Origin of the sequence: Nocardia suismassiliense (genome assembly GCF_900269665.1) — a bacterium.
Taxonomy (GTDB): Bacteria; Actinomycetota; Actinomycetes; order Mycobacteriales; family Mycobacteriaceae; genus Nocardia; species Nocardia suismassiliense.
Window position 1 is genome coordinate 4660453 of record NZ_LT985361.1, and the last position, 57536, is coordinate 4717988.

The following is a 57536-nucleotide window of genomic DNA, read 5'->3' on the forward strand; positions in this document are numbered from 1 at the left end:
CGGGTCGCCGAAGAAGGCGACCTCGGTCGCGTCCATGTGTGCCAGGTCCGCCCCGAGGGCCTGCGCGAGCCGGATGCCGATGCCGTCGTGCTCCTCGATCGCGGCGGCGGGCCTGCCGATCAGGCGCGGCGCGTACCCCTCGATCATCTGCTGGTGATAGGCGAAACTGCCGGTGGCCAAGACGACCCCGCGGTCGGCGCGGATGGCGACGTCTTTGCCGTAGCGTTTGGCGAGCACACCGACCACGCGATCCTCGTCGTCCACCACCAGCCGTCCGATCCGGAGGTCGTATTCGACGGCGACACCGAGTGATTCGGCGGTCTCGGCCAGCGGCTTCATCAGCATGTAGCCGCCGCTCTTGCGGCCGATCTTCTTGTCGGCGAACTGCGGAACGTGGCCGCGCGGCGCGGGTTTCGCGATCGCGTTGAACGGGGCCGCGTTCTCGCCGCCGGAGTACATCAGGCCCTCGTCGTGCGGCGGCTCCCAGCCCGGCTCACCCCAGAACGCCTCGCGGAACGGCACACCGCACGAGACGAGCCAGTTGTAGTGCTCGACGCTGCCGCGCGAGTAGTCGGCGATCTTGGCCTGGTCCACGCCGGGGCCGAGCGCCGCGAGCAGGAAGGTCTCCATGTTCTCCGGCGTGTCCTCGAAGCCGAGGGCCTGTTGCAGCGGGGTGCCGCCGCCGAGGTAGATGAAGCCGCCCGCCATCGCGGCCGCGCCGCCCCATCCGCCGGTGCGTTCCAGGATCAGCACCTCGGCGCCCGCGCGGGCGGCCTCGATCGCGGCGCATACCCCGGCGATGCCGTAACCGGCCACGACTACATCGGCGTGCAGGTCCCATGCGGTGACGCTGCTCGCGCGTAGCGGCCGAAGGGTGCTGGCATCAGACATGTTTCGGGTCCTTCACTCGGTGCGGTCGGCTTCCTGCTTGCGGGCAGCTTTCTTCTGTTGCGCCACTATGGTGCCCACCAACAGGTCCAGTTTGGTGCCGTTCGGCCAACCGACGTAGTGGCAGAGGAACACCGCGATCTCGTGCAGCTGCTCCTCGGTGAGCTCCTCGTTGCGCAGCGCGGCGCCGATCTGGATGCCGGCGGTGTCGATGGCACCCTGCGCGGTCAGGGCGCCGAGCAGCAGCAACCGCCGGTCCCGGATGGACAGCGCGGGACGCGACCAGATGTCGGCGAAGAGGTGGTCGGCGGTGACCGCGAAGTGGCTGCCGGGGTAGTCCTGGAACTCGGTGCCGTACACCTCGGCCATCTTGGCGAGGCCACGCTGGCGGACGGAGTCGGCGGAACCGTTGTCGCTCATGAAGATTGCCTTTCGGATGTGCCCACGCCGAGCCCGGGGCCGAGCCGTTCGAGCGCGAGTTCGGCGAGGGGGAGTGGAATGTCGAGCCGGGCACCGAGTTCGAGCGCGAGACCGAGGTCCTTCTCGCCGAGATCGCGCACATGCCGCAGGATCGGCAGCCAGAAGTCGCCGTCCTCGATCGGTGCGGTGCGGTCGCGCAGCATGATGGCGCCCGGCCCGCCGGTGACGGCGTCGGAGTGCCGCACCACCTTGCCGAGCACGGTGAGGTCGAGTCCGGCGGCCTCGGCCAGCCGCTGCGCTTCGGTGGTAGCGGTGAACGCGATGAAGTGGACCAGGTTGCGGGCCAGCTTCATCCGGGTGCCCGCGCCGACCGGGCCGGCGTGCACGATCAGATCGGCAAAACACTCGAAGGGCGCGCGGACTCGTTCGTAGGCCGCGTCGCTGCCGCCGACCATGACCGCGAGCCTGCCTTTGTTCGCGCCCGGTGCGCCGCCGCTGATCGGTGCGTCGACAAATTCGACCTCGTGCGTGGCGCATTCGACCGCCAGCCGCTCGGCGGTGCGGTCGCTGATTGTCGAGTGCACCGCCACCACGGTGCCGGGAGCGGCGCTGCGCAGCAGTCCCTCGGGGCCGGTGATGACGTCGCGTACCTGTGCGTCGTCGACCACGGCGATGGAGATGACCGAGGCCCGCTCGGCGAGCTGGGCCGGTGAGGTGGCGGCTCCGGCTCCGGCCTCGGTGTACGGCAGTACCGCGTCGGCGCGCACATCGCAGACCGTCAGTCCGCCTGGCCAATTGAGCAGTCGCTTGGCCATCGGCGCACCCATGGCGCCGAGTCCGATGAAGCCGAGCTGGGTGTCGGTCATGAACGAAAGACCTGTCCGCCGTCGACATTGAAGATCTGACCGGTGACCCAGCCTGCTTCGTCGGACAGCAAATACAGGCACGCGCCGACCAGGTCGGCGGGTGTGCCCATTCGCTTGAGCGGCAACCGGTTCACCATGTCCTCCACGATGGCCGCCGGCGTCACCGTCTTGGTCGCGTCGGTATCGATGGGACCCGGCGCGATGGCGTTGATCCGGATGTTCGAGCCGCCGAGTTCGAAGGCGAGCTGCTGGGTCAGGCCGTTGACGCCGACCTTGGCCAAGCCGTAGAAGCTGGAGTATGTCCAAGCAGCGGTGGAGGATTGGTTGACGATCGACCCGCCGGCCTTGCGCATGTGCGGCCAGACGGCGCGGGTCATGTTCAGCGCGCCGTCCATGTTCACGCTCATGAACTTCTTGTAGTAGTCCCACGGCACGGTGAGCAGCAGGTTGAGCTTCATCTCGCCGTAGATGGCGGCGTTGTTGACGAGGTGGTCGATGCCGCCGAACTCGGCGACCGTCAATTCGGCCAGCGCGGTGGCGGATTCGGGATCGGACACGTCGACCATGCCGAACAGCGCGGTGCCGCCGTCGGCGGTGATCTTCTCCACCGTCGCCTGCCCGCCCTCGGCATTCTTGTCGGCGACAACAACTTTCGCGCCCTCGGCGGCCAGCGCGGCGGCATAGGCGGCGCCGATGCCCTGCGCGGCGCCGGTGACGATGACGGATCTTCCCGTGAAACGGGCCATGTCGGTGTGCTCCTCTTATCCAGCGGTCGCGATCAGCTTGGTTTCCAGGTATTCCTCGAACCCGGCGATGCCCATCTCCCGGCCGATGCCGGACTGCTTGTAGCCGCCGAAGGGTGCGTCGGCGGAGTACCAGACGCCGCCGTTCACGCTCAACGTCCCGGTGCGTACGCCGTTGGTGACGTGGCGAATCCGTTCCTGGTCGGTGCCCCACACCGAGCCGGACAGCCCGTAGGGGGAGTCGTTGGCCAGCCGGATGGCGTCGTCGTCGCCGTCGTAGGGGATGACGACCAGCACCGGGCCGAAGATCTCCTCCTGCGCGACGATCGCGCTGTTCGGCACGTCCGCGATCAGGGTGGGCTCGATGAAGAAGCCGCGTTCGAGATTCGCCGGCCGGCCGCCGCCGACCACGATGCGGCCACCCTCGGACCGCGCGAGGTCGAGGTAGCGCTCCACCCGATCGCGTTGGCGCGCTGAGATCAGGGGCCCGCACACTGTCCGCGAATCGGCCGGATCACCCGGCTTGATACCCGAGAGCGTCGCGGCGGCGGCCTGCACTGCCTCGTCGTAGGACGCACGCGGGACGAGTAGCCGAGTGGTGATCGCGCAGCCTTGCCCCGCGTGCACGCACACCGAAAACGCTGCCACCGCACAGGCTCCGGCGATATTCGCGTCGTCGAGCACGATGAACGCCGACTTACCGCCCAGTTCCAGGAACGCCTTCTTGAGTGTCGTTGCGGCGCCGCGCATCACGGCGCGTCCGGTCTGCGTCGAGCCGGTGAAGCTGATCAGGTCGACGCGCGGGTCCTCGGTAAGTCGTGCGCCGAGCCCGTGGTCGGCGCCGGTCACGATATTCACCACCCCGGCCGGAATGTCGGTCTCGTCGGCCAGGATCGCGCCGACCGCCGCCGCGCACCACGGTGTGTCCGGCGCGGGCTTGAGCACCACGGTGTTTCCGGCGGCGAGCGCGGGACCCAGCTTGGCGAAGGTGATCTGGTGCGGGAAGTTCCACGGGGTGATCGCGCCGACCACCCCGACGGGCTCGCGGCGCAGCACCCGGCGGGTCTTGATGCCCATCGGCGTCGCGGTGCCGAGATCGGTTTCCCAGCTGTAGGTTTCGGCCAGCGAGGCGGAGTAGGCGAGGTCGGCGATCGGACCTTCCAACTGCGGGCCGCGGGTGAACATGGCCGGCGCGCCCGCCTCGGCGATGGTGAGCTCGCGTAGTTCTTCGATGTGCGATTGCAAGGCGGTGCGCAGCTGTTCGAGGCAGTGCGCGCGGAAGGCCGGGTCGCGGGACCAGCCGGTCTCGTCGAACGCGGTGCGGGCGGCGGCCACCGCCGCGTCGAGGTCGGCGGCGTCGGCGTTCGCGGCGTGCCCGAGCACCTCCTCGGTCGCCGGGTCGACGGTGGCGAAGACGCCGTCGCCGCCTTCGACCAGCTTGCCGCCGATCAGCAGGCGGGCGCCGTCGGCGGGCAGCAGGCTACTCATGCGTTGCTCCGATGCTGTCTGGACACATGTACGGAATGTAGTCTCAAGCGGCGTTTGCTGGCAAGAACACGTTCTAACTCAGCCATTCTGGGTCATCCGTCGCGTGGCCGTCGTGGAATCTCCGCGGTTCCCGGGCGAGTCGGCCGAATTCTGCGCAATGGTGTTGGTAAACCAGCGGAACCGTTGTCGGAGGTGTGGGCCGGTGGTACTGTCCAGACACATGTCCAGTTATCTGCCTCCGCTACCCGGACGGCCCGATATCGCTCGGGAGAACTTGTTCTCGAAGCGGGGGTGGTTGAAGTGACGGCCGCGTTGGAGCCCTTGACCTTCGATCCCTACGACTACCGATTCCACGAGGACCCGTACCCGACGTATCAGCGGCTACGCACCGAGGCGCCGCTCTACCACAACGCCGAGCTGGATTTCTGGGCGTTGTCCCGGCACGCAGACGTGACGGCAGGCTTTCGCGACAGCGTCCGGCTGTCCAGCGCCAACGGTGTTTCCCTCGATCCGGCCGCCTGGGGTCCGCACGCGCATCGGGTGATGTCGTTCCTGGCCATGGACGACCCGCGGCACCTGCGCATGCGGCGGCTGGTCTACAAGGGCTTCACGCCCAAGCGGGTGGCCGAAATGCAGGGCCGGATCAAGGAATTGACGCTGTCCTACCTCGAACCCGCGGTCGCCACCGGCGCTTTCGACTGGATCGACGAGGTCGCGGGCAAGCTGCCGATGGACGTCATCTCCGAGTTGATGGGCGTGCCCGCGAGTGACCGTGTCGAAATCCGCAGGCTGGCCGACCTCGTCGTGCACCGCGACGACGGGGTGCTCGACATCCCACCGGCGGCCGTGGAGGCGTCGATCAAACTGCTCACCTACTACACCGAGATGGTGGCCGAGCGCAGGCGCAGGCCGACCGACGATCTCACCTCGGCGTTGCTGGATGCCGAAGTCGACGGCGACACTCTGGCCGACGAGGAGATCATCGGGTTCCTGTTCCTGATGGTGGTGGCGGGCAACGAGACCACGACGAAGCTGCTCGGCAACGCGCTGTACTGGGGCGCGCGCAACCCGGGGGAGTACGCCAAGGTCGCGGCGGAACCCGCGCACGTCACGGACTGGGTGGAGGAGACGCTGCGCTACGACACCTCCAGCCAGGTGATCGCGCGCTCGGCCACCGTCGATCTGGACTACTACGGCGGCACCATCCCGGCGGGCGCCAAGGTGCTGCTGCTGATCGGCTCGGCCAACCGCGATCCCGCCGTCTTCGAGGACGGTGACACCTACCGCATCGACCGGGCCGACAAGGCGGGCCTGGCGAGTTTCGGTGCGGGCGTGCACTACTGCCTCGGCGCGCACCTGGCCCGGCTGGAGGCGGCGGTCGCGCTGCGGGAGTTCGCGGCGCGGGTGCGGTCCTACGACGTCGCCGAGTCGGGCATCGTCCGGGTGCACTCCTCGAATGTGCGTGGCTTCGCGCACCTTCCCATCGTGGTGGAGGCGAAATAGTGGCACGTTTCGAACCTCATCCCGCGCGCAGGCCGGTGCTGGTAGCCGGTGCGTCTTCCGGCATCGGTGCCGCCACGGCGGTCGCACTGGCCGACCTCGGCTATCCCGTTGCGCTCGGGGCGCGCCGGGTCGAGCAGTGCGTGGAACTGGCGGACAAGATTCGCGCCGACGGCGGCGAGGCCTTCGCGCACCGGCTGGACGTCACCGACGCGGCGTCGATCGACGAGTTCGTGGCGGCCTCGGAAAACGCGTTGGGCCCCATCGAGATTCTGGTGTCCAGCGCCGGGGACATCGAGTTCTCCCCGGTGCACGAGATGGACCCCGAGCGGTTCCTGCGTCAGGTCGAGGTGCACCTGGTTGGCGCGCATCGGCTGGTGCACCGGGTGCTGCCCGGCATGCTCGAGCGCCGCCGCGGCGACGTCGTATTGATCGGCTCGGACTGCGCTCCGGAGCCCCGGCCGCGCACCGGCGCCTACAGCGCGGCCAAAGCGGGACTGGAGGCGATGGCCGTGCAGATGCGAATGGAGCTGGAGGGCACCGGCATTCGCGCCTCCGTGGTGCGTCCGGGTCCGACGCTCACCGGCATGGGCATGGACTCCACCCCGGAAGTCGTCGGGCCGCTGCTGAACGCTTGGAAGGACTGGGGTTTCGCGCGGCATCCGATCATGCTGCGCCCGCGCGATCTGGCCGCCGCGGTGGTGGCCGTGGTGTGCACGCCGCGCGGTGCGCACCTGGTGCTGGTCGAGGTCCAGCCGGAGGCGCCGTTGCGGGAACTGTCGAACGAACAAGGCGGGAGCCAACAGTGAGAGTCATCGCCGATCTGGACCTGTGTCAGGGCCATGCCGTGTGTCAGGACGAGGCGCCGGACGCGTTCCGGGTGCCCAAGCGCGGCAAGGTCGAAATCCTGGTGGACACACCGGATCCGGCGGCCCGCGCCGACGTCGAGCGGGCGGTCAAGTACTGCCCGACCCAGGCCCTGTCGATCGTTTCCACGGAAGGTGCACGGTAATGGCGAGTTTCGCACGCGACGAACTGGACGAGATGGTCCGGCGGTGGCAGCTGGAGAACCAGCGCTGCGAGGAGAAGGGCGACTGGAAACCGCTGGCCGAGATGTACACCGAGGACGCCACCTACGGCTGGAACTACGGTCCGACTCAGGAATTCATGGCGGTCGGGCGTGCGGAGATCCGCGACCTCGCCCTCGGTCAGGAGATGCAGGGACTCGACGGCTGGACCTACCCGTACCAGGAGTTCGTCATCGACGATCGCAGCGGCACCGTCATCGGCTTGTGGAAACAGATCTCCGAGGTGAAACGCCCAGACGGGCGCCACTATTCACCCGAGGGCATCGGCGGCAGCTGGTTCCGCTACGGCGGCGACTTCCAATGGTCCTGGCAGCGCGACTTTTTCGACTTCGGCAATGTCTCGCACATGTTCATGGAGATGATCACCGGGAAGGTGCTGCCCGCAGGCATGCAGCAGCGCATCGAACGGTCGATGGCCGGCCCGCTGCCCGGGTGGTATCCCATCGGTCAGGCCCCGGCCTCGTTGTGGTGACAGCGATGTCGAGTAACTTCGAGCAGCTGTCGCGGGCGCGGCTCGCGACGCTGCTGCCCGAGCTGCTGCTGTCCGGGCACCTGATCGACCGGTCCGGCATGGCGCACACCATCGCGGCCTTCGGCCGGACCGAGATGACCGCCGTCGCGATCGAGGAGTGGCAGCTCGCCAGCCCGGTCTACACCCGGCGCATGCAGCGGGCGTTCGGCTTCACCGGCGACGACGTGGTGACCATCTTCAAGGGTTTGCAGCTCGACATCGGCGCACCGCCGCAGTTCATGGATTTCCGTTTCCGCGTGCATGATCGGGACCACGGCGAGTTCTGGCTCGACCACTGCGGTGCGCTGCTGGATGTGGAGCCGATGGGGGACGACTTCGTGGTCGGCATGTGCCACGACATCGAGGACCCGACCTTCGACGCCACCGCGCTGGCCACCAACCCGCACGCCCAGGTCCGGCCGATCCATCGGCCGCCGCGTCGCCCGGCCGATCGGAAACCCATGTGCGCGTGGACGGTCACCATCGATCCCGCGCACGTCCCACCACCGGTGCCGCCCAACGCAGACCTGGTGGCGGACTGCGCCGCCGCGCGACTGGTGCTGGCCGACATCGATCCCGGCGACGAGGGACAGGCCGACTACGCGGGCCCGCTGTTGAGCGATCTGCGCTTCGCGGACTTCTCGAAGTCGGCGCTGGTCCGCATGGCGGACGAGGTGTGCCTGCAACATCATCTGCTGGCCCTGGGTTTCCTGATCGCGGTGCGGACCCGGCTCGAGCCGGACGCGGCGATCGAGATCGGCCGCAAGCAGTTCGCGGGCATCGCCGGGCTCACCGCCGAAAGGTTGCGCAAGGGACTGCAACTCGGCGACGACATGGCCGCGCTCGCCACCGTGCTGCGCTTGCATCCGGCGTGGAACCCGTTGTCCTATACGGGTGTTCGTGTGGTGGAGACCGAGGGCAACGTCCAGCTGACGCTTCCGCGGGATAGTGGCGCTGTGTCGGACGGAGTCTGGCCCGCGCTGATCGATGCCGAGCACCTCGCGCCCATCGACGCGATGGCTCGCGCGGTGAACCCCCGATTCGCCGCGCGGACCACCGATTCCAGCGACAGTGCGCTGACCGTCGAGATCACTCGCACGGACAAGTCGTTCCGCGAGTCGTCGGAAGTCGCGCTGACCCGATTCAGCACCGGCGCCGCCTTTACCTTCACCGATCGCGGAATCCCCTTGCCGCTGACGGTGGTGTGAGAAGTATCGAGAAAGTGATTCGCCGTGGCCCGTAACTTCGCCGACCTGTTCGAACATTCCGTCGACGCGATGCCCGATCGGGTGGCACTGCGCGAAGGTGACCGCAGCCTGACCTTCGCCGAACTCGACGCGCGCGCGAATCGGCTTGCCGCGCACCTCTCTTCGGCCGGTCTCCGCACGGGTGCCCACATCGGGTTCCAGATGCACAACGGCATCGAAACGATGGAGACGCTGCTCGCCTGCTTCAAGATCCGAGCCGTCCCCATCAATATCAACTACCGCTACGGCGTCGAGGAGCTGCGGTACGTCTACGACAACGCGGACCTCGCGGCACTGGTCTACCACGCCTGCTACGCCGCGGCGGTGCACGCGGCCGCGGCCGGGGTGCCGTCGCTGCGGCACCGGATCGTGGTGCAGGACGGCACCGCCGCACCGGTCGACGCCGTGCACTACGAAGACGCCCTCGCCGCGGGTTCGGCCGAGCGGGTCTTCCCGGAGCGCAGCGCCGACGACCTGTTCATGATGTACACCGGCGGCACCACGGGCCTGCCGAAGGGCGTGATGTGGCGCCAGGAAGACATGTGGCGGGTGCTCGGCGGCGGCATCGACTTCTACACCGGGGTTCCGGTGGCCGACGAGTACGAGCAGTCCCGGGTGGGCGCGCAGGGGCAGCAGAGCACCTGGTTCGTGCTGCCGCCGCTGATCCACGCGTCCGCCATGATGCCGACCTTCACCGCGCTGTGGTCCGGTAACGCGGTGCTCTTCGAACCACGATTCGACGCGGATCGAGTGTGGCAGGCGGTCGTTCGGCACCGCCCGCAGGTCATGGTCATCACCGGTGACGCCATGGCGCGGCCGCTGATCGACGCCTACCGGGCCGCGCCCGTCGACGCGACGGGGTTGATCGCCATCGGCTCGGGCGCCGCGTTGCTGTCGCAGCCGGTGAAGAACGCACTGCTGGAACTGTTTCCGTCGCTGGTCGTCACCGACTCGATCGGCTCGTCCGAAACCGGTTTCGGTGGAATAGGTTTCGCGCAGAAGGACGACAATCCCGGTCGTGGGCCGCGCGTGCAGACGGGGCGCGGTTCGGTGGTGGTGGATGACGACGGGCGTCCGGTGCAGCCGGGCGAGGAAGGGTGGCTGGCGAAGACCGGGTCGGTGCCGCTCGGCTACTACAAGGATCCGGTGAAGACCGAGAAGCTGTTCAAGACGGTCGACGGTGCGCGCATCGTGGTCACCGACGATCGTGCGCGGATCGAGGCGGACGGGTCGGTCACGCTGCTCGGCCGCGGCAACATGGTGATCAATACCGGCGGCGAGAAGGTGTTCGTCGAAGAGGTCGAGGGTGTGGTGAAGGCGCACGACGGGATCTACGACGCGGTGGTGGTCGGTGTGCCGCACGAACGATGGGGGTGGCAGGTCGCCGCCGTGGTCTCGGTCGCCGAACCGGTCGACTTCGCGGCGCTGACCGAGCAGGTGCGTCGGCATCTCGCGGGATACAAGGTGCCCAAGAAGATCTGGGTGGTCGAGAGCGTGGTCCGAGCCCCGAGCGGCAAACCGGACTACCGGTGGGCCAAGGACGCCACGGCGCAGCGTGCCCCGGACTACAGCGCGGACTGAACCATGAGCCTGCGCGAACACCCACCCCGCACAACAGGAACGTGTTCTAATTCGGTGGCAAGGTCCGGCCCGATACCTGCGGTGATGCCGCATGTCATGGAGAAGTCCCGATGAGTATTGAGACGAAGAAGAGTCCCACCGCGGTGCTGCCCGCACGGATCACCGGTGCGCTGATCGATCGGTTGACCGAGCTGGTCGTCGCCGACGGTACCGCCGCACCGTACTCGATGACGGAGGTCTATACCGGCGCTTCGGTTGGTGAGCTCCCGCAGTCCACCCCCGCGGACGTGCGCGCCGCCGCCGCGACGGCCCGTGCGGCACAACAGGAATGGGCCGCACTGCCGCTGCGCAGCAGGCTGCGGGTCTTCGAGCGGATGCACGAACTGATCCTCGGCGAGGTCGAGACGATCGCCGATCTCATCCAGATCGGCTGCGGCAAGACCCGGCGCATGGCCGTCGAGGAGTCGTGCGACGTGCCGATGGTCATCAGCCATTACCTGAAAACCGCGCGCCGTGTGCTGCGTTCGAAGCGCCGCGGTGGCCCGATGCCGATCGTGACCACCTCGACCGAGGAACACCGGCCCAAGGGGCTCGTCGCGGTCATCGCGCCGTGGAACTTCCCGTTCGCTATCGCGTTGTCCGACGCGATGCCCGCGCTGATGGCGGGTAACGGGGTAATCCTGAAGCCGGACAACAAGACCGCGTTGTGCGTGCTCTACGGTGTCGAGCTGCTGCACCGGGCCGGGCTGCCGCGCGGACTCGTACAGGTCGTCTGCGGTGAAGGCCCCGACATCGGACCCACCCTGATCGACAGCGTCGACTTCGTCATGTTCACCGGCTCGACCGCCACCGGCCGGGTGGTCGGGGAGCAGGCCGGGCGCAACCTGATCGGGTGCAGCCTGGAGCTCGGCGGTAAGAACCCGATGCTGGTGCTGGACGACGCGAACCTCGACGAGGTGGTGCCGGGTGCGGCGTTCTCGGTGTTCGCCAACTCCGGTCAGGCGTGCATGCACATCGAGCGGATCTACGTGCACCGCAGCCTGTTCGACGAGTTCGTGCGCCGATTGGTCGCTGCCGCCGACGAATTGAACAGCAAGATCGGCGCCGCGTACGACTACACGCCGGAATTCGGTTCGCTGGTCTCGGAGCAGCACCGGGATAGGGTCGCCGCGCACGTCGAGGATGCCCGTGCCAAGGGTGCCACCGTGCTGACCGGCGGCAAGGCGCGTCCGGACATCGGTCCCGCGTTTTATGAGGCGACGGTGCTCACCGGCGTCACCCCGGAGATGACACACGCGACGCTGGAGACCTTCGGCCCGGTGGTGAGCGTGTATCCGTACGACGACGAGCAGGAGGCCATCCGGCTCGCCAACGACACCGAGTACGGCTTGAACGCGAGCGTGTGGAGCCGAGACCTTGCCCGCGCCAACCGCATTGCCGCTCAGCTTCAGGCGGGCAATATCAACATCAACGACGGCTTCGTGGCGACCTACGCGGCCAAGGGCACGCCGTCGGGTGGCGTGAAGCAGTCCGGTGTCGGCACCCGGCACGGCGATCAGGGCCTGCTCAAGTACACCGACACGGTCAACGTCGGCGTGCTCAAACGTCAGGTGCTGTCCGCCCGCTCGGGCCAGCCGTATGAGAAGCAATTGAAGATGACGCTGATGTCCTTGCGGCTGATGCGCCGAACCAGGCTGCGCTGAACCCGATTCGGCGCGGTTCGCAGTACCACCTGAGGAGGTAGCCGTGGCGACACCGTCGTTGCCGGCCGGATTCGACTTCACCGATCCGGCCCTGTGGGAGACGCGAAGGCCCGTCGAGGAGTTCGCGCTGCTGCGCCGGACCGCGCCGGTCTGGTGGAATCCGCAACCCGACGACCACTCCGGTGGTTTCCGGGACGGCGGCTACTGGGTGGTGAGCAAACTCGACGACGTCAAGGAGGTCTCGCGCAACTCGGAGCTGTTCTCCTCCGAGCGGAAGGGCTCGATCATCCGTTTGTCCGACGACATCACGCCCGAGCAGCAGGCGGCGTCGAGCGTGCTGCTGGTGAACATGGATCCGCCGAAGCATTCCAAGTTCCGCAAGATCATCACCAAGGGTTTCACCCCGCGCGCGGTGGAGGGATTGCGCGCGGCCTTGACCGAGCGCGCGCATGCCATTGTGCACGAGGCGAAAAGAACGGGCGGCGGGAATTTCGTCGAACAGGTCGCCTGCGAGCTGCCGTTGCAGGCGATCGCCGAGCTGATCGGCGTGCCGCAGGCGGACCGGCGCAAGCTGTTCGACTGGTCGAATCAGATGCTCAGCTACGACGACCCGGATTATGGTGATCCCGCGCTCGCCTCGGCCGAAATTCTCGGTTACGCCTGGAATCTGGCCGAGGAGCGGCGCGGCAGTCCGGCCGGGGATATCGTGTCCGAACTCGTGCACGCCGATGTCGACGGTGAGTCGCTCGGCTCCGACGAATTCGGCTTCTTCGTCATTCTGCTTTCGGTGGCGGGCAACGAAACAACACGCAATGCCATCACGCACGGCATGAAAGCGTTCGTGGACCATCCGGAGCAGTGGGAGCTCTACAAAGAACAGCGCCCGCGCACCGCGCCCGACGAGATCGTCCGGTGGGCCACGCCGGTCACCGCGTTCCAGCGCACCGCCACCGCGGACACCGAGATCGGTGGCACCCGGATCCGGGAAGGCGACCGGGTCGGACTGTTCTACGGCTCGGCCAACTTCGACGAGGACGCGTTCGCTGATCCGTTCACCTTCGACGTGCTGCGCGACCCCAATCCACATGTCGGTTTCGGCGGCACCGGCGCGCATTACTGCGTGGGCGCGAACCTGGCCAGGCTGGAGATCGACCTGATGTTCAACGCCATCGCCGAGGCCATGCCCAAGATCACCGAGGTGGCAGATCCGGTACGGTTGCGGTCGGGGTGGATCAACGGAATCAAGAATTGGCAGGTCCGATACGAATGAGTCTTCGAGACGTACCGCTGCAAACGCTGAGCGGGGAATCCACGACCCTGTCCGAGCTGGTCGGCGACAAGGTGGTGCTGCTGGTCAACGTGGCCTCCAAGTGTGGGCTGACGCCGCAGTACTCCGGGCTGGTCGAACTGCAGAAGTCCTACGGCCCGCGCGGCTTCAGCGTGGTCGGGGTGCCCTGTAACCAGTTCATGGGCCAAGAGCCCGGCTCCGCCGAGGAGATCCAGGAATTCTGCTCGACCACCTACGGCGTCGATTTCCCCCTGCTGGACAAAGCCGACGTCAACGGCGACAACCAGCACCCGCTCTACCGGACGCTGGTCGAGACCCCCGACGCCGACGGCACGGCCGGCGACGTGCAGTGGAACTTCGAGAAGTTCCTGATCGACCGCGACGGCAAGGTGGCGGGACGGTTCCGCCCCACCGTCGGCCCCGACGCATCAGCGCTCGTCGCCTCGATCGAATCTTTGCTCTGAGGGCCTGATTCGAGGCCCGTCCGGTCGGATGGGCCTCGAATCATGTTCGGGAGTCAGCGTTGTCGTCTGCGGTAGCGGACCGTGCAGGGTTGCATCAGCTGCACGACCATCTTGCTGTGGTCGTTGCGGTAGCTCTCCGAGGGCTGCGCCATCTCGAACTCCCAGTCGCGCAACAGGATCGAGAAGATGGCTTTCAGCTGCATCAGGGCGAATGGCGCGCCGACGCAGCGGTGGCGTCCGGCGCCGAACGGGATCCAGGTCCATCGGTTGACGATGTCTTCTTGCCTGGGGTCGGCGTAGCGGCCGGGGTCGAACAGTTCCGGGTTCGGGAAGTCCTCGGCGATCCGGTTGGAGATCGCGGGGGTGGCGGCGACAAGGTCGCCCGGGGCGATGTGGTGCCCGCACACGTCGAAATCGCCGCGGGCGATGCGCATCAGCACGATGAGTGGTGGGTGCAGGCGCAGGGTCTCCTTGAGCACCGCCTCCAGGTTCGGGATCTGGCGTAGCGCGCCGAAACTGATGTCGGAGCCGTCGGCGTACAGGTCGTCGAGTTCGGTGACCACCCGGCGCAATTCGTCGGGGTGGCGCAGGAGTTCGATGACCGTCCAGGCCGCGGTGCCCGAGGTGGTGTGGTGCCCGGCGAACATCATCGAGATGAACATGCCGGTGATTTCGCTGGCGCTGAACCGTGGGGTGCCGTGCTCGTCTTTGATCGAGACCAGGACGTCGAGCATGTCCCGATCGTCCTTGTCTGCCGGGGGATTGGCGGCGCGGGTGTCCATGATGGCCTGAACCAGCTCGACGAGTTCGACTCGGGCGGCGTCGCGGCGGCGGAAGCTCTCGATGGGCGCGTAGGGGTCCACGTACGCCAGGGCGTCGGTGCCGCGCTCCAGATCGTGGTAGAGCCGGGCGAATCGTTCGTCCAGCTCGTCGCGGAACTTGACGCCGATCAGGCAGGCGGAGGAGGTGTAGATGGTCAGTTCGGCGAAGAAGTCGAGCAGGTCGATCTCGCCCGCGTCGCCCCAGCGTGCCAGCATCCGGTCCACCTCGTGGGCGATCGTCGCGGCGTGGCCGCGCATCTGCTCGGCGCGCAGGGCCTGGTTGTGCAGCATCTCCTTGCGGCGTTCGGGTGGTGCGTCGAAGACGACGCCCTCGCCGAAGATCGGCTTCATGAACGGATACGCGGCCGCCTGGTCGAGATCCTCGTCGCCGGAACGGAAGAAGAACTCGTTGGCCTCCGCGCCCGAGAGGAGGATCACCGGTCGTCCCGCCAGGTCGAAGGACCCGACATCGCCGCATTCCGCGCGCACCCTGCGCATCAATCCGATCGGGTCGGTCCGGAATTCCGGCAGGTGACCCAGTTCCTGCTGTGCACCCGAAACTCGTTGCGGCGTAACCAGAGTCATCGGAAACCCTCCCGGGGATCGTGGTCCGTACCTATCATGGACACGTGTCTGGACATTACTACGACACAAGTGACCGGGCAAGATGGTCGCTGTGGTCGGCCATCCGGTTGAAGCTGGCCGGTGCCGCCATGGTCGTCGTGCTCGTCGCCATAGTCGGTGTGGCGCTGTCGATGTTCACCGGCCGGTATGTCGCGACGGCCACCGTTACCGTGGACGCGCCGCGTAGCGGACTGGTGCTCGATCCCGCGGCGAAGGTGAAACTGCGTGGGGTGGAGATCGGGCGGGTGGAGTCGGTGCGGCGGGCCGGCGGCCGCGTGCAGTTGCGGCTCGCGCTCGATCCCGAGTCGCTGCCACTGGTTCCGGCGAATGTGCGGGTGGACATCCGCTCCACCACCATCTTCGGCGGGAAGTACGTGAACTTCGTTGTCCCGCCGCACCCTTCGGCCGACCGGTTACGCGGCGGTGGCACCGTGCCCGCGGACGCGGTGACCGTCGAGTTCAATACGCTCTTCGAACAGCTCACACGAATCCTGGCGCAGATCGCGCCCGAGCGGCTCAACGCCACCCTCACCGCCCTGTCCACCGCACTCCAGGATCGCGGCGAAATACTCGGCGACCTGCTGGCCCGCGCCGCCACCTATCTGCGCGACATCAACCCGAGTCTGCCTGCCCTGCACCGCGATACGATCGCCGCGGCCGAGGTCGCCGCCCTCTACGCCGACACCGTCGACGATCTGTTGCGCACCACGGCCAACGCCACCACCACGAGCGTCACCGTCATCGATCTGGAAGCCGATCTGGATGCGGTGCTGCTGAACGTCATCGGGTTGGCCGATACCACCCACGCCGTCCTCACCGAAAACGAACACCACCTCGCCACCACCCTGGACCTGCTCCGCCCCACCACCGGCCTGCTGAACACCTACAAGCCGGTACTGAACTGCCTCGTCCTCGGCCTGGCCGAAACCCTCCCTGACGCCGAATCATTCGTCGGCGGCATCCAACCGGGCGCCGTCTTCAACGCCGGCTTCATGTACGGCGGCGAGCCCTACACCTACCCCGACGACCTCCCCAAGGTCAACGCCACCGGCGGCCCGAACTGCACCGGCATCCTCGACCGCACCCCCGGCTCCCACGCCCCCTACATCGTCACCGACACCGCCGAAAACACGCCCTACGCCCCCTCCACCACCCTGAAGGTGAACGCCCCCAAGGTCTTCCAAATCCTGTTCGAGGGCCTGCCAGGAGTCTCACCCCCGTGACCCATCGTGAGCGGGCAGGATCGACGCATGGGGCAAACCATCTTGGAGACCGACAGGCTGACACTGATGCCGCTGCGCGCCGAGCACACCGACGCCGTCGTCGAGTTCACGTCGCCCTGCCCCGCTGAAGGGCAACAGCCACACTGACTCTCGGGATCCGCACTGGCTCTAGGGGCCCGTAGCGGGGCGGATCCCGAAAGTCGGTGCGGGATTCCGCTAGTGCGGGGGCGGCAAGTCGACCACACGGAGCCCGGGGTGGAGTAGCCGGGATCCGTGTGTCTTCACTACCGCGCCGCGCGGACCGAGAGTGCGGCTGCGAGTAGCACCGTTACCCCTTCTGCGATAGCCGTCGCACCGAGCGCATGCGACGCCGACAGCGCCGTAGTGCCCGCCAACCCGAGGAACAGCGAACCGAACGAGGCGATGCCGACCACGATTCCGAGCTGCACGTTGGTCACCAGGATTCCGCTGGCGTCCGCTGCCAGGGTCATCGGCACCTTGGCCAGCGTTCGCGTCATCAGCGGGCTGAACGCGAGACCGTTGCCGACTCCGCACACGCCGAGCAGCGTCAGCACGAGCGGTCCTACGTCGGCACCGTTGCGCAGCAACGCACCCACGGCCACCATGCTCGCGGCGGCCAGGACGAGGCCGAGCGGAATCATCGTGGCGTGGTAGCGATCTGGGATGCGTTCCCAGTTCAGCCCGGTGACGGCGAACGTGACGCCCATCGGAATGAACAGCAGCCCGGCGTGCAGCGCGCTGTACCCGAGCGTGCTCTGCAGGTGGATGGCCATCACGAACATCCAGCCGCCGAACGTCGCCATGATCACGAACAGCGTCGCGGCGGCGAGCAGCAGCCCCGGTGCGGCGAGCACCCGGTGCGAGAACAACGGCTCGCCACCGCGCGTCGCCACGGCCCGCTCGATCCCGACGAACGCCACGAAGGCAAGCACGCAGGCGCCCAACGAGATCCAGGACCACACCGGCCAACCGAGTTCGCGGCCCAGTACCAGCGGCAGCACGAGCGCGAGCACGGAGGTGGTGAGCACGGTGAGCCCGGCGAGGTCGAGCTTGCGGTCGAACCGCTCGGTCACGGTGGGCAGAATCCGCGGCGCCAGCACCAGTAGCACCACCCCGATCGGCACATTGACCAGGAACACCCCGCGCCAGCTGCTACCCCACAGATCGGCGCTGACGATCAGCCCGCCCAGCACCTGCCCGGCGACCATGCCGCCGGAGATGATCGCGGCGTACACGCTGAGCGCCTTGGCTCGCGCATTGCCGGTGAAGGTGCGCTGGATAATCGTCATGATCTGCGGCACCATCGCCGCCGCCCCGACACCCTGCGCGAACCGGAATACGATGAGCGACGACTCGTTCCACGCCAGCCCGCAGACCAGCGAGGCTAGCGTGAACAGGGCCAGCCCGGCGATGAACATGCGCCGCTGGCCGAACCGATCGCCGAGGCGGGCGCCGGTCACCAGCAGTACGGCGTAGGCGATCACATAACCGGCCACGATCAGCTGCAATGCCGCGCCGGAGGTGTGCAGGGAACTGCGGATCGACGGAATCGCGACGTTAACGATGGCGGCGTCGAGCACGGCCATGAATTGACCGGTGAGGATCACGATGAGGATGGCCAGGGTGCGCCGCGCCCCGTGCGCGGCGGGTGGAGCGGCCGGGGGAGCGGCAACCGGCGGTGCGGCTGCCGAATCCGGCGACAAGATCTGCGTCATGTAATGAGCTTGCGGGCTCGGCAGCACCAGTAACAGGAGCCCATTAAAACTGGTATCGGCAACACCTGGATAAACCGATTCGGGCATTCGGGAGTTTTCACTCTTGTCACGCAAGTTACCGTCGACTGTGACACAGACCACTTGTTCAGTCCCCGGAGCAGCGTCTTCCCGGAAATACTTAGACAAGCTAACCTGTTTTAGAGATGCAGGGCGTTTCTACTTTGTCAACGAGGGAGATGTGCCATGGCGGTTGATACACGGGACGAGCGGCTACAACGCCGGATCGCGCAGTTGTTTGCCGAAGACGAACAGGTCAAGGCCGCGCGGCCGGATGAGGCGGTGTCGGCGGCGATTCGAGAACCCGGCCTGCGGCTGGGGCAGATCATCGCCACCGTGATGGACAGCTATGCCGATCGCCCCGCCGTCGGGCAGCGCGCGTTCGAGCCGGTCACCGATCCCGCGACCGGGCGCGCCTCGTTGCGGCTGCTGCCCAGGTTCGACACGATCACCTATCGCGAGCTGTGGCAGCGCGTCGGCACGGTCGCCGCAGCATGGCAGCATGACTCCGAGAAGCCCTTGCACGCAGGCGATTTCGTCGCCACCATCGGCTTCACCAGCATCGATTACGCGACGCTCGACCTCGCGACCACCTACCTGGGCGCGGCCAGTGTCCCCTTGCAAGCCGGCGCGGCGGTACCGCAGCTGACCGCGATCCTCACGGAGACGGCGCCACGGATACTCGCGTCGACCCCGGAACACCTCGACGCGGCCGTGGATTGCCTGCTCGCGGGCACCTCGCCGGAGCGCCTGGTGGTGTTCGACTACCACCCCGAAGACGATGATCAGCGCGCCGCCTTCGACACCGCCCGCCGACGCTTGGCCGACGCGGAGAGTTCGGTGATCGTCGAAACGCTCGACGCGGTGCGCGAACGTGGCGCCGCGCTGCCGCCCGCGACGCTGTTCGTTCCCGCCGCCGACGAAGACCCGCTGTCGCTGCTCATCTACACCTCCGGCAGCACCGGCACGCCGAAGGGCGCGATGTACACCGAGCGGTTGCTCAGCTCGACCTGGCACCCGGCCGCCAACGGGGTGGCGATCAATCTCAACTACATGCCGATGAGTCATATCGCCGGCCGTCTGTCGCTGACCGGCGTACTCGCGCGTGGTGGCACCGCCTACTTCGCGGCCAAGAGCGACATGTCGACGCTGTTCGAGGATCTGGCCCTGGTGCGCCCCATCGAGGTGTTCTTCGTGCCGCGCGTGTGCGAGATGATCTTTCAGCGCTACCGCAGCGAGATGGATCGGGCCGCCGGTGTGGACGTCGACCCGGTGGAGCTCGATCGCGCGGTGAAAGCCGATCTGCGACAGAACTTCCTGGGCGGCCGCATGCTGGGCGTGGTCGTCGGCAGCGCCCCGATCAGCGCGGAGATGCGCGCCTTCATGGAGTCCGTCCTCGACCTGCGGTTGCACGACGGGTACGGCTCGACCGAGGCAGGCGTGAACGTCCTGATGGACAATCGGGTGCAGCGGCCGCCGGTGCTCGACTACAAGCTCGTCGACGTGCCCGAGCTGGGCTATTTCCGCACCGATCAGCCGCACCCGCGCGGTGAACTGCTGGTCAAGACGTCGAACCAGATTCCCGGGTACTACAAGCGGCCTGAGGTCACCGCGGAGGTCTTCGACGAGGACGGCTTCTACAAGACCGGTGACATCGTGGCCGAACTCGGGCCGGATGAGCTGGTGTATGTGGACCGGCGCAACAATGTGCTGAAGCTGTCCCAGGGCGAGTTCGTCACCGTCGCCCACCTCGAGGCCGTGTACGCCAGCAGCCCGCTGATCCGCCAGATCTTCATCTACGGCAACAGCGAGCGGGCCTACCTGCTCGCGGTGATCGTGCCGACCGACGACGCGCTGCGCGACGGCGACCCGGAAGCCTTGAAAACCGCACTGGCCGCATCCATTCAGCAGCTGGCGAAGGGATCGGACCTGCAGTCCTACGAGATTCCCCGCGATTTCCTGATCGAGACCGAGCCGTTCACCACGGACAACGGCCTGCTCTCCGGGATCGGGAAGTTGTTGCGCCCCAAGCTGAAGGAACGCTACGGCGCTCGCCTGGAACGGATCTACGCCGAGCAGGCGGAGCGGCAGACCGAGGAGATGCTCGAGCTGCGTCGCGAAGCCACCGAACGTCCGGTGCTCGACACGGTGACTCATGCGGCACGAGCCATGCTCAACATCTCCGCCGCCGACCTGCGGCCCGACGCGCACTTCACCGACCTGGGTGGCGATTCGCTGTCGGCGCTGTCGTTCTCGAACGTGCTCAACGACACCTTCGGGATCGAGGTGCCGGTCGGCGTCATCATCAGCCCGGCGAACAACCTCGCGGAGATCGCGAAATACATCGAGGCGCAACGTGGTCCGGGGGCGAAGCGGCCGTCGGTCGTCTCGGTACACGGCAGCGGGAAGCAAATCAACGCGGCCGACCTGACCCTCGACAAGTTCATCGATGCCCCAACCCTGGCTGCTGCCAACAGCATTCCGGCCGCGCCCGTTCCGGCGCAGACGGTTCTGCTGACCGGTGCCAACGGTTACCTCGGTCGCTTCCTCGCCCTGGAATGGCTGGAGCGGCTGGAAAAGACTGGCGGCACGCTGATCTGCATCGTGCGCGGCAGCGACGCAGCCGCCGCGAGAGAGCGGCTCGACGCGGCGTTCGACAGTGGTGATCCGGAACTGCTGGAGCACTACCGGCGACTGGCCGCAGGACATCTGGAGGTACTGCCCGGTGATATCGGTGACCCGGATCTCGGTCTGGACGAACAGACTTGGCAGCGGCTGGCCGGCACCGTCGACCTGATCGTGCACGCCGCCGCGCTGGTCAATCACGTGCTGCCGTACAGCCAGCTGTTCGGGCCCAATGTCGTTGGCACCGCGGAGATCATCCGGCTGGCGATCACCGGGCGGCGCAAGCCGGTCACCTACTTGTCCACCGTGGGAGTGGCCGATCAGGTCGACCCGGCCGCGTTCCAGGAGGACAGCGATGTCCGTGAGATGAGCGCCGTGCGCGCCGTCAACGACGGATACGCCAACGGCTACGGCAACAGCAAGTGGGCGGGCGAGGTCCTGCTGCGCGAGGCGCACGATCTGTGCGGGCTGCCGGTCGCGGTGTTCCGTTCCGACATGATCCTGGCGCACAGCCGGTATGCGGGTCAGCTCAATGTCCAGGACATGTTCACCCGGTTGGTCCTCAGCCTGGTTGCTACTGGTGTCGCGCCGCACTCGTTCTACATCACCGATGCCGCCGGAAACCGGCAGCGGGCCCACTACGAGGGCCTGCCCGCCGATTTCACCGCGGCGTCGATCACCGCGCTGGGTGTGCAAGCCGTCGACGGCTTCCAAACCTACGACGTGCTGAACCCGTACGACGACGGTATCTCCCTGGACTCCTTCGTCGACTGGCTCATCGACTCGGGCCTGCCGATTCAGCGGATCACCGACTACGACGAGTGGTTCAGCCGGTTCGAGACCGCCATTCGTGGTCTGCCGGAAAAGCAGCGCAACGCTTCGGTGCTGCCGTTGCTGCGCGCCTACAGTCATCAGCGCCCGCCGGTTCGGGGTTCCCTGTTGCCGGCCAAGAAGTTCCAGGCGGCGGTGCAAAGCTCGAATATCACTGCCGAGCACGACATTCCGCATCTGTCCTCGGCGCTGATCGAGAAGTACGTGCGGGATCTGCGGCTGCTGCAGCTGCTCTGAATCCTCAGTAGGACAGCAGGACTCGCAGCCCGTCAGAGACCAGGCCGTGTACGGATGTGGCCCGGCGTAACCGGGACAGCGGCGAGATAGGCACCGGGTGCCCGTCTCGCCGCTGTCGTATCTGTTCGATCAGCTCGGCAGGGACATGAAACCGTTCCAGCCGGGACAAGGCCTCTCGCTTGGTGATCAACTCGTTGGTCGCCAAGGTGACCTCGGCGCGAGCGAGGGTGAACAGGCTCAAATCGATGTAGCTGTCGCGCAACCAGATCCACGGACGGCGCAGCGCGGGAACCCAGTACCCGCTGAGGTCGCGGCGGACCGCCTCGGCGAGTTCGGCCGCGGTGACCTGCGGGATCAAGGCGTCCGGAGATTCCCCGAACACGGCAAATCCGAAGCGCAACAACTCCGCTCGGGCAATCCCGGTGAGCGGTCGCTCGAAAAGCATCTGCGCGGCCCACGTCACATGCGGTGCCTCGACCGCAGCGAGCTCGTCCACCGGTACGTAGACACAGTGCAGCTTCGCGGCGGCGGGACGGCGGGTGATGAACCCGCGATGGAACTGCGCGAGCCGGCGCCGCTGCTCGTCGCTCAACGGCCGTTCGAGCAACGCCACCAGGTCGTAATCGCTGACCCCGTGCCGATAATCACCGCTGGCGAGCGAGCCGCCCACCTGAAGCGCGACGACGTCAGCGACGGACTTGATCTCCGCGGCAAATTCGTCGAGTACGGCTTCGGCCTCCGGCGGCACACTCATACCAGTCTCATCTCACTGTTCGCGCCTCATCGGTGACCTCGACGCCTTCGCGGCGGAGCCTGAGCAACAGCACTCCGGCGCAGACCAGCACCACGGCATACACGATGACAAAGCTGTTGATCAGAATCTGCGCACCCGGCCACCACGGCGGAAAGAGGAACAGCCCCACCACCACATAGTCGGGGTCGTACTCCCACGTCCACGCGCCGATCGATACGAAGAGCACCGCGACCACGATCCACCAGCGCCACTGCGACTGCGCCTTGTGCACCAGGTAGACGAACAGGGGAACGAACCACACCCAGTGGTGGTCCCAGGAGAACGGGGACACCGCGCAGGCCGTGAGACCGGCGAGCGTCACCGCGAGCAGCCGTTCGCCGCGCTGGTGCAGACCCGCCGTGATCGCCAAGCTCACCAGTGCGACGGCCCCGGCGAGCAGTACCCAGAGCCAGATCGGCGCCGGGTGGTGGGTCAGGTGCGCGATGGCGCCGCGCAGGGATTGATTGGACGGGTGCATGTCGTCCGCAATCCGATTGGACTGGAAGAACGTCGAGGTCCAGTACTGCCGGGAATCGGTGGGCAGCACTATCCAGGCGAGCACGATCGAGGCCACGAAGACCGCGACCGCGGTAGCCGCCGAACGCCACTGGCGCAGCGCGAGGAACTGCACCACGAAGTAGCTGGGGACCAGCTTGATGCCGGCGGCCAGTCCCACGCCGATGCCGCGCAACTTGCTGCCGTCGGCGCGGGAGAAGTCCCACAGCACCAGCAGCATCAGCATCAGGTTGATCTGCCCGTAGAACAGCGTCGTCCGGACAGGCTCGATGAACACGCACGTGATCGCCAGTAGCGCACTGACAACCGCGAGCCGGGCGGTGATCCGGTAGCCGAGGATGCGCCAGCTGATCAGCACACAACCGAAGAGCGCCAGCAGGTTCAACACCAGCCAGGTATCGGCGACGTACAACCACGGGATCGCGACAATAGGGATGAAGGCGATGGTGGAGAAGGGCGTGTAGGTGTACAGGAGCCCAGCGATGGTCGGCTCGGTATAGAGCGGCAGTCCGTGCAGGATGCGCCAGGCGCCGTCCCGATACACGTGCACGTCCAGCCCGCCGTCCAGGATGCCTGCCCGCTCCAGCCACGGGTCGACCGTGGTGAACAGCAGGATCACCGCGAGAGCAGCGCTTGCGGCCAGTAGGAAAAGTGTTGGGCCCGTGCGTGGAAATTCCAGCATGCGGGACTTGGGCACAAGTGATCAACTTACCGAATAACTCGAGCTCGGGCACGCCCCCGGGTCTCGGGTCGCGCACGAATCTCGGCGGATCGGCGTAAAACGGGTACTAGCAGCACCTGGATACCGTCAGCGGAATCCGGCACGATCAGCTGATGACCGAAGTGCTGGACGTGCGGGCGGTGCGCAAAGCGCGCCGCGCGGAACTGGGAACCTTCCTGAAGTCGCGGCGGGCCAAGATCTCCCCGGACGACGTCGGGTTGCCGCCCGGTCCGCGCCGCCGCACACCCGGGCTGCGCCGCGAGGAGGTCGCGCAGCTGTCCGGCATCGGCGTCACCTGGTACACCTGGCTCGAACAGGGACGTCAGATCAATGTCAGCGTGCAGGTGCTGGACGCGGTAGCCAGGACACTGGCCCTCGACGACGCCGAGCGCGGTCACCTCTATCGCCTCGCCGACGTGCCGACCGTGCCGAGTCCGCACACGAACACCGCACTGCCCGCCGAGATGCAAACCATCCTCGACCATCTGACGCCCCTGCCCGCCGCGGTACTGAGCGCGAAATACGACTTGCTGGCGTTCAACGAGTCCTACGCGGCCCTGTGCCCCGGCTTCCTGCTCGGCGAGCGCAACGTCGCCCGCCGCGTCTTCCTCACCCCTCAGTGCTGCAACACCTACAAACACAGCTGGGACGACCTGCGCCGCATGGTCGCCTACCTCCGCGGCGCCTACGCCAAGAACCTCGACGACCCCACCTGGCAAGAGTTCATCGAGGAAATGTGCACCGCCAGCACCGACTTCGCCGCCCTCTGGGCCCGCAACGACGTCGCCGTCCCCGCCAACCGCATCAAACAAATCCGCAACCTCGCCATCGGCGAACTAGAAATGTTCATCACCAGCATGTCCCTCCCCGCCGTATCCGGCGCCTGGGTCCAGATCTACACCCCCACCAACGAAACCCAGTGGTCACAGTTGCGAAAGCTGCTCGCGATGACCCCCGAACAGCAGCACGCGCCCTGGGAAGAACACCGCCGGCAGTATCATTCAGCCGCTGCAGCAGGCTGAACCCGCCTACCGACTCCCCGCCGTCGGGTGCGGGAAACGGAGGCGCATCGCGTCGACGTGCGTGTGCCGAGACAACAGACCGGCGAAGCCGAGCCGGTCGTAAGCGGTGAAGCCGGTTCCTGAGCCTCGAGCTCATCGATTCAGCGCATGCAGGCGCTCGTGCCACCCGCTGACCCGGCATCCGCTATGCGGGGTATGGCGCTGATCGCGACCGTCGACGTTACGGAGACTGCGCAGTTCGATTGGAGCCGCGCGGCATCGAGGTTGGAAGCTGCTGTGCCGCTAGCATTTCGCTGCACTGAGCGGGGTGTGCCCCTGATTCCGATTGGCTGCCGATCGGCCGATACCTGATTCGTCGAAAGATGCAGCCATGCGACGATGGCCCAAATTCGAAACTATGTGGGAGCCGAAATTTGGCGCTGTCGATTTGTTCATAGTTGTTAGACCCACTTTATGCGAGTTAAGGATCCGGGATGCGCTGTGTCACAGGCGGTTAACATTCCGCCGGTTTCTTTGATTAACACTTTCGGTAGTTGACCAACGGCGGCCCCCCCACCTACCAAGGGCCGAAGCCGACACAGGAAAGTGGCATGACCCCACGACATACTTGCTCGCCCGGCGTAGACCACGTCGCGATTCCCGCCTGCGAAACGGCAACGAAGAGAAAACAACAACGAGAACGTCAGCGGCTGGGTGTATCAACAGCGATGATCGTCGCGGCGCTATCTGCGGGTTTGGTGAATCCTGTCGACGCGTCTGCACGGCAAATCGGCTCATACAACGTCGGCGGCGCGATCGAAATCGAATACGACCAGGCTGGTGGATGGGACCTCTTCGGAAACCCGACGAACGCGGAGTCCGACGCGTCGCGCGGCGGCCGGTGGCAGGCATTCGAGAAGAACAGCTCGATCTATTGGCACCCGAACGTGGCCAACGGGCACGCCAACCAGATCGGTGGTTTGATTCGAGACAAGTGGGGTGATCTCGGCTGGGAGAATGGCGCGCTGAAATATCCAACGACACGAGAGACAGCTACTCGGAAGCCCGGACGGTTCAATCACTTCGAGGGTGGGTCCATTTATTGGTCGAGTGCCAACGGAGCCCACAATGTGTGGGGAGCAGTTCGTGATAAATGGGCTTCCTACGATTGGGAGAACGGCGGGCTCGGCTTCCCCGCCTCTGATGAATTCAAGGTCAAGGATGGTGGTGTCGGTCAGCACTTCGAGGGTGGGTCCATCTACTGGTCTTCCCAAACCGGTGCACACGTAGTGTGGGGCGCCATCAAGAACGCGTGGGCAAGCCGGAACTGGGAGAACGGTCGATTCGGATTCCCGGTCAGCGACGAGTTCGACTTCGACGGCGGCAAGGCGCAGAACTTTCAAGGCTCGACCCTCGACTGGAAGCCCGGCGATCAGGACAATCCGGCCGACGAAAAGCACGACGAACGTCCGCAAACCATCGAATACAAGCACAGTGACCCCACCCTGCGGTCGGATCCGGACACCCCGGAAGAAACCGAGCCGCCTTCCCCCTCGCCAACGCCCTCGTCGACTGCCCCGGGCACGCCGGTGCACCCAGCTCCTGTTGCACCCCAGTCCCCGGCCCCGGAGGAGCAGCCGACACCGACTACCACTCCACGATCGGCTACACCCCCAAGCACTACGACGTCGCAGCCGGCGTCGGCGGCCAGCACCTCCGCACCGGATACCGAAGGCCCCCGGGTATTGAACCTCGTCGGCACACTGGTGCGCGCGAACTCGCCTGAGGACGAAGACGAACCAGGCCCGGACCCGGCCGTCCCGTGTGGATTCACACTCGGATACCCGCATGCCTCGCGGACCATGCGCAATGGTGCACTCGCGTACCCGGAGGAGATTCACACGCAGGTCGTCTCCAAGTGTGATCCGGTGGTCGCCACGACGACTCACCGCATCAAGGCGAAAACCTCGAGGCTCCGCTGGTTCGGTCTACCCATACCGGGGAAGCAGCTTCCCGGTAAGGGCAAGCAGATCACCAACAGCGGTTACCAGGCCGAGACGTCGAGTACGGGTGGCAAGAAGCTGAAGATGACTGCTGCGATCAAATGCCAGACCGGGACCAGGTTCCGTTACTTGACTTACGCCACCGGTGAATTCGCGTTCCCGAACGAACGTGCTCGGCTGTACGGTCCGAACATCGCGACGAACCCTGAAGGTAAAGAGGAGACGTGTCTCGACAAGCCCGTCGGCTAGTAGTCGCGTCGCTTCTCGTAGTGTTAGCTGGATCGGGCTGCGCCGCTCATGGCCGGCCCGATCCGGGCACGACAGACGACCCGGACATCAGTGCGGCCGAACCCGGCGAGGCTGATGCCATTTCGCGAAGCCCCGGCTTCGGCAAGCACACCGTGGAGGACTTCGTTGTCTCGGGTGGGCCGCCGAACCTGACCGATGACCATGCGACCGTGCCAGCCGCGGCATCGTCGTGGCTCGTGGGGAACGACGTTGTCGAGTCGTTGCTGCCGTCACCGGTGGCTTGGCCTCGCCTGATCGGAGCCCCGGCCCGGTTGCGAATCGAGAACCCTGCGATTCCAGTCTTGGTGCGGTGGTCGAAGTATGCAGCCGGTGATACCGCAGAGAAGCTCGACGACGACCGCGATTCGTTCGAAACGTGTGCCTTCGCAACAAAAGAAGTACAAATCACGCAGGATGGCAAGTGTTTCTATTGGAAGACAGGGCAGACGATCGGACTGTATTTGCCCGATCGGAGTGACCGGTACAACATCCTTGTTGTCTCCTGGCCGCAGGTCCGAGATGACTCCGGGGAAGTCCATGATGAGTCGGTCGATGCCGTCTGGACCTTCAGCCGGTGACGACGGCGGCCGAAGCATCGAGAACCCTACCGAGAACGGACTACCGAATCGATGCCTGACATTCGCCTCACACCGGTCACCGACGCTTCACCTGCAGCGTGGCTCGGTGCCGCGCTCAGGTTCGGAGGTCGACTGGCCAACGGGTTTGCGGCATACGCGCGGATTCTGCATCCTGCCACCGACATCGCTACCGGCGCTCAGGTGTCGCGGCCGCCGGTGGCGCAGCCGCTCGGCTCGGGCCACCGCGACCGGCTGGACTGGATCCTGGACCTTACCGGTTCTGGCGACTGGGACGCCCCTGAGCAAGGCAGCCTCGAACACCCCCAACTCGATGCCTTGATCGATGTCCTCGCCCGACACACCACCACACCGGATCAGTGCTACGTCGGCGTGTGGGAAGGCTGGCAGTGGCACAACCAGAGCAACCGAGTGTCGGGAGCAATCGAAGCGCTGAATCCTGGAACCTTGTCCCGAGAATTCCGAAAACAAGCCAGCTTCGAGCTGCTCGGCCGCTGGTATCTACTACTGCGAGGACCCATCCACGATGCCGGCCGCATCGGCGGCCATGTCACTCCTCGGACGCTGATCATGCGTTCACCTAATTTGCTGTGGCCAGCCGACCGCGCGTGGTTCGTCTGCACCGAGATCGACGACTACGAAACCTACGTCAGCGGCACCCGGCAGCTCATCGATGAGCTCGACGCGTGCGCACCGCTCGACGTCGAGATACTCAACACCGATCACCCCGGCGGCGGTGAATCGGAAGTGTTCGTCGGATAAGACGTAGTCGATCCCAGATCGGTTGGAGCTGAAATCAACCCGCTGCAGGCGTCTCTCGGATCTGCACGATCGGAAGGACGAGGGCGGCTGGGGCGTTCGCGGGGACTGCGGGGTTGGCAGGGGCGATGGGGGAGATGCGCTGGTAGGTGGTGCCGAGTGGGGGGCGGGTGTCGAGTTCGCCTTTGTTGGGCCAGTAGGCGGCGGCGCGTTCGGCTTGGGCGGTGATGGTGAGGGAGGGGTTGACGCCGAGGTTGGCGGAGACGGCGGCACCGTCGACGACGCTGAGGGTCGGGTAGCCAAAAACTCGGTGGTAGCCGTCGATTACGCCGTGTTCGGGGTCGGCGCCGATCACCGCGCCGCCGAGGAAGTGGGCGGTGAGGGGGATGTTGAAGATCTCGCCCCAGCTGCCGCCTGCGATGCCGCCGATCTTGGCGGCCACCCGGCGGGTGACGTCGTTGCCCATCGGGATCCAGGTCGGATTGGGTTCGCCGTGGCCTTGTTTGCTGGTGAGCTTGCGGCCGAAGAGTCCGCGCTTGGTGTAGGTGGTGATCGAATTGTCCAGGTGCTGCATGACCAGCGAGATGATGGTGCGCTCGCTCCAGTCCTTGGTGCTCAGGAAGCCGAGCAGGTCCATCGGATGGCGCAGTACGACGCCGAGGAAACGCAGCCAGCGCGGAATGCGGCCGCCGCCGTCCACCATCAATGTTTGCAGCAGGCCCATGGCATTGGAGCCCTTGCCGTAGCGGACCGGCTCGATATGCGTGTCGGGCGTGGGGTGGATGGACGAGGTGATCGCGACACCCTTGGTGAAATCGACTCCGGGCGTGACCTTCTTGGTCGCCGCGCCCACGATCGACTCGGAGTTGGTGCGGGTGAGCTGACCGAGCCGATCCGACAGCTCCGGCAGTGCGCCCTTGTCCCGCATAGCGAACAGCAGTTTCTGGGTGCCGCGGGTGCCGGCCGCGAGCACGACGTTCGCCGCGGTATACGTCTTGGGGTGTTTGCGCACCCACGCGCCGGTGCGCGCGGTGGACACGTCCCAGGTGCCGTCCGGATGCGGCCGCAGATCGGTCACCGTTGTCATCGGAATGACCTGCGCTCCGGCCTTTTCCGCGAGGTAGAGGTAGTTCTTCACGAGAGTGTTCTTGGCGCCGTACTTGCAGCCGACCATGCAGTCACCGCATTCGATGCACCCGGTGCGCTCGGGCCCGACGCCACCGAAGTACGGGTCGGCCACGGTCTTTCCGGGTTCGCCGAAGAACACACCGACGGGCGTCTGCACGAAGGTGTCGCCGACCCCGAGATCGTCGGCGACCTGCTTGAACACTTCGTCGGCCGGCGTCATATGCGGGTTGCGCACCACGCCGAGCATCTTCTGCGCGCGCTCGTAGTACGGCGCGAGCTCGTCTTGCCAGTCGGTGATGTCGCGCCACTGCGCGTCCCGGAAGAACGGCTCCGGCGGCACGTACAGGGTGTTGGCGTAGTTCAGCGATCCGCCGCCGACACCGGCGCCGCCGAGGATGAGCACATCGCGCAGCAGGTGAATGCGCTGGATGCCGTAGCAGCCGAGCTTCGGCGCCCAGAGGAACTTCTTCAGCTCCCAGCTGGTCTTCGGTAGTTCGTCGTCGGCGAACCGCTGGCCGGCCTCGATGACGCCGACCTTGTAGCCCTTCTCGACCAACCGCAGCGCCGTGACGCTGCCACCGAACCCAGAACCGACAATGAGAACGTCGAAATCCGTTGCTCGCTGGTCCATAGGAAGCTCCTCGATCGGGGTCGCCAGTGACTCGGGTAACACTACTACCGGGTAGGTTGTGCGCAGCACCAGGGCGGGTGACGTGACTTCGGTCCGGCGCCACCCGCTCACCAGGGGTCACGCCTGCGATTTCCACCAGGCGACGGTAGTGGCCACGGCTTCGTCGAGGGGTGTGGGGCGCAGGCCGAGCTTGTGCTCGCTGTCGGTGGAGTCGAGAACGAACGGGCGCTCCAGCTGGTGGCCGAGTTCGGCGAGTTCGCGCAGCAGCGGGCTGGCCACGCCGAGCACTTTCATCATCCACACCGGGATGACGGAGATCTTCGGCCGCGGTGCGCCAGCGGCGTCGGCGATGGCATTGATGAGCTGACGCTGGGTGACCGCCGGTGCGGTGGGTGCGTGCAGGACGGTGTTGTGCACCGACTTGTCGGCCGCCGCGCGAATCATCGCGGCGGCCAGGTCGGGGATGTAGGTGAACGAGTGCGGGAGGTCGATCTTGCCGAAGGCGCTGACCCGCTTGCCCGCCAGGATCGGCGCGACCATCTGATCGCCGGCCATCGAGGCGTGCACGTACGGGCCGAGGAAGTCGGCGGAGACGACACTGACCGTCGCGGTGGGGTGTGCGGCGCGGGCGCGCAGCAGTTCTTCCCGAACGCCACCCTTACCGGAACGTACTGTGCGGGGCGTCATTTCGGTGATCGGGCGCTCGGTCGGCTGGTACGAGTACAGGCTCTCCGGGAAAACCACCACCGCGCCGGCCTTCCCGGCCTCGTCCATGACCACCCGCTCGGCACCGGGCAATTCGGCACGCCAGACCTTCGCGGAGTACTTCGAACCGTGGATGCAGTGATAGATCGCGACGGCGCCGTCGAACTGGCCCGAAAGGTATTCCGGCGCAGTGACATCCACCCGGCGGAGCTCGATCAGCGGATGCTGCGGACCGCGGCCGGAGCGGGTGAGTACCCGTACCTGATGGCCTGCGGCGGCGAGCTGCTCGGCGATGGTGGTGCCGACCGGTCCGGCGCCGGTGACGATGTGCAGGTCAGACATTGGTGAATCCCTTCCGCGGGGCCCGAGGTGGCCCGATTGCTCCGAGAGAGCAGTGCTCTCTGATGTGAACGAGCATGCGGCAACCACTCGACTCCTGTCAAGAGCACTGCTCACTGTTGTTGACAATGCTCTCTGGATATTGCACCGTGGAGGCATGCCGACGACCCCGCGGGCCCGCGCCAGGGCGCAAACCATGAACGACATAGTCCGGATCGGCCGCGAACACCTGGCCACCGACGGTGCCGCCGCCCTCTCGCTGCGCGCGGTCGCCCGCGATCTCGGCGTCGTCTCCTCCGCCGTCTACCGCTACGTCAGCAGTCGCGACGAGCTGCTCACCCTGCTCGTGGTGGACGGCTACAACGCCCTCGGCGACACCGTCGACGCCGCCCTCGCTACCGCCCCCGACGACCCGATCGAGCAACTACGGGTCCTCGCCCGCACCGTCCGTGGCTGGGCGCACGCCGAATCCGCCCGCTACGGCTTGCTTTTCGGCACCCCGGTGCCCGGCTATCAGGCGCCGGCCGACCAAACCATGGCCCCCGGCACGCGAGTGATCACCACCCTGCAAAAGCTCTTCGCCCGCGCTTACCAGGCGGACCTACTCCACCCGCCCGCCGCCGAGCCGCGCGTATCTGCGCCCCTCGCAGCGAGTTTCGCCCAGATCCGCGACGAATTCCACCTCGACCTCCCCGATTGGCTGCTCGCCCGTGGCATCACTTTCTGGGCGAGCCTCTTCGGCACCATCAGCGCCGACGTGTTCGACATGTACGGCACCGACACCTTCGCCGACCGCGACGAACTCTTCGAACATCAACTCGACGGCCTACTCGACCTGCTCGGGTACCGGGCGAACTGAAACGTGGTGGGTCAGTCTCGAGGCGGCGAGCTGACCCACTCGAATCAGTAAGCGCGGGAGAAGATTACGCGTCTTCCATAGGCCGAAGGGGAGGAGCAGTGGACGCAGGGGCCTGAGTCGAGGGTGGCGGTCGACGGGATGCATCGGGGAGTTGCCGCAGTACGGGCTTTGATCTCGTCCTCGCAGGAGGGATTTCCGCAGTGGAGCGCGAGGGCCCAGCCGGTCGCGACGGCTGCCTCGAATGAGGTCCAGTCGTCGACCTCGTGAGTGTGCTCGTCACGGAAGCTGGTGGCCCGAGTCAGCAGGTAGGTCTGGAAGTCGTCCAGCAGGGCCGGAATCGTGGTGGGCAAGGTTGCCAGGTCCGCGGTTTGTTTCCCTTCGTCGCCCAAGCGGCGTACGAGCACGGCGGTCCCTGCGGCAAGGTCGCGCGGACCGAGTTCGATGCGCAGCGGCACGCCGCGCATCTCCCACTCGTTGAACTTCCAGCCGGGCGTTTGATCTCGACCGTCGACGTGCACGCGAATCCCCTTGGCGCGCAAGTTCTGTGCGAGCTCCTCGGCGGCAGCCAGGACCGCAGCGGCGCTGTCGCCGCGCATGATCGGCACGATCACCACCTGGTACGGGGCCAGCCTCGGCGGCAGGACGAGACCGCGATCGTCACCGTGAGTGAGCACGATGGCGCCGATCATCCGGGTGGTCATGCCCCACGAGGTGGTGTGGCACAGCGTTTCCCGCCCGTCGGCGGCGGCGTAGCGGATGCCGAACGCCTGCGCGAAGTTGGTGCCGAGATAGTGAGAAGTGCCTGCCTGCAATGCTTTACCGTCGCGCATCATCGACTCGATGGTGAGCGTCTCGACCGCCCCGGCGAACCGCTCGCCGGGCGTCTTCTGACCCGGCACGACCGGCATGGCCGCGAACTCCCGCGCGACGGTGGTGTAGATGTCGAGCGCCAGCTCCATTTCCGCGCGCGCTTCCGGCTCGTCGGCGTGCGCGGTGTGACCCTCCTGCCACAGGAACTCGGTGGTGCGCAGGAACATTCGGGGGCGCATCTCCCAGCGGACGACATTGGCCCACTGGTTGAGCAGCATCGGCAGGTCTCGGTGCGAGGAGATCCACTTCGCCATCATCTCGCCGATGATCGTCTCGGACGTCGGCCGCACCACCAGCGGTTCTTCGAGTTCCTTGCCGCCGGCGTGGGTGACGACGGCCAGCTCGGGGGCGAACCCCTCGACGTGGTCGGCTTCGCGTTCGAGGTAGCTCTGCGGGATGAGCAGCGGGAAGTAAGCGTTCTCGTGCCCGGTCTCCTTGATCCGGCGGTCCAGCTCGGCCTGTAGCAGCTCCCAAATCCGGTACCCGTACGGTCGAATCACCGTGGTGCCCTTGGCCGGCCCACGATCGACGAGGCCGGCCTTGATCACCAGCTCGTTGTACCAGGTGGAGAAATCCGCGCTCTGGGCGGTCACGCCGCGCTCATCCCGTGCCATGTCGACAAGGCTATCGGCGCGCGCCAGTGAATTTTATGAAGCTGATTACGGCGCTGACCTGCAGGCCGATGGCGGCTCGGTCGGCTCCGTCGACTTTTCCGGCATCGGCAGCCCGCGCTCCGCTGCGAGCCGCCGGTATCTCGACATAAGGGCTGCCGTGTCCATCGCGGCTTCCTGGGAGAAGTAGGAGAGATGGCTCGCCACGAATCCCGGGTAGATACAGTTCGGGCGCTTCAGGTAGGACGGGATGTCGACCGAGAGTATGCGCTCGTCGTCCCCGTCCTCGGATACTGCCGACATGTACGACAGATCCCGGCCCAGCCATGCGACGAAATTGATGCTCAGGCGTTCGCTCCAGGGAATGGGGGCGGTGCTCTCCTGCTCGAACGCATCGGGGTTGTCGAGGAAGTGATTGTGCAGCCGCGAGGCGAGCTCAGGGCTTTGCCACAGGCTGCCGCGGAACCCGCCGGGCGGAAGTTCCAGCGTCATCAGACTCGCCGGGATCGCCCCTGATTGCTGCTGGTAGTAGGCGCACACGTTGTTGTTGACGACATTCGCCGTCACCAGGAAATAACGCTGCTGGTCGATCCGGAACCGGAGGAAGTCGGCGAGTTTGTCGAGCTGAAGATAGACGATGTCGTCATCGCATTTCAGGAAGACGGCGTCCGCGTAGTACTGGGCGTGCGCGGAATACAAGTCATAGACCTGCCCCCATCCCGGGCCATCGGTGTTGTACAGATACTCGGTGACGCCCGGAAAACGCCATTCGCCGTCGGAACCGTAACCGGTCTTCACCTGAACGTCGTACATTCCGGCCGGGACCGGCGTGCGGCTGTGGATGATCTCCGCGCCGTCGACCGAGAGGCCGACCCCGGTCGGGTCGATCGACAGCTCGATGTCCCGAAACGTATTGCTGGACATGATGCCTGGCGTCGAGGCCGCTGCGACGGGTGGCCGGCGGATCGTGCGGTCGTCGTGATCGCGGACGAGCAGATCGCGATTGTCGATGTGGCGCAGCACAGTCCGCTGGTTGGACCAGCCGCCGATCACGAATTCGTAGGCCGGGGCGTCGCCGTCCCCGCCATGCGGTCCCAAGGCGATGTGGACGTCGTGTCCCGCCCGCACCCGGCAACGCCAGCGGACATTGCGCCCAACGGTCACTCGGCCTGCGGGGAAATACACCTGATTGTCCGGTGACCGTCCAATCGCGGGGAACTGTTCGCGCAGCCAGCGATCGTCGGCGTCGTTGCGGGAGAAGTTCCAGACATGCCACTCGTCGATCAGCTTGCGCCGCATCGCCTCCGCCACGTAGTGGGTCAGCAATTCCATTCGATCGCGACGGCCGGCGAAGGTGACGAGGACGACGCGGTGTCCGGTGACGGCAGAACCGGCCCCGTCGGCGATCGGGGACACGCCGGACAGCGCACGGCTGCTGGTGGTGGTCATGTGAGTCGCGGGCCGTCCTCTTCCTGTCGAGCGCTGCCCGGCGTGGAAGTTCACCGGTCGTCAGCTGAAGGAGAGTATGCGATGTGGTGTCCGGCATGGACATTCGACGATCGGGCTGTTCATTTCCCGTTCACCGCGCACGTCAATCGAGGTCCTCGCTGCTCGAGCGGTCGCCGAGGAACCGCAGCAGCGCCGGATCCGTCGAGGTGAAGCGATCGACTTCTTGACCACCCGTGCATTCGTACAGGCCGATGGTTACCTGATCGGCGCTGTGGCGGACAACCCGCCACACGGCACCGGACTCTTCCCAACGGCGCAATACCGCTGTGGCGTCGAAGGTTCCGTGCGCACCGGTCATCGCGGGACGGTGACCGGGTCGAGGCAGCTGGCCGCGGCGTCGACGAGGGAGCAGTTCTGCGGCGCCCGGGTGGGCCGGTAGTCGGGAGCGACGCCGCCCGCTCGGGTGATCGCGGCGTAGGCGGGGACCGCATCGGTGGGTTTGCGGGTCAACGTCGGATCGGTCAGCACGTCGACCGTATAGAGACCGAAACGCGGAGTGTAAGAACCCCATTCGTAGTTGTCGGTAAGGCTCCAGTAGTTGTAGCCGATGAGATTCATGCCGTCGGCCTTGGCGCGTTGCAGCCAGTAGACGGTGTCCCGCAGATTGTCGGCACGGGTGTAGCCGTCGGCGCGCGGTGCGCCGTTCTCCGTCGGCATGCCGTTCTCCACGATGTAGAGCGGTTTGCCGGGGAACTGACGGGCGTAATGCTGGAGGGCGTAGTAGATGCCTTCCGGCTGTAGCGGCTGGGTCCAGAGCTTTTCGAAGTCGGGCGGGCCCGCCAGCAGGGTCTCGGGGGAGAGGCCGTAGTAGTAATCGATGCCGATGTAGTCGAGGCGCGCGCCGATCTTGTCGATGAGCGGCTTGTTGATCACGTCCTCGCCGGTCGGGATGTAGGCGACATTGCTGGTGACCATGGCGCCCGGCTGCACGCCGTGGATGTAGTCGTAGATGCCGTTGTGGGCCTGCGCGATTCGGTCGTGCATGGCGGGCACGTCGGTGGGGGACAGGCCGCCTTTGCGTAGTTCGTTGACGATGTAGACCATCGGCTCGTTGAAGGTGACCCACAGCGGATCTTTCGCGGCGTAGCGGTCGACGAGCAGCCGCGCGTTGGCGAGCCAGTCCGCCACGATCTCTGGGTTGCGCCAGCCGCCGCGATCGACCTCCCAGCCCGGATACACCCAGTGGTCGATGGTGAGCATCGGCCGCATGCCCGCCTCGGTGATGGCGGCGATCACGTTGTCGTAGAAGCGGAGTCCGGCCTCGTCCCATTCGCCGGGCCGCGGCTGTACTCGCGCCCACTCCAGCCCGATTCGATAGACCTGGACGCCGAGCTGGGCCGCCAGGGCGATGTCGGAGCGGTACCGGTTGACGAAGTCGATCGAATCACCATAGGGGTCAGTGGTTTTCCCGGCGGCGACGTACCGGGACCAGTTGCTGTCGGGCGCATGGCCTTCCGCCTGATATCCCGATGCCGCGACACCCCACAGGAAGTCGGCGTCGAGCGGTGCGACCTGAGCCGGTGGGTCCGGACGCGCGGCGGCGACCGCCGTACTGGCAAGGAGGAGCGCGGCCGTGGCGGCCGCGAGGGTGGCGAAGACGCGGCGAGGGCGCTGTGATCGCATCGAGCTCCTGTTCAACGAGATGACCGGGGCCATGGACCTGGGGGATAGCGTAACTGGTCGTATGTCCGTTTCGAGGGGATCTGTGGGGGTGCGTCGAGCTGATGCGCCGCAGGGGAGGGGACGAGGTAAGGGGCTGAGCTCTTCCTTCGGGGTGGGGGAGGGTGTAACCAACGCGACGACTTCGGTTCGGGCAGTGCATATCTCGTCAGTGTGTCGGGGCCGGACGAATCCAAGGAGGAAGGGTGAACTTCATAAAATCCATATGGTTACTTAGATATGCGCATCTACGCATTTAATTCACCTCGATAGGAACCATCCACGAATCACCAACGCGAAACCAATCGGCACAGCCCGCTCACCAGCCAGGAAGGGGAGCGGGCTGTGTCAGCCGGACTGCTACGACTCCGACGAGGCGAGTGCGGCAAGGAGTTGAGCACCGGCCGCACGGGCGGCGGCCCGCATGACGAATCGTTCGAATCCCCAGCGCTGCTGATGCGCACGCAACTCGGCGACCAACTCGTCCACGGTGCCGATCAGCACGAACGGCGCGCTGAGCAACTCCGCGACGCTTGTGCTCGGCACATCCTCGGCGAACCGCGCACACGCCGCCTCGGCGTCGTCGGTGATCTCCACGTGCTGCACCAGCGCCTCGAACGCGGGTGTCCGGCCCGCCGCGGCGGCGGTGTTCCGGACGAGATCGACCTGCGCGTCGATCTGATCGAGCCCCCACCGGGTCTCGTGGTTGCGGCCGTCGGCGAGGGTCCGCCCGAGCCCGGAGAAGCCGACGATATCGGCGTTCTCGGCGGCATACCGGAGCACGCGGGTCCCGTTGCCGCCGACGAGAACCGGCACCTGCTCCTGCACCGGCCGTGGCCGAGTGAGCACCGCCTCCCGGAGCTGAACATGCTCGCCCGCGAAAGTCACGGTCTCACCGGCGAGCAGCCGCCGCGTGGTGTCGGTGACCTCGACCATCCTGGCCACGCGGGCCGCCGCCGATGGATGCTCGCGGCCCTGCATGATCCACTCGGCGGGGGTGTGTCCCGCGCCGATCCCGAACAGCGCCCGCCCATTCGACACGAGATCGAGCGTGGCGACCTCGCCGGCGAGCAGAAACGGTTCCCACATCCCGGCATTCACCACGTTGGTCCCGAGCCGGATCGTCTCGGTGGCCGTCGCGGCGGCGGCGAGAGCGACGAACGGGGATGCGAACGAGCCGGGATGGTCGGGCACCATCAGCGCGTCGAAGCCCTCCTGCTCGCAGCCGCTGGCGAAGTCCGGCCAGGACCCTACGGCGATCATATTGGCGGTCATGGAGAACTTGATCGGAGCGTTCATGCTCGACCTCCTTTCGAGCTGCCCACGCTAATTCCGCCGATCGGATTCCGTAAGTGATTCCGCTGAGGGCGAATTCGGGTTCAGCGGCGCGACTGATCCGCAGTGACGATGGGGAGGCGCACGGTGACCGGGTCGGTGATGGGCGTGGTTTCGACGAGGTCGGTCATGTCGCGGTTGGCGGGGTGCTCGTCGTCGAGGACCGGTTCGCCGAGTCCGACGCGCTGTTGCAAGCGTTTCATCCAGGCGGGTGCCCACCAGCAGTCGTCGCCGAGCAGTTTCATCACGGCGGGCACCAGGAGCATGCGCAGAATGGTGGCGTCGATGATGAGGGCGGCGATCATGCCGTAGGCGATGTATTGCATCATCACGAGCTTGGAGAAGGCGAACGCGCCGGTGACGACGAGCAGGATGAGCGCGGCCGCAGTGATGATGCGGCCGGTGTGCGCGGTGCCGATGCGAATGGCCTCGGTGGTGGTCGCGCCTTTGGCGCGGGCTTCGACCATGCGGGAGAGCAGGAATACCTCGTAGTCGGTGGACAGGCCGTAGATGATGGCGATGATCAGCACCAGGATGGCCGCTTGGATCGGCTGCGGGGTGAAGTTGAGTAACTCCGCGCCGTGCCCGTCGACGAATATCCAGGTGAGAATGCCGAGGGTTGTGCCGAGCCCGAGCGCACTCATCAGCGCAGCCTTGATCGGCAGGATCAGCGAGCCGAAGGTGAGGAACATCAGCATCGTCGTGAGCAACAGCACGACGGCGATCATGAACGGGATGCGGCCCAAAAGGCCGTCGATGGAATCCTTTTGGATGGCGGGCTGGCCGCCGACGAGCAAGGTGACGTTGTCGGGTACGTCGAGTGAGCGCAGGTAATCGATGGTCTTGTTGGCGTTTTCGACCGCGAGTGTCGCCTCTGTTTTATAGACGCCGGGACGGATGGTCGAGGGGGAAGGCGTGCCGAAGGGTCCGTCCGCCGCCGGGGGCGTGACCAGGCCGGGCGCCAGATTCGCCTGCTTCACGACATCGCTGATGCCGCGGGTGTTCTTCTCTTCGGAGATGAACACGAGTTGCACGGGATCTGCTTTACGGAGCGGGAATGTGTCGTCGAACGCTTCTTGCGCGAGCCGGGTTGGATTGTCCGGTGGTAGATAGGTTTCGCTGAAGCCGCCGAAGGCGATGTTCTTCACAGGGATGATCAGCAGCAACAGGCCGAGGACGATCGGGACGGCAATTTGCTTCGGGTGCTTCATCACCCAGCGGGTGGATCGGCCCCAGAAACTGTTTTCTACCTCATCGGCGGTCTTGGTTCTGCCGAAACGTTTGATACCGAACATGTCCACGCGTGGGCCGAGGATGCTCAACATCGCGGGCAGGACGGTGAGCGCGGTCAACGCGGCGAGTGACACCGTGGCGATGGAGCCGTATGCCATCGATTTCAGGAAGCCCTGCGGGAACAGGAGCATGCCGCCGAGGCTGGCGATGATCATGGTTGCCGAGAACACGACGGTGCGGCCCGCGGTCATTACCGCGCGGCGTACCGCCGTCTGGGTGTCGTAGCCTTCGGCGAGTTCTTCGCGGAATCGGCTCACGATGAACAAGCCGTAATCGATGGCCAAGCCGACACCGATCAACGAGACGACGCCGGAGACGAAGGAATTGACGTCGGTGAATTCGGTGATGAACCGGACGATGCCGTTGGCGCCGAGCACAGTGAGGCCACCCACGACGAGAGGCAGTGCGGCGGCGACCAATCCGCCGAAGATGAAGAACAGCAGTACCGCGACCGCGGGGAAGGCGACGACTTCCAGGAGGTGAATGTCTTCGTCCAGTGAGTCGGTGAGCGTGCCCGCGACCGGTTGCAGGCCGGCGACCTGCACGTCGACGCCCGGAATGTAGAAGACGTCCTTCACTTTCCGGAAGTTGTTCACCATCTCGGTGTCGGTGTCGCCCTTGATGGCGATGGAGGCGAAGGCGCGCCCGAGTTCCGGTCGGCCGAATGCGCTGCGTTGCTGCTGGCCGGTCTCGGTGCGCCAATACGAGCCGTTGATCGCGAGGATTTCGTCGGGGTGCTCGGGGCGCAGGCTGTTGAGGTTGTCGACGATCTTGCCGCTGAACGCGGGGTCGTCGAGCGATACGCCCGGTGGTGCGGTGTAGAGCACGAGGACGTCGGCGCGGTGGTCGCGCAGGTACGCGTCGTCGGATACTCGTGCGGCCTCGGCCGATTCGGAGGTCGGGTCGTCCAGGCCGCTGGAGCTGAGATGTCCGGACAGGTCCGATCCGTACGCGCCGAGGGCGAGCAGCGGGGCGCCGATGAGGGCGATGACGACGAATCGGAACCGGTAGACGAAGTTTCCCCAGTGCGCGAACATCAGGCGGCTCTTCGTAAGTGCGGACAGGTCGACGGTGTGCGGAGCGGCCTGAGGGCACCGATCATCAAGAGATTGCATCCTTCCGGTGGTCGCGCCCGAGGTGCGCGTTCTCCAAAGTACCGGCGGGGCGGAGCGATCTTCCTGAGAGTTTTGCATGGAAATCGGGCAGTGGACGCGCGGGGCCGAGGCCAGTTCGTCGTTCGTGGAACGTTGTCTGAGAACGGCTTTGCGTCGTCCCCGATGTGATCTGCCCCTCGGTCCGGCCCGCCGATGCCGCGGTAGGACGGCGACGTGTCACCATTCGAGGATGGTGTCGAATCCGCTGCCTCCGATCGCTCGACGGCTGGCCCAACAGCGCTGGGTCATGCGCACCGCGCCGGTCGTCATTCCGGTGGAGCGCGCCGTTCGGCGCTGGACCGACGGGCGGATGGGCGTGCTGGATGTGGTCGGCCTGCCCTCGATCGAGGTGACGGTGCCGGGTCGCAAGACCGGGATCCCGCGAACCACGTCGCTGCTGTATGTGCCGCGCGGCCAGAACTTCCTCGTGCTCGGTTCCAATTGGGGCAGTCCCAAGCATCCGGTGTGGTCGGCCAATCTCCGAGCCGCCGATACCGCCACCGTGCGGCACAAGGGTGCGCAGTTCACCGTCAGCGTGACCGAGCTCACCGGTGTCGATCGCAAACCCGCCTGGGATCTGGCCGTCGAGTTCTGGCCGGGTTATGAGATGGAGTACGAGCTGTCCGGCGGTCGTCAGTTCCGGATGTTCGAACTGCGCCGCATCTGACTCGCCCCTGGCCGTTCGAAAAGTGTTCGCAGCGCCGGTAAGTCGCGTGATTTCGGTGCGGTAGAGGTGGCGGCCACTTTGTCGGACGGTCGGGTTACGGTGTCTTGGTGACCACGCATCTGACGCACTGGGGCGCTTTCGAGGCCGACAGCGACGGCGAACGGCTGACGGCTGTTCGACCGTGGCGCGAGGATCCGGAGCCGATGCGGCTGATCGAGAATGTGGCCTCCGCGCAGCACCATCCGACCCGGATCGATCAACCGTACGTGCGTCAAGGCTGGCTGGAGCACGGGCCCGGCGCCCCACGACGTGGCGACGAGCCGTTCGTGCCGGTGTCATGGGAGCGGGCGCTGGATCTGCTCGCCGGCGAGCTGGGGCGGGTGTATCGCGAGCACGGTGCGGAGTCGGTGTTCGGCGGGTCCTACGGGTGGGCGAGTGCGGGACGGTTCCATCACGCGCAGAGCCAGGTGCACCGGTTCCTGAACTGCCTCGGCGGGTATGTGCGGCACGTCAACAGCTACAGCCTCGGGGTGTCGCAGGTCTTGCTGCCGCACGTGCTCGGCGACCTCGGTTTCGTGCTGGAGCGGGCGACGTCGAAGGCGGTGCTCGCCGAACACGCGGAACTGGTGGTGGCGTTCGGCGGGTTGTCGCCGAAGAACTCGGCGGTGTCGCCGGGCGGTGTGTCGCGGCACAACACCCGGGGGTGGATCGGGGCCGCGCGGGCGCGGGGCTGCCGATTCGTATCGATCTCACCGCTGCGCGACGACATCCCGGCGGAGGCCGAAGCGGAGTGGCTGGCGCCGCGGCCGGGCACCGATACCGCATTGATGCTGGCGCTGGCGCAGGTATTGGACGCGGAAGGCTTGGCGGACAAGGAATTCCTGGACAAGTACACCGTCGGCTACGAGCGGTTCATCGGTTATGTGCGGGGCGAGGCGGACGGGATCGTCAAGACGCCGGAGTGGGCCGAGTCGCTCACTGGACTGAGCGCTGACCGTATCCGGGCGCTCGCACGCGAGATGGCGGCATCGCGGACCTTCGTGACGGTCAGTTGGTCGTTGCAGCGTGCTCAGTACGGCGAGCAACCGCTGTGGATGGGAGTGGTGCTCGCGGCGATGCTCGGCCAGATCGGGCTGCCCGGTGGCGGGTTCGGGCACGGGTATGGTTCGGCGGCGAGCCTGGGTGAGCCGGCCCAGGAGTTCGCGCCGCCGCGGCTGTCGCAGGGGCCGAACGGGGTCGACACGTTCATCCCGGTCGCACGAATCGCAGACATGCTGCTCAACCCCGGTCAGTCCTATGAATACGACGGGCAGCATCTGGTCTACCCCGATATCCGGCTGGTCTACTGGGCGGGCGGGAATCCCTTCCATCACCATCAGAATCTGGCCAGGCTACGCGAGGCGTTCGCCCGGCCCGAGACCGTGGTGGTGCACGATCCGTTCTGGTCGGCGACCGCGCGGCACGCGGACATCGTGCTCCCCGCGACCATGACCATCGAACGCGACGACTACGGCGCGGGGGATCGGGTGTTCTTCGCGATGAAGGCGCTCACCGAGCCGCACGGCACCGCACGCGACGACTACGCCATCTTCAGCGAGCTGGCCGAACGCCTCGGCGTCGGCAAAGAATTCACCGAGGGCCGCACCGTCAGCGAATGGCTGCGCCACCTGTACGAGCAATGGCGACTGCGCCACGCCGGGCACGACCTACCCGACTTCGACACGTTCTGGTCCAGTGAGTACCTCGAACTGCCGGTGCCCGACCCCAATCAGGTACTGGGCGCGGATTTCCGCGCCGATCCGGAACAGTTCCCACTGAGCACGCCGACCGGCAAGATCGAGATCTGGTCCGAGACCGTCGAGGGCTTCGGGTACGCGGACTGCCCCGGCCACCCGGTGTGGCTCGAGCCCGAGGAGTGGCTGGGTGGTGCGGCCGCGGCGGAGTTCCCGTTGCAGTTGGTGGCCAACCAGCCGCGCGCCAAGCTGCACAGCCAGCTCGATGTCGGTGCCTACAGCCAATCGAGCAAAGTCACCGGTCGCGAACCGGTTCGATTGCATCCCGAGGATGCCGCCGCCCGCGACCTGCACGACGGTGATGTGGTCCGCATCGTCAGCAAGCGCGGCAGTTGCCTGGCCGGGTTGATCGTCGACGACGCGGTACGGCCGGGCGTAGCGCAGTTGTCCACCGGCGCCTGGTACGACCCGGACCCGGCCGATCCCGCATTCTGCCGCCACGGCAATCCGAACGTACTGATCGAGGACCGCCCCTCCTCGAAGCTCAGCCAAGGCTGCACCGGTCAGCTGTCGCTGGTCGAGATCGAGCGGTACACCGGTACGGTGCCGGAGCTGACTGTCGATCGTCCGCCGCGCATGATTCGGTAAGTGGCGCAACACATTCGGGGACGGTGAGATGCGGCAGCAGCCCGTCTGGCGCGGCCGCTGGGGCTGTCCGCTCTCGGGCCAACGAGGGCAAGTCTCGTAAGCGCGACGAATCCGACGGCGAGAGGTCGAGCGGCAGTCGGTCCAATCCGGGTCACGAGTCCGACGGCGCGGTTCGGCGACGCGGCTGGTCTGGTCCGGACCGCCGAGTTTGCCGGCGCGTGGACTGGCGACGCACGGTGCGGCACTGTCCGATCCGGTGAGCGCGGCGGTATCTGGTCGGGAGTGGTCGGTGATGGACGGTCAGTCGGGGAGGGGGACTAGGCGCTGGGCGTCATCGAACAACGCGCGTTCGGCCACCCTCGCGGCGGCGAGCGCGGCCAGTGCGGTGGCCGCGAGCAGCATGTACATGACCACGATCTGGTAGCGGATCGCGGTGAGCGGGTCGACTCCGGCCAGGATGAGTCCGGTCATCGCGCCGGGCAGGCTGATCAGGCCGACCACCTTGGTGGAGTCGATCGCAGGCACCAGCGCGGTGCGCAGCGCGGACTGCCGGTGCGGCAGAAAGGCTTGCCGCGCAGGCAATCCCAGGCACAGCCGGGCTTCGATGGTGGGTCGGGCCTGCCGGGCGTCCTCCCGGATCCGGCGCAGCGCGATACCGGTGGCCTGCATCGCGCCGGAGACAACCATCCCGCCGACGGGGACCACCACGCGCGGTTCGGTCGAGATCACGCGCAGCAGTACGAGCGCACCGAGGGTGATCGTGGCGCCGACAGCAACGCCGATCGTCGCGGAGCGCCGCGCCTGCGGCAGGCCCGCACCGCGACGGCCCGCGACCTGCCCGGCGATGATCACCATCAGGATCACCCACGCGAACGCACCGGGTAACGCGGTGTGCCGGAACACGATCAGCAGGATCGCACCCACCGCGACCAGTTGAATTCCGGCGCGGATCGCGGCGATCACCAGTTCGCGGGTCAGGTTCAGGTGCTGGCGATAGGCGATGAAGGCGGCCAGCGCGACGAGCAGCAGCGAGGCCGAGACACCGGTCCAGTCGGGGACCGAAAGACCTTCCGCCATCACGGTTTCCGATCTGTCTGATCGTCCCGGATCAGACGTTTGTCGTCGAGTATCAGGATGTCGTCGGCGGCGGTCCGGACGAAACTGTGATCGTGGCTGACGAGAACCACGGTGCCGCCCACGCCGACGTGCGCGCGGATCAGCTCGGCCACGGCGGTGGCGGCGACCGCGTCCAACGCCGAGGTGGGTTCGTCCAACAGCAACACCTCCGGTTCGACGGCCAGCGCGCGGGCCAGGCACACCCGTTGCGCCTCACCGCCGGACAACTCCGCGCACCGCCGTTCGGCGAACGACTCCGGCAACCCGACCCTGGCCAACAGTGCGGTGGCCTGCGCGGTCGACAGGTCGGCGCACCCCACCCGCAGCTCGTCGGCCACCACATCGGCCAGCAGCACCGGGCGTTGCGGTACCAGCCCGACTCGGCGGCGCAGCGCGAGTACATCGAGTTCGGTGATCGGGATGTCGTCGAGCAGGATCCGTCCGCTGCTCGGTTCGGCGAGACGGTTGAGCAACCGCAACAGCGTGGTCTTGCCGGTACCGCTCGGCCCGACCACCGCGGTGCACCGGCCACCGGGCATGGTGACGTCGAGGTCGACGAGCAGCGGCGTCGAGTTGGCGACCACGCCGACCCGGTCCAGGACGAAGGTGTGCACGCGGCAATCCTGCTACGCCCCGCGCGTGCCGACGCACATCGGCCGGTACCGCGCGGCGATTTTATTGTGCTGCATCGGCACTCGGTGCACCGATAGGCTCGCTGCCATGCTGCTGCGCCACGTGACCATCGACTGTGCCGATCCGTACAAGCTCGCCTCCTTCTGGAGCGACGTCACCGGCTGGCAGGTATCCGACGAGGACGAGGTAGACGACGACGAGGCTTTGCTGGTCGCGCCCGAGCCGGTGCCGGGCTTGCTGTTCATCCGGGTCCCGGAGGGCAAAACGGTGAAGAACCGGATCCACTTCGATTGGGTACCGACCGAACGCACCCGCGACGAGGAAGTCGAGCGGCTGATCGGGCTGGGCGCGACCCTGTTCGAGGATCACCGCACCGCCGACGGTCTGGGCTGGGTCACCCTGCGCGATCCCGAGGGCAACGAATTCTGTGTCGAGCGAAGCACATCCGAACGCAGCCTCGGCTGAGGGCGCGACACTCCACCGGAATGGGCTGTGCCGCCGTGCGATCGGCGTCGACCTCTACGATGCCCCGGTGACCTACGACGACCTCGAGCATCTCGACACGTCCCGGCTGCCGGAGCGCCAGCAGCGGATCCTCGCCACCATCCGGGACTGGGTGGTGCGGCACGGCTACGCACCCAACTCCCGGCAGCTCGGCGACGCGGTGGGGTTGCGTTCGTCGTCGTCGGTGTCCAAGCATCTGAACAGCCTGGAGGAGAAGGGTTTCCTGCGGCGCAGCGAGACGATGTCGCGCCCGATCGACGTGCGAATGTTCCTGCAGGGGACGGCGCCGCGGGAAACCAACGAGGACTCGGTGGCCGTGCCGGTCGTCGGCGACATCGCCGCGGGCACACCCATCCTCGCCGAGGAACACACCGACGACATGGTGACCATGTCACGCCAGCTCGTCGGCCGCGGCACCGTGTTCGGGCTGCGGGTGCGCGGCGACTCGATGATCGACGCGGCGATCTGCGACGGCGACATCGTGGTGGTGCGCCAGCAGAACGAGGCGCACTCGGGCGAGATCGTGGCCGCCATGATCGACGGCGAGGCCACGGTGAAGGTGTACCGGCGGCGTAACGGGCATGTGTATCTGGAACCGCGCAACCCCGCCTACGAGGTCATCGACGGTGATCAAGCCGCGGTGCTGGGCAAGGTGGTCTCGGTCATGCGCCGCGTCTGAACGGGCAGTCGTACCCTGAACTGATGTCGCACATGTCGGAACCAGGGGTCGAGCGGCTGGTCGAGGTCCTCGCCGGGCGCCGGGTGGTAGTGCTCACCGGGGCCGGCGTGTCCACCGACAGCGGCATCCCCGACTATCGCGGGCCGGCCTCGCCGCCGCGCAACCCGATGACCTATCAGCAGTTCGTCGGCGATCCGGTGTTCCGGCAGCGGTATTGGGCACGCAACCACATCGGCTGGCGGCGAATGGACGCGTCACGGCCGAATCCGGGGCATCGCGCGCTGGCGCGGTTGGAGCGGATGGGTGTGGTCAGCGGGCTGATCACACAGAACGTCGATCTGCTACACACCAAAGCGGGACATCGGCGGGTGATCGACCTGCACGGCACCTACGCGCGGGTGCGGTGCCTGCGTTGCGAGGCGCTGATTTCGCGGATGGCGTTGGCGGAGCGGCTCGAAACGGCGAATCCGGGTTTCGCCGAGGGAGCGACGACGAACGGGGTGGAAGTCGCCCCCGATGCCGACGCGGTCGTCGCGGACACCGACAGTTTCCGGATGGTCGACTGCGCGAGTTGCGGTGGAATGCTCAAGCCCGACATCGTGTATTTCGGGGAGAACGTGCCCAAAGAGCGCGTCGCGGCGGCATTCGAACTCGTCGACGAGGCGGACGCGCTGCTAGTCGCGGGGTCGTCACTGACCGTCATGTCGGGATTGCGCTTCGTGCGGCACGCGGCGAAAACCGGTCGGCCCGTGGTGATCGTCAACCACGGGACCACCCGTGGGGACGAACTGGCCACGTGCCTGCTCGACGCCGGATGCTCGAGTGCGCTGGTCGCGCTCGCCGACGCGCTCGGGGAGGTGCGCGTTCTGTCCGCGGCGGGGTGAGTACTGGCAACCGCGGCGCGAACGGCTCAGTGCGGGTGGAGGTGGGTGACCGGCAGGTCGTGCTCGGCATGCAGGCGGGCGGCCACGAGCGAACGATGGCAGGCCTCCGGATCACGTTCGACACAGAAAAGCGCAGCCATCGAGTCGCTCGGTAGTTCCGCCACGAGCGTGCCGAGGTCGAACGGGTCGAGGATCTCCCGGGTGTAGCGCTGGGCGTACTCGGAGGCCAGTGCGACGCGGTTGCGTTTGCCGACACCCTGGCGGTCGTCCTCTCGGTACTGCAATTGGCGCAGCTCAGTGGTCGGTGCCAGCTCCCGCACATGGCGGTAGCCGATGTCCGCCGCGGCGAGCGCTTGCTGGAGCCGCGCCGAGTTCGCCCAAGAGTATTCAGCGCCTCGAACGCCGCGGCGCTGGCGCAGATCTAGTAGCAATCCCACGCGCGCGTCGGTGAGCTGCTCGATAAAGGTTGCGGCCGTGAAGCCGTAGACCCCGATCGTCGTCAAACGTTTCATCCAGTACCTGCCCAACTCGGTGCCGCTCCGCTACTTGCCCGCGCACAGCGGTGGGCTCGCTCGAGCCCACCGCCCCGCGTCCGCTACGGCATGAGTACCGGCTGATCGAGCGCCCACAACCACGACCCATCCGGCTGGCGACGAGCGATCTCGACCGCCACCTCGCCGCTGGTCAGCGTGGACGCCGTCAGCGCCAGATCGTCGCTTATCAGCACCGGATGCTGCCGACCCGGCGTCAGAACGGGTGCGGCCGCGACGAACTGCTCGTACACCTTGCGGATCTCCGCGTGTCCGGTCGCCAGGTTGCCGGGCGGGAACGCCAGCACGGCGTTCGGCTCGTACAACGCCACCAGTCCGTCGACGTCGCCCGCGTTGGCGCGCTCGATGAAGTACTTGCCCAGGTCGTTGGGTTCGGTGGCCACGTTCTTGTTTGTCATACGCATAAGCATCTCAGCGAATCACGACATCCTGTGTCGTGTATTTCTGACATAATTCTGTGCATGCGCGCCGACCGGTTGGTCTCGATGGTGCTGCTGCTGCGCCAGCACGGCCGGCTGTCAGCGACTGCCCTGGCCCGCGAGCTGGAGGTGTCCACGCGCACCGTGCTGCGCGACATCGAGGCGCTGTCCGCAGCCGGTGTTCCGGTCTACGCCGAACGCGGCCGGCACGGCGGCTTCGCGCTGTTGCCCGGTTTCCAGACCGAGCTCACCGGACTCAATCACGACGAGGCGCTCGCCCTGCTGGTCGCCGGATCACGGCGCGGCGCACAGGCCTTCGGCCTCGGCTCGACACTGGCTTCGGCCATGCGCAAGGTGGTCGACGCGCTCCCCGAAAGCTATGTGGCCACCGCCAACGACGCGGCCCAGCGATTACTCATCGAACCGGAAACCGATCTGCTCGCCCGCCGCCTGATTGCCGAGAAGGTGCCCGACGCCGTGCTGAGCGAGGTCCGGCGCGCGGTGTTCGCCGGACACAAACTGCGCATCCACTACGCGGCCGTCGACCAGGACCCGACCTGGCGCACGGTGGACCCGATCGGCCTGGTCACCGTACGCGGCCAGGGCTATTTGCTGGCCACCAAGTCCGGCGCGGACCGCACCTACCGACTGTCGCGGATCCTCGACGCCGAAGAACTCCCCGAACCCGCCCAGCGACCAGACCACGTCGATCTAGCCCAGGCCTGGCAGGAACGCAGCACGCGATTTCGGACCGGCGGCAACCAAGTCACCGTGTTGCTACGGCTGCACCCGGATCGGCGAGAAGAACTGGTGGACACCGCACTGACCGTCCGCGCCGAAGAGACCGACGCCGACGGTTGGCTACGACTGGAAGCAACCTTCCAAGATTCCCGACATGCCGAATGGGCACTCTGGCAGCTCGCCACCAACGCCGAAGCCCTGTCCCCACCATGGTTGCGCACCGCCTTGCACAACCGCGCCACCGCAATCGCCAGCCGCTACGAACTGTCACCCTGAGCGTCACCGCCAGCGGCGGCCCGACCACTCCTCGTGCCTCGCCGAGCTGGTCTTCATCCTCGGATCAGCAGCTACTCTCCTCGCCAAGGCAAGCCATTGAACGCGAACACGGCTTTGCGCTGCGCCAACACACTCACCACCAGATCCGGCGGCGCCGGAGCGAAGATGTCCACCATTTCTAGCTCCGCGCCACGACGATCATCGTCGAGAACGGGGGACAAGTGTGAAGCTCTTGGCGGCGACTGCAATTCGGCATTGCGTGCAGACAATGTGACGGTTGCGCCCGCACGACGTAGCGACGGCGGGGAATCCGAAAAGAATCGCCAGCTGAAAGGCTACGTCGCAACTAGTTTGCGGCTCGTGCAAAGTGGCATCGCATGCCAATCGGAGGTGATTTGTCGGCCCGGAACAATTCCCCTTTCAACATACATCGCGCGGGTGGGCTTGCGGCAAGGCCCCGTTGGTGCCGCATACTCGCAGGCCCGAGCGCAACCCAGACTCTGCTGCCGGCAACCGGTACGCGCGCAGAGGTAATCGAGAGGGAGGACAAAATTACCGAGGACAAGCTCCTGAACATCGGTCCGTCAGGAATCGACCTCACCTACGAACGCTTCGGCGACACCGAATCTCCACCGGTGTTGCTGATCATGGGCGGCGGCGCACAGCTGATTCATTGGCCGGACGAATTCTGCGCCGAATTGGTCGACCGTGGTTTGCAGGTGATCCGATTCGACAGCCGCGATGCCGGCCGCTCGTCGCACCTGTCCGGCGCGCCGGTGGTTGACATGTCCGCAGCGCTGGCGGGGGATTTGACCACGGCGTCATACGATCTGTCGGACATGGCGGCCGACACCGTCGCTCTGCTCGACGCACTCGGGTTCGACAGCGCGCATCTGGTCGGGCTGTCCATGGGCGGGATGATCGCGCAGACCATGGCGATCGAGTATCCCGACCGGGTCCGCTCGCTGACCTCCATCAGTTCGCGCACCGGAGCGCCCGGAGTGGGCGACGCCGATTTCGGCGCGATCGGCCCACTCGGGCCCGAACCGCACGACCGGCAAAGCTACCTCGACTGGCAGATCCGGTTCTCCCGCGCGACAGCTTCGCCCGGATTCGCGTTCGACGAGGCCGCCGTCGCCGCGACGGCAGGACGCGCTTATGACCGCGGACGTGACCACGAGGCGATGATGCGACAGTTCGTCGCCGTGCTCGCCTCCGGAGACCGCACCGCGCAATTGAACTCATTACGGGTGCCCACCTTGGTGCTGCACGGTGCCGACGACCTGATGTGCGATGTCAGCGGCGGCCGTGCCACCGCCGCGGCGATCCCCGGCGCGAAACTGGTGATCTTCGAAGGAATGGGCCACCACCTACCCCGGGAGCTGTGGCCGACGTTCGCCGACCACATCGCCGACCTCGTCCACCTCGGCGAGACGATCCCCTGAGTCGCCGGTCCCGAGAGGAGAAGGTGCACACCCTTTTGCTGAGCCGCACACTCGGTATAGAGGGTGTGCGGCTCAGCAAAAGGGTGTGATGTTCGATGGTGTGTTTGGTAGCGCTCGGTCGGTTCATGGTTCGGGCGCAAAGAAATTACCGACACCGCAGCCCCGCCGAGCGCGATCAGCTGTCACTGACTTGTCGTGCGCGACGTCGCCTTCTCTGTTCCGGCGACTGTCGTGCGCAGGATCTCCGTCCACCAGTCGAGCATGCGCTCACGCGCCGACGCGTCCAGCCCGACGCTTCTGCGGAATTCGTTTCCGAACAGCGGATCCGTCGCGACAGCTTGATGCAGAGCAGCGATCGTCAGCTGAATCGCCTCGCGCGGCGGCGGAATTCGACCCGTTGCCGTGCAATGCTGCTCAGCCTGACTGTGCAGCCGATCGACCACCTCGTCGAGCAGACCGCTTCCGGCGTCGCGCCAACCGGAGCGGTGCAACGCGAGCGCGAGTTCTGCGTACCCGTCGGCGTACAGCGCGGCCAGCGCGCGCACCAACTCGGCGGGGTCGATGGGTCCGTCGGTCCACGTGGCGAGCACCGTGTGCAGTTCGGCCTTCAGCTTGGAGCCGCCGAAACGCAGCAGTGCCTCCAATAGTCCGTTGCGCGTACCGAAGTGGTGATTGACCGCGGCGTCGGAGACCCCGATCTCGGCGGCGACGGCGCGCACCTGCACGGCGGCCGGGCCGCCCGCGGCGAGTAGCTTGCCCGCGGCCTCGAGGATCAATCGTTTGGCGTCATCGGGTTTGCGTCGCACTCGGGTGGCCATCCGCAAATATTACCTTGAGTATCCAAGGTAATATCCGTTACCTTGGATACTCAAGGTAAGGAAGGTGGCGCCGTGCGAGGACAAACCGCGATTCCGTCGATGACCGAGCGAGCGGCCGCCTTGGGCGTCCCGATCCACGATCCGACACCACCGCGCGACTTCCGTTTCTCTCGTGCGGGCTGCCGCTTGCACGGATTCGACTGGGGCGGAACGAGTTTCCCGACCATCCTGCTGCACGGCGGTGCGTTGACCGCGCACACCTGGGATTTCGTCTGCCTCGGCCTGCGTGGCACCGCCCGGCTGGTCGCGCTGGATCTGCGCGGTCACGGCGACAGCGAGTGGTCCGACGACTACCGGATCGAGACCATGGCGGCCGACGTCGTCGCCGCGGCCGACCATCTCGGTTTCGATCGGGTCCAGCTGGTCGGCATGTCGCTCGGCGGCGTGGTCGCGGCCCACCTCGCCGATACCCGGCCGGAATTCGTGGAACGAGTGGCACTCGTCGACGTCGCACCCGGCGCCGACTTCGAAAGTACCCGTCGGGTAAGAGAATTCGTCTTCAGCCTCGGCCCGGTCCGGGAACTCGACACGGTCGTGGACTCCGCGATGCGGGTCAGTCCGCACGCCGACCGCGCGGGCGTCACCTACCGCATGAGCACACTGTTCCGCCGCACCGCCGACGGCGGTTGGGTGCCCAAAGGCGACCTGAGTCCCCCCGACTTCCCGGCCATCCTCGCCGCACTCGAACAATTCGCCGCTCAACTGGCCCGAGTTCCGGTGCTGCTGGCGCGCGGCGGTCGCAGCAGAATACTTCCGCAGTCCGCCGCCGAACGTCTGGTCGAGCGCATCCCGGACGGGAAACTCGTCGTCGTCCCGGACGCGGGACACAATGTGCAGGAAGACAATCCGGCCGCGCTGATCACCGCATTGCAGTCCTTCCTGACTCGATGAACCCGTGCGCTGTGGAGATAGTGTGGTGAACCTGTAGTGATGTAGTGGCTTTCGGCTCGGAGAGCTCGCCGCGGCCCGTCCGATCGGCATGATGGCGCCATGGATGTACTCGATCGGGTGGGGCCGGGCCTATTGGATGTGGTCCGGCGAGACTTCGTCTGGCTGGCCTGGAACACCGTCTTGGCGTGGGTGCCAGTGGTGTTGGCGCTGTTGGTGTTTCGATGGCGGCGCAGTGATCGCAAGTTGTCCCGCTCGCCACTGTGGTGGGCGGGCGCCGTGCTGTTCGTGCTGTTCCTGCCCAACGCGCCCTACGTGGTCACCGACCTCGTGCACCTACGCGACGACATCCGCTTCCTCGGTGACGGCCCCGTGGTCACCACCGTGCTGCCCGTCTACGCCACCTTCATCGCCTCCGGCTTCCTCGCCTACTACCTCGCCCTGGCCGAACTCGGCCGCTACCTCGACCACATCGGCCGAACCCGCTGGCGCGCCCCCATGACCCTCGGCCTGCACCTACTCTGCGCGATAGGCGTCTTCCTCGGCCGCTGGACCCGCCTCAACAGCTGGGAACCCGTCGTCCAGCCCCGCGGCACCTTCGAACGCATGGTCCTCGCCCTCACCTGGTCCTGGGCCCCCATCCTCATCGTGGCCACCTTCCTCGTCACCGCCGCCGGACATTTCGTGACCAAGGCCGTGGTCGAGACAGCGGTGGCCGATCTACGCCGCCTCCGCCGCCCTGCCGCCGCGTGACCGGAACAGCCGCGCGCACAACGGTATTCGGCAGGCTATCGCTGCACCACGTGCCTGGCATCTTGCGGGAAAACCGAAGACTTGGAGAGCGCAGCGGGAAACTGCGGGCTACCCAGAACCGGGTGGCACTGTGAAGCAGAACGGATGTCCCGACGGGTCGAGAAACACGCGCCAACGATCCGGCGCGGGCTGGAACTGCGCTTTGACCGCGCCGCAGTTGATCGCCGCCTCCTCGGCGACATCGAGATCGGTAACGAATAGATCCAGGTGCATCTGCTTGGGTATCCGATTACCGGGCCACTCCGGCGGTATGTGGTCCTCCACCCGTTCGACCGTCAGCGTCACCCCCGATCCGCGCAGCACCACCAAATCGTCGGATTCGTACCGGACTTCGAAATCCAGCAACGCTTGATAGAACTGTGCGAGACGTCGAGCGTCCCGGCTGTCGAGCGCAATCGCACCGAACCTGGCTATCGCCGTCATGGCTTCCCCTCCCCGTGGTCCCGCCTGACACAGGACCGGTCTCCTACATAGATACCAGGCGATCATGCTGCGTAGGCCGCTCGTCAACCCGAGCGATCTCAAACGACAGGGCCCACCGATTCCGGCGCACTTCTGACAGGCACCTCGACACGCCTTGCGGCTTGCCTCTCGAGACCCTTGGAGGGTCTCTACCGCAAGGCGCACCAAGGCGCTGAGGTTGAGCCTGGTGGCGCGAGTCGATGCCCGCTAGTCCGAGATGTCGAGTGCCTTGGCCGGGCAGGCGTCCACCGCCTCGCGCACGACCGTGAGACCACCGCTCGGGCTCGGATCGAGCAACCGCACCCTCCCGTCACCCTCGTCTTGATCGAACACCTCCGGTGCGATCAGCGCGCACATGCCCGATCCGATGCAGCGCTCCCGATCCGCCACAAGCCGTGTCATCGTTATCTCCTTCGTACTCAACGGTTTACGAGGCGGGCTGCGTCCACGTGACCGGCAATTCGTGCACGCCGTAGATGTTCATGTCGGTCCGCAGTTTCACCTCGTCCGCCGGGATGGCGAGCTCGAGGGTCGGGAAGCGCTGGAGCAGCCCGGCGAATCCGGCACGCATTTCGATACGAGCCAGCTGCTGGCCGAGGCAGGTGTGCACCCCGTGACCGAAGGACAGGTGACCGCGTGCCTTGCGATGGAGATCCAGGGTGTCGGGGTTGTCGAAGCGCTGTGGATCGTGATTGGCGGCCAGCAGTGAGACGACGACGGTCGATCCCTTGCGGATCGTTTCACCGCCCAGTTCGATGTCCTCGGTGGCGTAGCGATAGAAGATGTCGGCGATGGACAGGTAGCGCAGGAGTTCCTCGACGGCATCGGGCACCAGCTCCGGATCGGCCCGCAGCTCGGCCAGCTGGCCCGGGTGCTCGAGCAGCGCGAAAGTGCCGAGCGCCAACATGTTCGCGGTGGTTTCGTGGCCCGCGAGCAGCAGCAGGAACGCGATGCCGGTGAGTTCATCGATGGAGAGTTCGTCGTTGCGGGCCAGGTCGGACAGGATGTCGTCGCCGGGTTCGGCGCGTTTGGCCGTGACCAGCTGGGCGAGGTAGCCCATCATCGCGCCGTACGCTCCCATCTTCTCCTCCAGCGACTGGTCCTTGACCAGGAACTTGGCGGAGTTGACCTGGAAGGTCTCCCGGTCCGTGTAAGGGACGCCGAGCATTTCGCAGATCACCAGCGACGGCACCGGCAGCGCGAACTCCTTGACCAGATCGACCGGCGGGGTCAGTTTCGCCATCTCCGCCAACTGCTGCTCGGCAATCTCGATGATGTGCTCTTCGAGCTGCTTCATCCGCCGAACCGTGAAGGTGCCGGTGAGCATGCGCCGCAGCCGGGTGTGATCCGGCGGGTCCATCGCGATGAACAGACCCGGAATCTGCGGAGACGGTTCAGTAGCTGCGGGCATGCCGGGGGTCTCGTACGGCACATGCATGATGCCCAGATCCTGCCGCGAGCTGAACCGGGTATCGGCCATGAGCTGGCGGACCGCGTCGTAACCGGTGACGAACCAGCCTTCGTGCCCGTCGGGAAAGATCAGCGGACAGACCGGGCTGGCCGCACGCATCCGGCTGATCTCGCTGGGCGGATCGAAGGGGCCGGCATCGCGCGCCGTGGGGAGACCGTTCGGGATCGAAACCGGTTGAGTCATCAGGTTTTCCTTTCGTGGCTGTTGTGCTGACCACGGTCGCGGAACGACCTGACATATGGCTGTCACGGCGCTGATACGGCCTCCTGGGCGGCGTCAGCGCCACGAATCAGACTGTGAATCTAAATCTAGACTGCTAGTCTAGGACCACTTGGACCGAAGAAGGATTGAGACTGTGACCGACACGCCCATCACCGATGCGTTCCTGTACGACCGGTCCGGCCACCGTTACGACCTCGCGGACCCCCGCTGGCGCGGTGACGACGGCACCGCACTGGCGATGAGCGCGCTGCCGGGCCTCACGCCCGACCAGATCGTCACCTCGGAACGGTCGCTGTGGCGCTATCAAGCGGCGATCCCGGTCGACGCACGCCACCGGGTGAGCCTGGGCGAGGGCTGCACCCCGATGGTGCCGATGGACTGGGCGGGCCGGCGCGTGCACTTCAAGCTCGAATGGTTCAACCCGACCTCGAGTTTCAAGGACCGCGGCGTGGCGGTAATGGTCTCGCACCTGCGCGGCCAAGGCGCGGACCACGTGCTCGAGGACAGCTCCGGCAACGGCGGCTCCTCGGTCGCGGCCTACAGTGCCGCCGCAGGGATCCGAGCCAAGATCATCGTGCCCGAGTCGACCTCGGCCGCAAAAATTCTGCAGGTGCGCGCGTACGGCGCCCAGATCGAACTCGTCGCGGGCACTCGTGAGGAGGTTTCGCAGGAGGCGATCCGCCAGTCCGAACAGATCAGGTACGCCAGCCACAACTGGCACCCATTCTTCCTGCAGGGCACCAAAACCGTGGCCTACGAGATGTGGGAAGACCTCGGGTTCCAGGCTCCCGACAACGTAGTGCTCGTCGCCGGCGCGGGCAGCAACGTCCTGGGTTGCGACATCGCGTTCAGCGAGTTGCTCGGCGCGGGGCAGATCGTGCACCGGCCGCGCCTGTTCGTCGGCCAGCCCCAGCACTGGGCGACCATTGCCGACACGGTCAACGGTCTCGACCCCGCCGATCGTGCACCCCGCGTTCCCACCATCGCCGAGGGCGCCGCGATCGCCGATCCGGTCCGCCTGCCCGAGGCGGTCGACGCGATCCGCCGCTCCGGTGGCGCGGCCGTCGCGGTCTCCGAGGAGATGATCCGGAAAGCGGTGCGCAAGCTCGCCTCTCGTGGCCTCTACGCCGAACCCACCAGCTGCGTCGCCGCCGCGGCGCTGGATCACTTCATCGCCGAGGGCGCCATCGGCGCGAACGAGACCACCGTGGTCGTGCTCACCGGCGCGGGGACCAAGTCGTCGGAAAAAATGGCGGGCATCTTCGACGACGACCGCACGGATCAAGCACAAGGGGCGCGTGCATGAGCGACGACGATGCGAGCCGCAATGACCTTGCCGAAGAAGACGAGCACCTCCTGGCCGAGGCGGAAAAGATCGCGGGTGCGATCGGACGGATGTTTCCCGGACTGTGCGAGGTCGTGCTCCACGATCTCCGTAATCCGCAGCACGCTATCCGCGCCATCGAGAACAACCTGTCGGGCCGGCAGGTGGGGGATTCGGCTACCGAGCTCGGGCTGGCGCGCATCGCCGACCCCGACTACCCGAGCGTGATCCAGAACTACCCCAACCAATTCCCCGACGGACGACCGGTCAAGAGCACCTCGATCGGCATCAAGAACAGGCAAGGACTATACGTCGCGGCGCTGTGCCTGAACCTGGACGTCTCCTCGTTGTCACCGCTGACCCGCACCCTGGCCAACCTCGTCGCCACCGAGGTAGCGCACAGCGGCGAAGTCCTCGAGACACTGCGCGACCGGACCGCCCGCGAGCTGCGCGAGACCATCGAGACGTTCG

52 protein-coding genes (2 of these 52 only partly in view) are annotated in these 57536 nt (G+C 66.4%); 27 read left to right on the plus strand and 25 right to left on the minus strand.

All coding sequences use genetic code 11. The features are described 5' to 3' along the window. The 5 genes in view from DBO33_RS20860 to DBO33_RS20880 are tightly spaced (at most 15 nt apart) and all read right to left on the minus strand, a layout consistent with a single transcriptional unit that may run on beyond the window. Nucleotides 1-891: the 5' portion of an FAD-dependent oxidoreductase gene (locus tag DBO33_RS20860; protein ID WP_107656541.1), read on the minus strand. Its footprint begins 579 nt before the window's first position; the window shows 891 of its 1470 coding nt (coding positions 1-891); the start codon lies at nt 889-891; its stop codon lies beyond the left edge, outside the window. Between the two features lie 12 nt (nt 892-903). Then, nucleotides 904-1308 carry a carboxymuconolactone decarboxylase family protein gene (locus tag DBO33_RS20865; protein WP_107656542.1) on the minus strand — a complete coding sequence of 135 codons (405 nt, stop codon included), beginning with the start codon at nt 1306-1308 and terminating at the stop codon, nt 904-906. Next, on the minus strand, nt 1305-2174 hold the full coding sequence (locus DBO33_RS20870) for an NAD(P)-dependent oxidoreductase (RefSeq protein WP_107656543.1): 870 nt from the start codon (nt 2172-2174) through the stop codon (nt 1305-1307). Before DBO33_RS20870 ends, DBO33_RS20865 begins: the two co-directional genes overlap by 4 nt. Further along, entirely contained in the window at nt 2171-2920 is a 750-nt protein-coding gene (locus DBO33_RS20875) for an SDR family oxidoreductase (protein ID WP_107656544.1), read from the minus strand. Before DBO33_RS20875 ends, DBO33_RS20870 begins: the two co-directional genes overlap by 4 nt. Before the next feature lie 15 nt (nt 2921-2935). Then, entirely contained in the window at nt 2936-4405 is a 1470-nt protein-coding gene (locus DBO33_RS20880) for an aldehyde dehydrogenase (RefSeq protein WP_107656545.1), read from the minus strand. Between the two features lie 300 nt (nt 4406-4705). Between DBO33_RS20880 and DBO33_RS20885 the strand changes: the two genes are divergently transcribed. The 9 genes from DBO33_RS20885 (at nt 4706) to DBO33_RS20925 (ending at nt 13787) form a co-directional block, all read left to right on the plus strand. Continuing rightward, nucleotides 4706-5908, plus strand: coding sequence for a cytochrome P450 (locus DBO33_RS20885; RefSeq protein ID WP_107656546.1), 1203 nt, complete (start codon nt 4706-4708; stop codon nt 5906-5908). Further along, a complete protein-coding gene (locus tag DBO33_RS20890) occupies nt 5908-6714 on the plus strand; it encodes an SDR family oxidoreductase (RefSeq protein ID WP_107656547.1) in 807 nt (268 codons plus the stop codon). The genes DBO33_RS20885 and DBO33_RS20890 overlap by 1 nt, the downstream gene beginning before the upstream one ends. Next, entirely contained in the window at nt 6711-6917 is a 207-nt protein-coding gene (locus DBO33_RS20895; RefSeq protein WP_107656548.1) for a ferredoxin, read from the plus strand. Before DBO33_RS20890 ends, DBO33_RS20895 begins: the two co-directional genes overlap by 4 nt. After that, nucleotides 6917-7465: a Cif family virulence factor gene (locus DBO33_RS20900; RefSeq protein ID WP_107656549.1), complete on the plus strand. Its 549-nt coding sequence runs from the start codon at nt 6917-6919 to the stop codon at nt 7463-7465. Before DBO33_RS20895 ends, DBO33_RS20900 begins: the two co-directional genes overlap by 1 nt. Nucleotides 7466-7470: 5 nt before the next feature. Continuing rightward, a complete protein-coding gene (locus DBO33_RS20905; RefSeq protein ID WP_107656550.1) occupies nt 7471-8712 on the plus strand; it encodes a hypothetical protein in 1242 nt (413 codons plus the stop codon). A 24-nt stretch (nt 8713-8736) separates the two neighbouring features. Next, nucleotides 8737-10332 carry an acyl-CoA synthetase gene (locus tag DBO33_RS20910; protein ID WP_107656551.1) on the plus strand — a complete coding sequence of 532 codons (1596 nt, stop codon included), beginning with the start codon at nt 8737-8739 and terminating at the stop codon, nt 10330-10332. Between the two features lie 110 nt (nt 10333-10442). Continuing rightward, the gene (locus tag DBO33_RS20915) at nt 10443-12035 is read left to right on the plus strand and encodes a succinic semialdehyde dehydrogenase (RefSeq protein ID WP_107656552.1); all 1593 of its coding nucleotides are present in this window, start codon (nt 10443-10445) and stop codon (nt 12033-12035) included. Nucleotides 12036-12078: 43 nt separating this feature from the next. Next, nucleotides 12079-13305 carry a cytochrome P450 gene (locus DBO33_RS20920; RefSeq protein ID WP_107656553.1) on the plus strand — a complete coding sequence of 409 codons (1227 nt, stop codon included), beginning with the start codon at nt 12079-12081 and terminating at the stop codon, nt 13303-13305. Then, nucleotides 13302-13787, plus strand: a complete 486-nt coding sequence (locus DBO33_RS20925; protein WP_107656554.1) for a glutathione peroxidase — start codon at nt 13302-13304, stop codon at nt 13785-13787. The genes DBO33_RS20920 and DBO33_RS20925 overlap by 4 nt, the downstream gene beginning before the upstream one ends. 53 nt (nt 13788-13840) lie before the next feature. Here the strand turns inward: DBO33_RS20925 and DBO33_RS20930 are convergent, their stop codons facing one another. Continuing rightward, nucleotides 13841-15193 carry a cytochrome P450 gene (locus tag DBO33_RS20930; RefSeq protein ID WP_107656555.1) on the minus strand — a complete coding sequence of 451 codons (1353 nt, stop codon included), beginning with the start codon at nt 15191-15193 and terminating at the stop codon, nt 13841-13843. Nucleotides 15194-15321: 128 nt separating this feature from the next. On the opposite strand from DBO33_RS20930, the gene DBO33_RS20935 reads away from it, so the two are divergent. Beyond that, complete coding sequence (locus DBO33_RS20935; RefSeq protein WP_107660460.1) at nt 15322-16455, plus strand: MCE family protein; 1134 nt, start codon at nt 15322-15324, stop codon at nt 16453-16455. Nucleotides 16456-16739: 284 nt separating this feature from the next. Here the strand turns inward: DBO33_RS20935 and DBO33_RS20940 are convergent, their stop codons facing one another. Then, nucleotides 16740-18191 (minus strand): MFS transporter, encoded by a 1452-nt coding sequence (locus DBO33_RS20940; protein ID WP_234390949.1) that lies wholly within the window; start codon nt 18189-18191, stop codon nt 16740-16742. Nucleotides 18192-18434: 243 nt separating this feature from the next. Here DBO33_RS20940 and car point away from each other — a divergent pair, with 243 nt between their 5' ends. Further along, nucleotides 18435-21941, plus strand: a complete 3507-nt coding sequence (car, locus tag DBO33_RS20945; protein ID WP_107656556.1) for a carboxylic acid reductase — start codon at nt 18435-18437, stop codon at nt 21939-21941. A gap of 4 nt (nt 21942-21945) precedes the next feature. On the opposite strand, the gene DBO33_RS20950 is transcribed toward car, so the two are convergent. Continuing rightward, a complete protein-coding gene (locus DBO33_RS20950; protein ID WP_107656557.1) occupies nt 21946-22695 on the minus strand; it encodes a nucleotidyltransferase domain-containing protein in 750 nt (249 codons plus the stop codon). 7 nt (nt 22696-22702) lie between these two features. Further along, nucleotides 22703-23947 carry a glycosyltransferase 87 family protein gene (locus DBO33_RS20955; RefSeq protein WP_234390950.1) on the minus strand — a complete coding sequence of 415 codons (1245 nt, stop codon included), beginning with the start codon at nt 23945-23947 and terminating at the stop codon, nt 22703-22705. Between the two features lie 137 nt (nt 23948-24084). On the opposite strand from DBO33_RS20955, the gene DBO33_RS20960 reads away from it, so the two are divergent. The 4 genes from DBO33_RS20960 to DBO33_RS20980 all read left to right on the plus strand — a co-directional run bounded on the left by DBO33_RS20960 (nt 24085) and on the right by DBO33_RS20980 (nt 28621). Beyond that, nucleotides 24085-24993 (plus strand): helix-turn-helix transcriptional regulator, encoded by a 909-nt coding sequence (locus tag DBO33_RS20960; RefSeq protein ID WP_107656558.1) that lies wholly within the window; start codon nt 24085-24087, stop codon nt 24991-24993. Between the two features lie 533 nt (nt 24994-25526). After that, nucleotides 25527-27224, plus strand: a complete 1698-nt coding sequence (locus DBO33_RS43605; protein ID WP_234390951.1) for an LGFP repeat-containing protein — start codon at nt 25527-25529, stop codon at nt 27222-27224. Nucleotides 27225-27244: 20 nt separating this feature from the next. Then, nucleotides 27245-27841, plus strand: coding sequence for a hypothetical protein (locus tag DBO33_RS20975; protein WP_107656560.1), 597 nt, complete (start codon nt 27245-27247; stop codon nt 27839-27841). 51 nt (nt 27842-27892) lie between these two features. Then, nucleotides 27893-28621: a hypothetical protein gene (locus tag DBO33_RS20980; protein ID WP_107656561.1), complete on the plus strand. Its 729-nt coding sequence runs from the start codon at nt 27893-27895 to the stop codon at nt 28619-28621. 34 nt (nt 28622-28655) lie between these two features. Here DBO33_RS20980 and DBO33_RS20985 read toward each other — a convergent pair whose 3' ends face one another. Next, nucleotides 28656-30377 carry a GMC oxidoreductase gene (locus DBO33_RS20985; RefSeq protein WP_107656562.1) on the minus strand — a complete coding sequence of 574 codons (1722 nt, stop codon included), beginning with the start codon at nt 30375-30377 and terminating at the stop codon, nt 28656-28658. A 117-nt stretch (nt 30378-30494) separates the two neighbouring features. Next, entirely contained in the window at nt 30495-31424 is a 930-nt protein-coding gene (locus DBO33_RS20990) for an NAD-dependent epimerase/dehydratase family protein (RefSeq protein WP_107656563.1), read from the minus strand. Between the two features lie 154 nt (nt 31425-31578). On the opposite strand from DBO33_RS20990, the gene DBO33_RS20995 reads away from it, so the two are divergent. After that, complete coding sequence (locus DBO33_RS20995; protein WP_107656564.1) at nt 31579-32280, plus strand: TetR/AcrR family transcriptional regulator; 702 nt, start codon at nt 31579-31581, stop codon at nt 32278-32280. 44 nt (nt 32281-32324) lie between these two features. Here the strand turns inward: DBO33_RS20995 and proS are convergent, their stop codons facing one another. The 6 genes from proS to DBO33_RS21025 form a co-directional block, all read right to left on the minus strand. Further along, entirely contained in the window at nt 32325-33764 is a 1440-nt protein-coding gene (gene proS, locus DBO33_RS21000) for a proline--tRNA ligase (protein WP_107656565.1), read from the minus strand. Nucleotides 33765-33809: 45 nt separating this feature from the next. After that, nucleotides 33810-35210 carry a DUF6250 domain-containing protein gene (locus DBO33_RS21005; protein ID WP_107656566.1) on the minus strand — a complete coding sequence of 467 codons (1401 nt, stop codon included), beginning with the start codon at nt 35208-35210 and terminating at the stop codon, nt 33810-33812. A gap of 142 nt (nt 35211-35352) precedes the next feature. Further along, nucleotides 35353-35568 carry a hypothetical protein gene (locus DBO33_RS21010; protein WP_107656567.1) on the minus strand — a complete coding sequence of 72 codons (216 nt, stop codon included), beginning with the start codon at nt 35566-35568 and terminating at the stop codon, nt 35353-35355. Continuing rightward, entirely contained in the window at nt 35565-36893 is a 1329-nt protein-coding gene (locus tag DBO33_RS21015) for a family 1 glycosylhydrolase (protein ID WP_107660463.1), read from the minus strand. The genes DBO33_RS21010 and DBO33_RS21015 overlap by 4 nt, the downstream gene beginning before the upstream one ends. A gap of 396 nt (nt 36894-37289) precedes the next feature. Further along, nucleotides 37290-38228, minus strand: coding sequence for a TIGR03621 family F420-dependent LLM class oxidoreductase (locus tag DBO33_RS21020; protein WP_107656568.1), 939 nt, complete (start codon nt 38226-38228; stop codon nt 37290-37292). Between the two features lie 80 nt (nt 38229-38308). Further along, nucleotides 38309-40594 (minus strand): MMPL family transporter, encoded by a 2286-nt coding sequence (locus DBO33_RS21025; protein WP_107656569.1) that lies wholly within the window; start codon nt 40592-40594, stop codon nt 38309-38311. Nucleotides 40595-40901: 307 nt separating this feature from the next. On the opposite strand from DBO33_RS21025, the gene DBO33_RS21030 reads away from it, so the two are divergent. Both DBO33_RS21030 and DBO33_RS21035 read left to right on the plus strand, forming a co-directional pair. Continuing rightward, nucleotides 40902-41378, plus strand: a complete 477-nt coding sequence (locus tag DBO33_RS21030; RefSeq protein WP_107656570.1) for a nitroreductase family deazaflavin-dependent oxidoreductase — start codon at nt 40902-40904, stop codon at nt 41376-41378. A gap of 107 nt (nt 41379-41485) precedes the next feature. Further along, nucleotides 41486-43759 carry a molybdopterin guanine dinucleotide-containing S/N-oxide reductase gene (locus DBO33_RS21035; RefSeq protein ID WP_234390952.1) on the plus strand — a complete coding sequence of 758 codons (2274 nt, stop codon included), beginning with the start codon at nt 41486-41488 and terminating at the stop codon, nt 43757-43759. 300 nt (nt 43760-44059) lie between these two features. Here the strand turns inward: DBO33_RS21035 and DBO33_RS21040 are convergent, their stop codons facing one another. Both DBO33_RS21040 and DBO33_RS21045 read right to left on the minus strand, forming a co-directional pair. Further along, the gene (locus tag DBO33_RS21040; protein WP_107656571.1) at nt 44060-44836 is read right to left on the minus strand and encodes an ABC transporter permease; all 777 of its coding nucleotides are present in this window, start codon (nt 44834-44836) and stop codon (nt 44060-44062) included. Next, nucleotides 44836-45489, minus strand: a complete 654-nt coding sequence (locus DBO33_RS21045; protein WP_234390953.1) for an ABC transporter ATP-binding protein — start codon at nt 45487-45489, stop codon at nt 44836-44838. The genes DBO33_RS21040 and DBO33_RS21045 overlap by 1 nt, the downstream gene beginning before the upstream one ends. Nucleotides 45490-45595: 106 nt before the next feature. Between DBO33_RS21045 and DBO33_RS21050 the strand changes: the two genes are divergently transcribed. From DBO33_RS21050 to DBO33_RS21060, 3 genes are all read left to right on the plus strand, one after another. Further along, complete coding sequence (locus tag DBO33_RS21050) at nt 45596-45973, plus strand: VOC family protein (protein WP_107656572.1); 378 nt, start codon at nt 45596-45598, stop codon at nt 45971-45973. Nucleotides 45974-46040: 67 nt separating this feature from the next. Further along, nucleotides 46041-46691, plus strand: coding sequence for a transcriptional repressor LexA (gene lexA, locus DBO33_RS21055; protein WP_107660466.1), 651 nt, complete (start codon nt 46041-46043; stop codon nt 46689-46691). A 32-nt stretch (nt 46692-46723) separates the two neighbouring features. Next, complete coding sequence (locus DBO33_RS21060; RefSeq protein ID WP_107660467.1) at nt 46724-47575, plus strand: NAD-dependent protein deacetylase; 852 nt, start codon at nt 46724-46726, stop codon at nt 47573-47575. A gap of 26 nt (nt 47576-47601) precedes the next feature. Here DBO33_RS21060 and DBO33_RS21065 read toward each other — a convergent pair whose 3' ends face one another. Next, nucleotides 47602-48087, minus strand: coding sequence for a DUF488 domain-containing protein (locus DBO33_RS21065; RefSeq protein WP_107656573.1), 486 nt, complete (start codon nt 48085-48087; stop codon nt 47602-47604). An 83-nt stretch (nt 48088-48170) separates the two neighbouring features. Then, nucleotides 48171-48524 carry a YybH family protein gene (locus DBO33_RS21070; protein ID WP_199856709.1) on the minus strand — a complete coding sequence of 118 codons (354 nt, stop codon included), beginning with the start codon at nt 48522-48524 and terminating at the stop codon, nt 48171-48173. A gap of 63 nt (nt 48525-48587) precedes the next feature. Here DBO33_RS21070 and DBO33_RS21075 point away from each other — a divergent pair, with 63 nt between their 5' ends. Beyond that, a complete protein-coding gene (locus DBO33_RS21075) occupies nt 48588-49562 on the plus strand; it encodes a helix-turn-helix transcriptional regulator (RefSeq protein ID WP_107656574.1) in 975 nt (324 codons plus the stop codon). Between the two features lie 635 nt (nt 49563-50197). Then, the gene (locus tag DBO33_RS21080) at nt 50198-51007 is read left to right on the plus strand and encodes an alpha/beta fold hydrolase (RefSeq protein ID WP_234390955.1); all 810 of its coding nucleotides are present in this window, start codon (nt 50198-50200) and stop codon (nt 51005-51007) included. 182 nt (nt 51008-51189) lie between these two features. On the opposite strand, the gene DBO33_RS21085 is transcribed toward DBO33_RS21080, so the two are convergent. Next, nucleotides 51190-51825 carry a TetR/AcrR family transcriptional regulator gene (locus tag DBO33_RS21085; RefSeq protein WP_107656576.1) on the minus strand — a complete coding sequence of 212 codons (636 nt, stop codon included), beginning with the start codon at nt 51823-51825 and terminating at the stop codon, nt 51190-51192. 72 nt (nt 51826-51897) lie between these two features. Between DBO33_RS21085 and DBO33_RS21090 the strand changes: the two genes are divergently transcribed. Continuing rightward, on the plus strand, nt 51898-52776 hold the full coding sequence (locus DBO33_RS21090) for an alpha/beta fold hydrolase (RefSeq protein ID WP_107656577.1): 879 nt from the start codon (nt 51898-51900) through the stop codon (nt 52774-52776). 99 nt (nt 52777-52875) lie between these two features. Next, a complete protein-coding gene (locus DBO33_RS21095; protein ID WP_107656578.1) occupies nt 52876-53526 on the plus strand; it encodes a DUF1361 domain-containing protein in 651 nt (216 codons plus the stop codon). A gap of 108 nt (nt 53527-53634) precedes the next feature. Here the strand turns inward: DBO33_RS21095 and DBO33_RS21100 are convergent, their stop codons facing one another. From DBO33_RS21100 to DBO33_RS21110, 3 genes are all read right to left on the minus strand, one after another. Then, nucleotides 53635-54009 (minus strand): VOC family protein, encoded by a 375-nt coding sequence (locus DBO33_RS21100; protein WP_107656579.1) that lies wholly within the window; start codon nt 54007-54009, stop codon nt 53635-53637. Between the two features lie 246 nt (nt 54010-54255). Beyond that, a complete protein-coding gene (locus DBO33_RS21105) occupies nt 54256-54450 on the minus strand; it encodes a ferredoxin (RefSeq protein ID WP_107656580.1) in 195 nt (64 codons plus the stop codon). A 25-nt stretch (nt 54451-54475) separates the two neighbouring features. After that, nucleotides 54476-55702, minus strand: a complete 1227-nt coding sequence (locus DBO33_RS21110; RefSeq protein ID WP_107656581.1) for a cytochrome P450 — start codon at nt 55700-55702, stop codon at nt 54476-54478. Between the two features lie 172 nt (nt 55703-55874). Here DBO33_RS21110 and DBO33_RS21115 point away from each other — a divergent pair, with 172 nt between their 5' ends. After that, on the plus strand, nt 55875-57047 hold the full coding sequence (locus tag DBO33_RS21115) for a threonine synthase (protein ID WP_234390956.1): 1173 nt from the start codon (nt 55875-55877) through the stop codon (nt 57045-57047). Further along, nucleotides 57044-57536, plus strand: partial view of a helix-turn-helix transcriptional regulator gene (locus DBO33_RS21120; RefSeq protein ID WP_107656582.1) — the 5' portion only. 164 nt of this gene lie beyond the right edge of the window; only the first 493 of its 657 coding nucleotides appear in the window; its start codon is at nt 57044-57046; its stop codon lies beyond the right edge, outside the window. Before DBO33_RS21115 ends, DBO33_RS21120 begins: the two co-directional genes overlap by 4 nt.

Excerpts from the sequence above, each read along its gene's own strand:
- DBO33_RS20865 (WP_107656542.1), bottom strand. The coding sequence starts at position 1,308 with ATGAGCGACAACGGTTCCGCCGACTCCGTCCGCCAGCGTGGCCTCGCC.
- DBO33_RS20870 (WP_107656543.1), bottom strand. The coding sequence starts at position 2,174 with ATGACCGACACCCAGCTCGGCTTCATCGGACTCGGCGCCATGGGTGCG.
- DBO33_RS20875 (WP_107656544.1), bottom strand. The coding sequence starts at position 2,920 with ATGGCCCGTTTCACGGGAAGATCCGTCATCGTCACCGGCGCCGCGCAG.
- DBO33_RS20880 (WP_107656545.1), bottom strand. The coding sequence starts at position 4,405 with ATGAGTAGCCTGCTGCCCGCCGACGGCGCCCGCCTGCTGATCGGCGGC.
- DBO33_RS20900 (WP_107656549.1), top strand. The coding sequence starts at position 6,917 with ATGGCGAGTTTCGCACGCGACGAACTGGACGAGATGGTCCGGCGGTGG.
- DBO33_RS20905 (WP_107656550.1), top strand. The coding sequence starts at position 7,471 with ATGTCGAGTAACTTCGAGCAGCTGTCGCGGGCGCGGCTCGCGACGCTG.
- DBO33_RS20915 (WP_107656552.1), top strand. The coding sequence starts at position 10,443 with ATGAGTATTGAGACGAAGAAGAGTCCCACCGCGGTGCTGCCCGCACGG.
- DBO33_RS20925 (WP_107656554.1), top strand. The coding sequence starts at position 13,302 with ATGAGTCTTCGAGACGTACCGCTGCAAACGCTGAGCGGGGAATCCACG.
- DBO33_RS20930 (WP_107656555.1), bottom strand. The coding sequence starts at position 15,193 with ATGACTCTGGTTACGCCGCAACGAGTTTCGGGTGCACAGCAGGAACTG.
- DBO33_RS20935 (WP_107660460.1), top strand. The coding sequence starts at position 15,322 with ATGGTCGTCGTGCTCGTCGCCATAGTCGGTGTGGCGCTGTCGATGTTC.
- DBO33_RS20940 (WP_234390949.1), bottom strand. The coding sequence starts at position 18,191 with ATGACGCAGATCTTGTCGCCGGATTCGGCAGCCGCACCGCCGGTTGCC.
- car (WP_107656556.1), top strand. The coding sequence starts at position 18,435 with ATGGCGGTTGATACACGGGACGAGCGGCTACAACGCCGGATCGCGCAG.
- DBO33_RS20950 (WP_107656557.1), bottom strand. The coding sequence starts at position 22,695 with ATGAGTGTGCCGCCGGAGGCCGAAGCCGTACTCGACGAATTTGCCGCG.
- DBO33_RS20960 (WP_107656558.1), top strand. The coding sequence starts at position 24,085 with ATGACCGAAGTGCTGGACGTGCGGGCGGTGCGCAAAGCGCGCCGCGCG.
- DBO33_RS20980 (WP_107656561.1), top strand. The coding sequence starts at position 27,893 with ATGCCTGACATTCGCCTCACACCGGTCACCGACGCTTCACCTGCAGCG.
- DBO33_RS20985 (WP_107656562.1), bottom strand. The coding sequence starts at position 30,377 with ATGGACCAGCGAGCAACGGATTTCGACGTTCTCATTGTCGGTTCTGGG.
- DBO33_RS20990 (WP_107656563.1), bottom strand. The coding sequence starts at position 31,424 with ATGTCTGACCTGCACATCGTCACCGGCGCCGGACCGGTCGGCACCACC.
- DBO33_RS20995 (WP_107656564.1), top strand. The coding sequence starts at position 31,579 with ATGCCGACGACCCCGCGGGCCCGCGCCAGGGCGCAAACCATGAACGAC.
- proS (WP_107656565.1), bottom strand. The coding sequence starts at position 33,764 with ATGGCACGGGATGAGCGCGGCGTGACCGCCCAGAGCGCGGATTTCTCC.
- DBO33_RS21005 (WP_107656566.1), bottom strand. The coding sequence starts at position 35,210 with ATGACCACCACCAGCAGCCGTGCGCTGTCCGGCGTGTCCCCGATCGCC.
- DBO33_RS21010 (WP_107656567.1), bottom strand. The coding sequence starts at position 35,568 with ATGACCGGTGCGCACGGAACCTTCGACGCCACAGCGGTATTGCGCCGT.
- DBO33_RS21015 (WP_107660463.1), bottom strand. The coding sequence starts at position 36,893 with ATGCGATCACAGCGCCCTCGCCGCGTCTTCGCCACCCTCGCGGCCGCC.
- DBO33_RS21020 (WP_107656568.1), bottom strand. The coding sequence starts at position 38,228 with ATGAACGCTCCGATCAAGTTCTCCATGACCGCCAATATGATCGCCGTA.
- DBO33_RS21025 (WP_107656569.1), bottom strand. The coding sequence starts at position 40,594 with ATGTTCGCGCACTGGGGAAACTTCGTCTACCGGTTCCGATTCGTCGTC.
- DBO33_RS21030 (WP_107656570.1), top strand. The coding sequence starts at position 40,902 with ATGGTGTCGAATCCGCTGCCTCCGATCGCTCGACGGCTGGCCCAACAG.
- DBO33_RS21040 (WP_107656571.1), bottom strand. The coding sequence starts at position 44,836 with ATGGCGGAAGGTCTTTCGGTCCCCGACTGGACCGGTGTCTCGGCCTCG.
- DBO33_RS21050 (WP_107656572.1), top strand. The coding sequence starts at position 45,596 with ATGCTGCTGCGCCACGTGACCATCGACTGTGCCGATCCGTACAAGCTC.
- DBO33_RS21060 (WP_107660467.1), top strand. The coding sequence starts at position 46,724 with ATGTCGGAACCAGGGGTCGAGCGGCTGGTCGAGGTCCTCGCCGGGCGC.
- DBO33_RS21065 (WP_107656573.1), bottom strand. The coding sequence starts at position 48,087 with ATGAAACGTTTGACGACGATCGGGGTCTACGGCTTCACGGCCGCAACC.
- DBO33_RS21070 (WP_199856709.1), bottom strand. The coding sequence starts at position 48,524 with ATGACAAACAAGAACGTGGCCACCGAACCCAACGACCTGGGCAAGTAC.
- DBO33_RS21075 (WP_107656574.1), top strand. The coding sequence starts at position 48,588 with ATGCGCGCCGACCGGTTGGTCTCGATGGTGCTGCTGCTGCGCCAGCAC.
- DBO33_RS21085 (WP_107656576.1), bottom strand. The coding sequence starts at position 51,825 with ATGGCCACCCGAGTGCGACGCAAACCCGATGACGCCAAACGATTGATC.
- DBO33_RS21095 (WP_107656578.1), top strand. The coding sequence starts at position 52,876 with ATGGATGTACTCGATCGGGTGGGGCCGGGCCTATTGGATGTGGTCCGG.
- DBO33_RS21100 (WP_107656579.1), bottom strand. The coding sequence starts at position 54,009 with ATGACGGCGATAGCCAGGTTCGGTGCGATTGCGCTCGACAGCCGGGAC.
- DBO33_RS21105 (WP_107656580.1), bottom strand. The coding sequence starts at position 54,450 with ATGACACGGCTTGTGGCGGATCGGGAGCGCTGCATCGGATCGGGCATG.
- DBO33_RS21110 (WP_107656581.1), bottom strand. The coding sequence starts at position 55,702 with ATGACTCAACCGGTTTCGATCCCGAACGGTCTCCCCACGGCGCGCGAT.